The following is a 56,443-nucleotide window of genomic DNA, read 5'->3' on the forward strand; positions in this document are numbered from 1 at the left end:
TCAGGCCCATGACGGCGACGATGTCGCCGGCGCCCACCGACTCGATCTCCTCACGCTTGTTGGCGTGCATACGGTAGATCTTGCCGATGCGCTCCTTCTTGCCCTTGACGGAGTTCAGCACCGAAGAGCCGGACTCCAGGCGGCCCGAGTAGACCCGGACGAAGGTGAGCTTGCCGAGGTGCGGGTCGCTCATGATCTTGAACGCCAGCGCCGAGAGGGGCTCCTCGTCGGACGGCTTGCGCTTGACGACGACCTCGGGGTCCTTGACGTCGTGGCCCTCGATGGCCTCGATGTCGACCGGGGACGGCAGGTAGCGGACGACCGCGTCGAGCAGGGGCTGGACACCCTTGTTCTTGAACGCGGTACCGCAGAACACCGGAGTGACGGTGGTGCCGGTGCCCTTGCCGGACGCGATGGTGATACGACGGATCGCGGCGTACAGCTGCTCCTCGGAAGGCTCCTCGCCCTCCAGGTACAGCTCCATGATCTCTTCGTCGTTCTCGGCCACGGCCTCGAGCAGCTTGCCGCGGTACTCCTCGGCAGCCTCGGTGTGCGTGTCCGGGATGTCGACGACGTCGTACATCTCGCCCTTGGTGGCCTCGGCGGACCACACGAGCGCCTTCATGCGGACCAGGTCCACGACGCCCTTGAAGTCGGCCTCGGCACCGATCGGGAGCTGCATGACGATCGGCTGAGCGCCCAGGCGGTCAGAGATCATGTCGACGCAGCGGTGGAACTCGGCACCGGTCCGGTCGAGCTTGTTGACGAAGCAGATACGCGGCACGCCGTAGCGGTCCGCCTGACGCCACACCGTCTCGGACTGCGGCTCAACGCCGGCGACGCCGTCGAACACCGTCACGGCACCGTCGAGCACGCGCAGGGAGCGCTCCACCTCGACGGTGAAGTCGACGTGACCCGGGGTGTCGATGATGTTGATGGTGTGGTCGACGTTCTCCAGCGGCCAGTGACAGGTGGTGGCAGCAGAGGTGATCGTGATGCCACGCTCCTGCTCCTGCTCCATCCAGTCCATGGTGGCAGCGCCGTCGTGGACCTCACCGATCTTGTACGACACACCGGTGTAGAACAGGATCCGCTCGGTGGTGGTCGTCTTGCCCGCGTCGATGTGGGCCATGATGCCGATGTTGCGCACCTTGGCCAGGTCAAGTGAAGTGGTAGCCATAAGGCTTCAGTCTTCTCTCGGTCTCGATGTGGGTAGCGACTACCAGCGGTAGTGCGCGAAGGCCTTGTTGGACTCGGCCATCTTGTGGGTGTCCTCGCGCTTCTTCACAGCGGCGCCCAGGCCGTTGCTGGCGTCGAGGAGCTCGTTCAGCAGACGCTCGGTCATGGTCTTCTCGCGGCGGGCGCGGGAGTAACCGACGAGCCAGCGCAGCGCCAGGGTGTTGGCACGACCGGGCTTGACCTCGATCGGGACCTGGTAGGTGGCGCCACCGACACGGCGGGACTTGACCTCGATGGTCGGCTTGATGTTCTCGAGAGCGCGCTTGAGCGTGATGACCGGGTCGTTGCCGGTCTTCTCGCGCAGGCCCTCCATGGCGCCGTAGACGATGCGCTCGGCGGTGGAGCGCTTGCCGTTCAGCAGCACCTTGTTGATGAGCGACGTGACCAGAGGAGAACCGTAGACCGGGTCGATGATGACCGGGCGCTTCGGGGCGGGGCCCTTACGAGGCATTCTTACTTCTCCTTCTTGGCGCCGTAGCGGGAACGGGCCTGCTTGCGGTTCTTGACACCCTGGGTGTCGAGGGAGCCACGGATGATCTTGTAGCGAACACCCGGCAGGTCCTTCACACGGCCGCCGCGCACGAGCACGATGGAGTGCTCCTGCAGGTTGTGTCCCTCACCCGGAATGTAAGCGGTGACCTCGATGCCGCTGGTCAGACGCACACGCGCGACCTTACGCAGGGCCGAGTTCGGCTTCTTCGGGGTGGTCGTGAACACACGCGTGCAGACGCCACGGCGCTGAGGGGAACCCTCGAGTGCGGGCGTCTTGTTCTTCTCGACCTTGTCCTGCCGGCCCTTACGGACCAGCTGCTGGATCGTAGGCACTACTTCTCCGGTTTCTGTGTGCCGATCAGTACAGCTAACCTGGAACGTCGCCGACCCACGCGGTCGGGTGTGTCGAATCCGCCGAGCTTTCGCCGCGAGGCGAAAAGGGCGCAGATTACGGTGGCCGCTGGTGGCTCGCCATGCGGTTTGCAGGCACGCACAGGAGCCAGGGCACACCCCAGGCACAAGGTCTGAGCGTACCTACCGCACGGACTTCGGTCAAAACAAATGAAGCTCGCACCCCGCGCGCACCGACACGCCGGACTTGTCCTGGTTCCCTGCCCCGGCTTCGAGCCGCTTACGCATGAATCCCGGCCGTTCCGTCATCGCGCGGCCCGACGCTTCTGTACGTTGAGCGATCGCTGCTCGCTTGGGGGACGAGGTTCGATGACGGGGGACATACCGCACGCGTTACCGCGGCGCAGGCCCGACGAGGCACCGGGGGACGACGGGCTCGACGACCGGGTGCCGTTCCTGGCCCGGCTGGAGAAGGCGGACCGGGCCGCGCTGCTCGGGCTGGGGCACGAGCTGGACTTCGCGCCCCGTGACGTGCTCCTGCGCCAGCGGGAGCCCTCCTCGCACGTGCTGTTCGTCGTCGAGGGCTGGACCAAGGTCACGGCCGCGGCCGCCAACGGCTACGAGGCACTGCTGGCCCTGCGCGGGCCCGGCGACATCATCGGCGAGTCCGCCGCGCTGACCGGCCGGACCCGGTCGGCCACCGTGACCGCGCTGGAGGAGGTCCGGGCCGTGGCCGTCCAGAACGAGCGCTTCACCGGCTTCCTGGCGGAGTCCCCCGCCGTCTCCTTCGCCCTGCTCGGCCTCACCTCGGACCGCACCCGCGCCGCCGACCGGCGCCGCCTGGAGTTCGCCTCCCTGACCGTCCGGGAACGGTTCGCGACCCTGCTGCTCGACCTCGCCCGCACCCACGGCCACCGCACCGCGGCAGGAGTCGAGCTGTCCGTGCCGCTGAGCAAACAGGAGCTGGCCGGCTCCGTGGGCGCCTCGCGGGAGGCGGTGCAACGGCTGCTGAAGGACCTGCGCGAGCGGGACGTGGTCCGCACCGGCCGCAGGGCGCTGGTGATCGTACGGCCGGACGTACTGCGCAGGATCGCGCGGGCGGAGGGCTGCGAGTGAGCCGGCAGGACCGGGATGCCGTGCGGGCCGGCCCCGGCCTCCTGTGCCTCCGGGCGCCTGCCGTGGGCCGAGGGGCCTTCTGTGCACACGGTCACAGTCCGAGCGGGTCATCCGTCCTCACGTCCCTCCGGTCCCCCGCGCCACCCTTCTGACGGCGGCGCGGCCGAGTCGGGAACGGCGACCCCGAACGGCAGCGCGAACGGCAGCCACCCAGCGGCAACCACCCAGCGGCAACCACCGAAAGGTGATCATGAACGAACCCGTGAGCCGGACGATGCTCCTGCTCGACATCGAGAGGTACAGCGACCGGGACGATGTCGAGCAGACGTATCTGCGGCGCGTTCTGTACAACATCGCCGACCGGGCCCTGGAACGCGCCGGCATCGACGAGACCGTGCGGCTGCGGGCCGACCGGGGCGACAGCGTCATGGAACTGATCGACGCCAACGCCTCCGTGCCCGCGCTGCTGCGGGCCCTGCTCACCGAGGTGCCGGCCGAGCTGCACGGATACAACCGGCTCGCGTCGAGTTCCGCCCAGATCCGGCTGCGGGGCGTGGTCGCCACCGGGTACGTCGCCGTCGACGAACACGGCGGCTGGGTCGGCTCCGACCTGAACCACGCCTGCCGGCTGCTCGACGCCCCGCTCCTGCGCGCCGCCCTGCGGGAACGGGCCGACGGATTCGCCCTGTGCGTGTCCGAGGGCGTGCACACGGGGGTCGTACGCCACGACCACCACGGCATCCGCGCCGCCGACTTCCACGAGGTCACCCTGACCAGCAAGAACGGGCCGCTGCGCGCCTGGCTCCACGGTCCGGTGCCGCACGGCACCACGAACCACGGTGACACGGGGGCGGGGGAACCCCCGGTGCCGGGCACGTCGGGGGACGTCCCGGCACCGGGGGCACCGACCGCAACAGCACCGTCGGAGGCGCCGACCGCAGAGACAGCACCGTCGGGAGCGCCGACCGCAAAGACAGCACTGTCGGGAGCGCCGGCATCAGGAGCAGCGTCGTCGGGGGCGCCGACGTCAGGAGCACAGGCCCAGGCGGCCTCCGCGCCGCAGGCGCCCGCGCAGGACGGGCAGGGCCGTGAGGTGGCGTCGCCGCGAGGCGAGCAGGCGCCGGCGCAGGGGGCGTCCGCGCCCGGCGCCGGGGTCGTGTTCCACTTCGGCAGCGGTGCGCCCCGCTTCGGCGGCAGCCTCGTGGCCGGTGACCAGCACGGCGTGTCCGGCGGACAGGTCACCGGGGACGTGCACCTGGGCGGAACGGTGGGTGAGGAGTCGTGACGGCGTCCGCCGCGGCCGCGGCCCGCGCCGAGGGCGGTCCGCCCGGCGCCGCCCCGCCGAAGCAGCCGCCGCCGGCACAGGCGCCCTCCGGACAGGCACCGCCGGGACAGCCCGCGTCCGACGAGGACGCGCTGCCCTACGGCGACCTGGAGCCGGAGACGGAGGGCACCCAGGAGGCCCGGGCGGCCCAGCGCGAGCTGTTCGCGCACACCCCGGGGTTCTTCCTCGGCGACGACGCCCGCTTCGGCGGCAGCGCGGTCGGCGGCTCCCAGCACGGCGTGTCCGGCGGACAGGTCGGCGGCGACGTCTACATGGGCGGCCGTACCGAGATCCATCACCACGGCACCCCGGGCACCGCCCCTGACGCCTCCGGCGAGGTGCCCCGGGCGTACGTGGAGGAGCTGGCGGGCGTCTTCGCCGAGGGTCCCGCCTTCACCGCCGCGCTGGAACGGCTGCGCGAGGAGCGCGTGCTGGTGCTCGCCGGTGCCCACGCCACCGGCCGCAACGCCGCCGCGCTGATGCTGGTGCACCGGCTGGGCGTGCCCGCCGTCCACGCGCTGAGCCCCGAGACTCCGCCCGCCGCGCTGAGCGGCCACCTCACCCGGCCCGCCGGATACGTCCTGCGGGACCTCCCGCTCAGCCGCAACCGGCCGTTACGCGACACCCACCTCTTCGCGGCCCGCGACCAGCTCGTCAAGACCGGCGGCCACCTCGTCGTCACCGTCGAGAACTCGCCCCACCTGCCCGGCGTGACACCGTGCGCGTGGAGCCCGCCGTCCGCCGAGGACGTCGTACGGGCCCTGCTCGCCCGGCACCGGCCGGGTGAGGCCGACACCCTGCTCGCGCTGCAGCCCGTGGCCGGCTTCCTCGCCGGCGCCGACCGTCATCCGGCCGAGGCCGCCGCGTTCGCCGAGGCGCTGGCGGAGTACGACGGCACTGCGCAGGCGCTGGCCCGGCTCGCGGACTTCGGGCAGGCCGCCGTGGAGAAGCAGTGCCGGGACTGGCTCGGCGATCCGGGGACCGGACTGCGCGACAAGGCCTTCCTCATCGCACTCGCCGTCTTCGACCAGGCGCCCTACGTCCTCGCCGCCGAGCTGGCCGACAAGCTGTTCGTGCACTTCGAGCGGTTGCAGCACCCCGAGAGACCGCCGGTCATCCCGGTGTTCGGACCGGCCGCCGAGGACCGTCTCGCGCTGGCGCGGGCCGACGGGGAGGTCCGGCAGGAACAGACCGACTGGGGGCCGGTACCGCAGTTCATGGCCGCCTTCCGCGACGAGCGCACCCCCCGCGTGCTGCTCGGCGAGGTGTGGACCAGCCATCCCTCGGCCCGCCCCGCACTGGTCGAATGGCTCAGACAGCTCGCCCGTGACGGCCGCCCCATGGTCCGCACCCGCGCCGCCGCGGCGGCCGCGCTGCTCGCCGCCGCCGATCTGCCCTCGACGATGGCGCTGCTCGTCGACGGCTGGGCGACCGCACGCGCCGTCGGCCCCCGTGTCACCGCCGCCAACTCGCTGACCCTGGCCCAGCTGCTCGGGGCGCCGGTCGTCCTGCGGCTGCTCACCCAGTGGTGCAACGACGGGCAGTGGGGGCGGCGCTGGACCGCCATCCGCGCCCTCGGGCTGCTCGCCCCGCTCCGTCCCGACCTGGCCGGTGCGGCCCTCGACGCGCTGGCCTCCCGGGCCCGGGCCGACGCCAGCAACCAGGCCGAGCGGGACAACCTCACCGAGTCCGCCGCGCTGCTGCTGTCCGCCGGCCAGCGCCGCGGGGAGGTGCTCGCCGAGTTCGTACGGCTGCTGTACCGGGACACCCCGGCCGTCCGCGGCCTGGCGCTGGCCGCCTTCGCCCGTGCCTGCGACAACTCCGAGGAGGGCGCCCTCGTCGGCTGGTACGCCGAGACCGGCATGTACCAGCCGGACGCGGCTCGCGACATGGCCACCCTCTGGCGCACCGCGCTCAACGACCACATCCACACCCGGGCCGCGCTGAAGGCCCTGCAGACCTGGGTGCACGTCGCCGCCCGCCGGACGGACGCCGCCACCGCACTGGAGCTGCTGGTGCCCGCACTGGTCGTCACCGCGGACGACCGCAAGCGCCTCGATCACGAACTGCGCACCATGCGCGCCGAGGACGGCGGCCCGCGCCCGCCGCTCGCCGAACGCCTGCTCGCCGTGCTGCATCCGGCGTCGGCCGCGCACTGAACACCCCCTGCACAAAAGGAGTTGAGCCATGGCGGACTTCCGCCGACCGCCGGAGTGGACGCAGAACGCCGACCGGCACACCGAGCTGATCGACCCGGTGCTGACCGTGCGTCCGATCTCGCGGTTCGACTACACCGCCCGCCGACAGGTCGGCGCCATCGACCACGCCCTGGTGTTCGTCACCGCGAGCGGCTCGTACGACGTCTACCTGCCGCCGCAGCGCCCGAGCCGCACCGAGGCCGCGACCCGCCGCTACACCTCCGTCTACGAGGTGGACATGGGCAGCCACCCGGTCCGTCTGGAACTCGAACTGCCCAGCGACGACGACGCGTTCTCCTTCGGTGCAACCGCCGATCTCACCTGGCGGGTGGCCGATCCGAAGGCCTTCGTGCAGAGCGGTGAGCGGGACGTGCCGACCCGGCTGACCCGCGAACTGCAGCAGGCGGCCCGCCCGGTCACCCGGCGCTTCCCCATCGAGGACAGCCCGGCCGCCGAACGGGCCGTACAGCGGGCGGTCGAGGAGGAGGGCGGCTTCGCCGCGGGCACCGGACTGACCGTGACGTGCGTGGTGCGGCTGCGCCTGGACGACGACGCGATCGCCCACCGCCGGCGCAAGCGGACCCTGCGCTACGAGTCGGAGATGCTCGACCCCGAGCACGAGTACCGGATGCACCAGGCCCGGCTCGAACACCAGCTGGAGGTGCTGCGCGGACAGCAGTCCCAGGAGCTGGTGGCGCAGAAGATCGCCTTCTACCAGTACTGGCTGCAGCACGGTGGCGTGGCCGCCTGGGCCCTGCACCTCGCGGCCCACCCCAGGGACACCCGGATGGTCATCGGCACCCTGCAGAAGGACCAGCTCGGCGCCATCCGCAAGGAACTGGAACTGATCGCCGGGGACGGCATGGAGGACTTCCAGAAGGCCGAGTCGGCCCGCTCCGTCCTGCGGTCCGTCGACGACCTCATGCACGAGCAGGCGGCGACAGCCCAGGCCCTGCCGCCGGGCGTACCCCCGCAGCAACCGTACGTCCCGCCCCAGCCCTACACTCCGGGCCCGCCACCGGCACCGTACGCCCCGCCGGGCGGCGCCCCGGACCCGTACGCCCCGGCCGCACAGGGGACCGCCGGACCGTACGACCGACCCGAGTACGGCAGGCCCGAGCACGACCGACCGGAGCACCGCGGGCCCGAGCACGGACAGCCCGAGAACGGGCAGCATGCATACGCCCAGCCGCCGCAGGGACAGGCTCCCTACGGCCGGCCGGTACCGGGTCCGCCTTCGTACGGCCATGCGGTACCGGGCCAGGCTCCGTACGGTCAGCCGTCCGACGGTCAGGCTCCGTACGGTCAGCCGTCCGACGGTCAGGCTCCGTACGGTCAGCCGTCCGACGGTCAGGCACCGTACGGTCGGCCGCCCCACGACCCGACCGCCTACGGCCAGACACCGTACGGGCAGACGGCGTACGAGCAGAGGCCCCACGGGCAGACGGCGTACGAGCCGACGGCACTCGTCGCCCCGACGACTCCCCCGCTGCCCGCGCCTCCCCTGACGCTCGCCTCCGAAGGGCCCGCACCGGCCGTGCCTCCCGCGCCCGGCGCACCGCGGGAGCAGCCGTCCGAGGGCGGTCCGGCATGACCTCGGCCGACACCACCGCGCGCCCCGGCCCTGCCGTCCGCTCCGCTCACCACACCGCGGAGCGCCTGCTCAGCGAGTTGCGCGACGAGATCGCACGGGCCGACACGAAGGCATCCGTCCTGGTGGCGGCGCTGGGAATGACGGCCGGTGTGTTCACCGGGCTGATAGCCGGGCGGGACTGGTCGCCGGACCGGCTGTCCGCCCCTGGAGCCGTGCTGTGGTGGGCCGGAGCGGCAGCGCTGGCCCTGTCGCTGCTCTCGCTGCTGCTCGCCGTGCTGCCCCGTTACCGCTCCGGGTCGTGGGCCGAAGGGCGCCCGCTGTGCTACTTCGGCGACATCCACCAGGCCGCGCGGGAAGGACGGCTGGCCGAGGCGCTCACCGGTACCGACCGGGATCCCGCCGCCGCGCTGCTGGCCGCACTCGCCGAGAACAGCCGCATCGCCGCCTCCAAGCACCGGTGGATCCGTACCGGCCTGATCGCCTTCTGCGTCGGTGCCCTGCTGCTGCCCACCGCCACGCTCGTCGGCTGACGTCCCCGTACTCCCGCGCCCGCGTACTCGTAAGGAGCCCCGCTCATGTCTTTACCGCCGGACCCGTCGGTACCGCCCCAGTACCCGGAACCGTCCTACCCGGAAGCCGCGGTCCCGCCGCCGCCCGCCTACCCGGAAGCCGCAACCCCGACGCCGCCCGCGTACCCGACGGCCCCGTCCACCGCCGCACCGCCGTATCCGACAGCCCCGTCCACCACCCCACCGCCGTACCCGACAACCCCGTCCACCACCCCACCGCCGTACCCGACAACCCCGTCCACCACCCCACCGCCGTACCCGACAACCCCGTCGACATCCGCTCCCTCACCGGCGTACGCAGGTGAGCCGTCGTACCCCACGGCAGACCCGCAGTACCCGACCGGCGCCCCGTTCCAGCCTGTGGCGCCGACGTATCCGACGGCACCTTCCCCGTCCGCTCCCCCGCCGGCGTATCCCGGCGGCGCACCCGCGTATCCGCAGGCAGCCGCAGCCCCGCCGCAGACGGCGTACGCACCAGGCGCATACGCACCCGCGCCCGCGTCCGCGCCGCCCCATGCGCCCGCACCCGCGTCGGCCCCGGCGACGGCGCAGATCCCGTACCCGGCCCCCGACGACCTCGACTACCGCCACCGCGGCGCCCGCCTGCACGTGGCCGAGCACCAGCGCGGAGCCGACGCGACGGCGATCGGGCGGCTCGCGGTGCAGGCGCCGGGGGCGCTGGTGAGTCTCGCGCTGGTCGGCTCCATAGCCCTGGGCGTCTTCGGGAGCGTCGTGGGGACGCTGGTGGTGCTGGCCTGGGTCGCCTCCGGTCTGCTGGTCTTCCACCGGCCGACCGAGCTGGCCTTCGCCCGGTACGTGCTCAAGCTCCGCCAGCCCACCGCGGAGGAGCGAGCCCGCCTGGAGCCGGTCTGGAACGAGGTGACCGCCCGGGCCGGCATCGAGCGGGGCACGTACGAGCTGATGGTCGAGAACAGCGACGAGCTGAACGCGGTGGCGGTGGCCGGTCATGTCGTCGGCGTCACCACCTACTCCCTCCACCGGATCCCGAGCAGCAACCTGGCCGCCGTGCTCGCGCACGAGCTGGGGCATCACACGGGCGGGCACGCCTGGGCCGGTCTGCTCGGGTACTGGTACTCGCTGCCCGGCCGGATCGCCTGGGCGGTGACCCGCGGGCTGGCCCGGTTCGCGATCGCCCTCGCCAGTGTCTTCTCCATGGCGGCGACCGGATTCCTGATCCTCTTCATGGGGCTCGTGGCGGTCGCCGCGTTCCTCGCCGCCTGGTACATCACGATCCCGCTCGTGCTCGCCCCCTACCTGCTGGCCTACGCGGGCCGGCGCGGCGAGCTGCGGGCCGACCAGCAGGCCGCCGAGCTGGGCTTCGCCCGTCAGCTGGCCGAGGTCCTGTATCACTTCCAGACCGAGGAGGCCACGGCGAAGGCGGCACTGGCCGCGCAGGGCCAGAAGTTCGAGGAGCCCGGCGCCCTGGCCCGGCTGCTGTCCAGCCATCCGGACCACCAGACCCGCCTGGACGCCCTGCAGCCGTACCTGGGCCTGCACCGCTGACCCGGACCGCCCAGGCACGACCGCTCGCACGGCCCCAGGGACAGACCGCTCGCACGGCCCCTGACACAACCGCCGGCATGACCCCTGGCACGACGGCCGGCAGGCTCCTGGCACGACCGCCGTGCCCGAGATCTCGGCACAACCGCCGGCACGAATCCCGGCACGACCGCCGGCACGGACCCCGGCACCACCGGGCATGAACCCGGACACGCCGAAGGGCGGCCACCCCCGCGAGGGAGTGGCCGCCCTTCGGTTCAAGCTGCCCGCTTACTGGTTGTACGGACCGTAGTCGTAGTCCTCCAGCGGAACGGCCTGGCCGGAGCCGGTGCCGAACGGCGAGTAGTCGATGTCGTCGTAGCCGACGGCCGAGTACATCGCGGCCTTGGCCTCCTCGGTCGGCTCGACCCGGATGTTGCGGTAGCGGGACAGACCCGTACCGGCCGGGATGAGCTTACCGATGATGACGTTCTCCTTGAGGCCGATGAGGCTGTCGGACTTGGCGTTGATCGCCGCGTCCGTCAGAACTCGGGTCGTCTCCTGGAAGGAGGCGGCCGACAGCCAGGACTCCGTCGCCAGCGAGGCCTTGGTGATACCCATCAGCTGCGGACGACCGGAGGCCGGGTGACCGCCCTCCTGGACCACACGACGGTTCTCGGTCTCGAACTTCGAGCGCTCGACCAGCTCGCCGGGCAGCAGCTCGGCGTCGCCGGACTCGATGATCGTCACGCGGCGGAGCATCTGCCGGATGATGATCTCGATGTGCTTGTCGTGGATCGACACACCCTGCGAGTTGTACACCTTCTGGACCTCGCCGACCAGGTGGACCTGGACGGCACGCTGACCCAGGATGCGCAGCACGTCGTGCGGGTTGGTGGCACCCACGGTGAGCTGCTGGCCCACCTCGACGTGGTCGCCCTCGCGGACCAGGACCTTGGCACGCTTCGAGATCGGGTACGCCGTCTCGTCGCTGCCGTCGTCCGGGGTGACGACGAGCTTCTTGGTCTTCTCGGTCTCCTCGATCCGCACGCGGCCGGAGGCCTCGGAGATCGGGGCGACACCCTTCGGGGTACGGGCCTCGAAGAGCTCGACGACACGGGGCAGACCCTGGGTGATGTCGTCACCGGCCACACCACCGGTGTGGAAGGTACGCATCGTCAGCTGGGTACCGGGCTCACCGATGGACTGGGCGGCGATGATGCCGACCGCCTCACCGATGTCGACCAGCTTGCCGGTGGCCAGCGAACGGCCGTAGCACATCGCGCAGGTGCCGACGTGCGACTCGCAGGTCAGGATCGAGCGGGTCTTGACCTCCTCGATGCCGTGGTGCACCAGCTGGTCGATGAGCACGTCGCCCAGGTCCACGTTGGCCGGCGCGATCACCTTGCCGTCGATGACGACGTCCTCGGCGAGCATGCGGGCGTAGACGCTGGTCTCGACGTCGTCCGCCTTGCGCAGCACGCCGTCGGCGCCGCGCGAGGCGATCCGCAGCTTCAGACCGCGCTCGGTGCCGCAGTCCTCCTCGCGGATGATGACGTCCTGGGAGACGTCGACCAGACGACGGGTGAGGTAACCCGAGTCGGCGGTACGAAGGGCGGTGTCCGCCAGACCCTTACGGGCACCGTGGGTGGAGATGAAGTACTCCAGCACGGACAGACCCTCACGGAACGACGCCTTGATCGGACGCGGAATCGTCTCGTTCTTCGCGTTCGACACCAGACCACGCATACCGGCAATCTGGCGCATCTGCATCATGTTGCCTCGTGCACCCGAGTTCACCATCATGAAGATCGGGTTGGTCTTCGGGAAGTTCTCGTTCATCGCCTCGGCGACCTCGTTGGTCGCCTGGGTCCAGATCTGGATGAGCTCCTGGGTGCGCTCTTCCTTGGTGATCAGACCGCGCTCGTACTGCTTCTGGACCTTCTCGTCCTTGGCCTCGTACCCGGCGACGATCTCCTTCTTCGCCTCGGGAACGACGACGTCGGAGATGGCGACGGTGACGCCGGAACGGGTGGCCCAGAAGAAGCCGGCCGCCTTCAGGTTGTCGAGCGTCGCCGCCACGATGACCTTCGGGTAGCGCTCGGCGAGGTCGTTGACGATCTCGGAGAGCTGCTTCTTGCCGACCTCGTAGTCGACGAACGGGTAGTCCTCGGGCAGCAGCTCGTTGAAGAGCGCGCGGCCCAGGGTGGTGTTCAGGCGGAAGCTGTCACCCTGCTGCCACTCCGGCTCGCCCTCCTCGCGCGCCGGCGGGGTCCAGCCGCGCGGCGGGATGGTGCCCACCGGGAAGCGGATGTCCACGCGCGACTGCAGCGACAGCTCGCCGGCGTCGAACGCCATGATCGCCTCGGCCACGGACGCGAACGAGCGGCCCTCGCCCTTGATGTCCCGCATCTCGCCGTCGGTGGTGAGGAAGAACAGACCGAGGACCATGTCCTGGGTCGGCATCGTCACCGGACGGCCGTCGGCCGGCTTGAGGATGTTGTTCGAGGACAGCATCAGGATGCGGGCCTCGGCCTGCGCCTCCGCGGACAGCGGCAGGTGCACGGCCATCTGGTCACCGTCGAAGTCCGCGTTGAACGCGGTGCAGACGAGCGGGTGGATCTGGATGGCCTTGCCCTCGACCAGCTGCGGCTCGAAGGCCTGGATGCCGAGGCGGTGCAGGGTGGGAGCACGGTTCAGCAGGACCGGGTGCTCGGCGATGACCTCTTCGAGGACGTCGTACACGACCGTACGGCCGCGCTCCACCATGCGCTTGGCGCTCTTGATGTTCTGCGCGTGGTTCAGGTCGACCAGGCGCTTCATCACGAACGGCTTGAACAGCTCCAGCGCCATGGCCTTGGGCAGACCGCACTGGTGCAGCTTCAGCTGCGGGCCGACGACGATGACGGAACGCGCCGAGTAGTCGACTCGCTTGCCGAGCAGGTTCTGACGGAAACGGCCCTGCTTGCCCTTCAGCATGTCGCTGAGGGACTTCAGCGGGCGGTTGCCCGGGCCGGTGACCGGACGGCCGCGACGGCCGTTGTCGAAGAGGGCGTCAACAGCCTCCTGAAGCATGCGCTTCTCGTTGTTGACGATGATCTCCGGGGCACCGAGGTCCAGGAGCCTCTTCAGACGGTTGTTGCGGTTGATCACACGGCGGTACAGGTCGTTCAGGTCGGAGGTCGCGAAGCGGCCACCGTCCAGCTGCACCATCGGACGCAGGTCCGGCGGGATGACCGGGACGCAGTCCAGGACCATGCCCTTGGGGCTGTTGGAGGTCTGCAGGAACGCGGAGACGACCTTCAGCCGCTTCAGGGCGCGGGTCTTCTTCTGGCCCTTGCCGGTGCGGATGATCTCGCGGAGCCTCTCGGCCTCCTCGTCGAGGTCGAAGGACTCCAGGCGCTTCTGCAGCGCCGCGGCACCCATCGAGCCGTCGAAGTAGGTGCCGAAGCGGTCACGCAGCTCGCGGTAGAGCAGTTCGTCGCCCTCGAGGTCCTGGACCTTGAGGTTCTTGAACCGGTTCCACACCTCGTCGAGGCGGTCGATCTCGCGCTGCGCACGGTCGCGCAGCTGCTTCATCTCGCGCTCCGCACCCTCGCGCACCTTGCGGCGCACGTCGGCCTTGGCGCCCTCGGCCTCCAGCTCGGCCAGGTCGGTCTCGAGCTTCTTGGCGCGGGCCTCGAGGTCGGCGTCGCGGCGGTTCTCGATCTGCTGGCGCTCGACCGAGACGTGCGCCTCCAGGGAGGGCAGGTCGCGGGTACGGCGCTCCTCGTCGACGTACGTGATCATGTACGCGGCGAAGTAGATGACCTTCTCGAGGTCCTTCGGGGCCAGGTCGAGCAGGTAGCCCAGCCGGCTCGGGACGCCCTTGAAGTACCAGATGTGCGTGACGGGAGCGGCCAGCTCGATGTGGCCCATCCGCTCACGACGCACCTTGGCGCGAGTGACCTCGACGCCACAGCGCTCACAGATGATGCCCTTGAAGCGGACGCGCTTGTACTTGCCGCAGTAGCACTCCCAGTCCCGGGTCGGACCGAAGATCTTCTCGCAGAAGAGTCCGTCCTTCTCGGGCTTGAGGGTGCGGTAGTTGATGGTCTCGGGCTTCTTGACCTCACCGTGGCTCCACTGACGGATGTCGTCAGCGGTGGCCAGGCCGATCCGGAGCTCGTCGAAGAAGTTGACGTCGAGCACTATGCGTCAATCCCTCTCAGGGTCGAAAGTCTTTGGTCTGATACGGGGGCCTGGGGGTCGGCGGGGCCCTTGTGGGTCAGGGCCCCGCCGGACTCCCGTCAGACCTCTTCGACGCTGCTCGGCTCGCGCCGGGACAGGTCGATGCCGAGCTCCTCCGCAGCGCGGAAGACGTCCTCGTCGGTGTCACGCATCTCGATGGACATGCCGTCGCTGGACAGCACCTCCACGTTCAGGCAGAGCGACTGCATCTCCTTGATGAGCACCTTGAAGGACTCGGGGATGCCGGGCTCGGGGATGTTCTCGCCCTTGACGATGGCCTCGTAGACCTTCACGCGGCCGGTGACGTCGTCAGACTTGATGGTCAGCAGCTCCTGGAGGGCGTACGCGGCGCCGTAGGCCTCGAGGGCCCACACCTCCATCTCACCGAACCGCTGGCCACCGAACTGGGCCTTACCACCCAGCGGCTGCTGGGTGATCATCGAGTACGGACCGGTCGAGCGGGCGTGCAGCTTGTCGTCGACCAGGTGGTGCAGCTTCAGGATGTACATGTAGCCGACCGAGATCGGGTCCGGGAACGGCTCACCGCTACGGCCGTCGAACAGCCGCGCCTTGCCGGACGGGAGCACCATGCGCTCGCCGTCGCGGTTCGGGATGGTGTGCTGCAGCAGACCCGCCAGCTCGTCCTCGCGGGCACCGTCGAAGACCGGGGTCGCGACGTTGGTACGCGGGGCGACCTGGTCGGCGCCGATGACCTGGAGGCGCTGGGCCCACTCGTCCGCGAGGCCGGAGACGTCCCAGCCGCGGCTGGCGAGCCAGCCGAGGTGGATCTCCAGGACCTGTCCCGGGTTCATTCGGGACGGCACACCCAGCGGGTTGAGGATGATGTCGACCGGGGTGCCGTCCTCCAGGAACGGCATGTCCTCGATCGGCAGGATCTTGGAGATGACACCCTTGTTGCCGTGACGGCCGGCGAGCTTGTCACCGTCGGTGATCTTGCGCTTCTGTGCGACGTACACGCGCACCAGCTGGTTCACACCGGGGGGAAGCTCGTCGCCCTCCTCGCGGTCGAAGACGCGGACGCCGATGACCTTGCCGGTCTCGCCGTGCGGCACCTTCAGCGAGGTGTCACGGACCTCACGGGCCTTCTCGCCGAAGATCGCGCGCAGCAGGCGCTCCTCCGGCGTCAGCTCGGTCTCACCCTTCGGGGTCACCTTGCCGACGAGGATGTCGCCGGCGATGACCTCGGCACCGATACGGATGATGCCGCGCTCGTCGAGGTCGGCGAGGACCTCCTCGGAGACGTTCGGGATGTCCCGGGTGATCTCCTCGGGGCCGAGCTTGGTGTCACGGGCGTCGACCTCGTGCTCCTCGATGTGGATCGAGGAGAGGACGTCGTCCTGTACGAGGCGCTGCGACAGGATGATCGCGTCCTCGTAGTTGTGACCCTCCCACGGCATGAACGCCACGAGCAGGTTCTTGCCGAGGGCCATCTCACCGTTCTGGGTGGCCGGGCCGTCGGCGAGGACCTGGCCCTCGATGATCCGGTCGCCCTCGTTGACGATGACCTTCTGGTTGACCGAGGTGCCCTGGTTGGAGCGGGCGAACTTGGCCAGGCGGTACGTGATGTACGTGCCGTCGTCGTTGGCGGTGGTGATGTAGTCCGCGGAGACCTCCTGGACCACACCGGCCTTCTCGGCCTTGACGACGTCGCCGGCGTCGACGGCGGAGCGGTACTCCATGCCGGTACCGACGAGCGGGGCCTCCGACTTGATCAGCGGAACGGCCTGGCGCATCATGTTCGCGCCCATGAGGGCACGGTTGGCGTCGTCGTGCTCGAGGAAGGGGATCATGGCGGTCGCGACCGACACCATCTGGCGCGGCGAGACGTCCATGTAGTCGACGTCCTCGGGGCTGACGTAGTCGACCTCACCGCCACGGCGGCGGACCAGCACGCGGGCCTCGGCGAAGCGCAGGTCGTCGCCGAGCGTGGCGTTGGCCTGCGCGATGACGAAGCGGTCCTCCTCGTCGGCGGTCAGGTAGTCGACCTCGTCGGTGACCTGGCCGTCGTTCACCTTGCGGTACGGGGTCTCGACGAAACCGAACGCGTTGACCCGGCCGTAGGAGGCGAGCGAGCCGATCAGACCGATGTTCGGGCCTTCCGGCGTCTCGATCGGGCACATGCGGCCGTAGTGCGACGGGTGCACGTCACGGACCTCGAAGCCGGCCCGCTCACGGGAGAGACCACCCGGGCCGAGCGCGGACAGACGACGCTTGTGCGTCAGCCCGGACAGCGGGTTGTTCTGGTCCATGAACTGCGACAGCTGGCTGGTGCCGAAGAACTCCTTGATGGAGGCGACGACCGGCCGGATGTTGATCAGGGTCTGCGGCGTGATCGCCTCGACGTCCTGGGTCGTCATGCGCTCGCGGACGACACGCTCCATACGCGCCAGACCCGTACGGACCTGGTTCTGGATGAGCTCGCCGACGCTGCGCAGACGACGGTTGCCGAAGTGGTCGATGTCGTCGGTCTCGACGACGATCGTGTCACCGTTGTCACCGGTGGTCTCGGTCTCGCCGGCGTGCAGCTGCACCAGGTACTTGATCGTCGAGATGATGTCCTCGACGGTCAGGATGCCCGCGTCGAGCGGAGCGTCCGCACCCAGCTTCTTGTTGACCTTGTAGCGGCCGACCTTGGCGAGGTCGTAGCGCTTCGGGTTGAAGTAGAGGTTCTCGAGAAGCGTCTGCGCGGCCTCACGCGTGGGGGGCTCGCCCGGACGCAGCTTGCGGTAGATGTCGAGCAGCGCGTCGTCCTGGCCCTGGGTGTGGTCCTTCTCCAGGGTGGCGCGCATCGACTCGTAGTCGCCGAACTCCTCGAGGATCTGCTCGGTCGTCCAGCCGAGCGCCTTGAGCAGCACGGTGACCGACTGCTTGCGCTTGCGGTCGATACGGACACCGACCATGTCGCGCTTGTCGATCTCCATCTCCAGCCAGGCACCCCGGGACGGGATGATCTTGGCGGAGAAGATGTCCTTGTCGGAGGTCTTGTCGATCGAGGAATCGAAGTAGACACCGGGGGAACGGACCAGCTGGGACACCACGACACGCTCGGTGCCGTTGATGACGAAAGTGCCCTTGTTCGTCATGAGCGGGAAGTCGCCCATGAAGACCGTCTGGGACTTGATCTCGCCGGTCTCGTTGTTGGTGAACTCAGCGGTGACGAAGAGCGGGGCCGCGTACGTGAAGTCGCGCTCCTTGCACTCGTCGATCGAGTTCTTCGGCGGCTCGAAGCGGTGGTCCCGGAACGTCAGCGACATCGACCCGGAGAAGTCCTCGATCGGGGAGATCTCCTCGAAGATCTCCTCCAGACCGGACTTGGTGGGGACGTCCTGACCGTTCTCCAGAGCCTCCTCGACCCGACTCTGCCAGGCGGTGTTGCCGAGCAGCCAGTCGAAGCTCTCGGTCTGCAGCGCGAGCAGGTTCGGAACCTCGAGGGGCTCCTTGATCTTTGCAAAGGAGATGCGCAGCGGGGCGGTGCTGGCGCCGTTGTTCGTATTCGCGGTCGAGGCAGTGCGCGAGGCGGCCAAGAGGGGGTCCTTCCGAGGGCTCGGACTCACTACGCGCGTACCGGTCCCTCCCCCGTACACAGAGACGGAAACCCCAGGTCAAGGGGCTTCGGTCGACTGTGCTCGAGTGAGGGCAGACCCCTGGTGACGGGCAGGGGACAGCTAACAGGCAGCGCAAAGGGTCAGTGTAGCCACTTGGCACACTGATGTCCAGTGCGGGTATTTCGAGACCCTCGTTGTGCTCACCGCTCTTGTCAACGCCCTCGGCATGCTGCCCTCAACGCACGTTGATACTGCCCTCTTCGCCGTCGATCCATGCCTCGGATTCGGATCCTTGTGACGACGCGTCCTGAGAATTGCGCGCTCCGTGCGGTTCGTCAAGGCCCTTCCAGCCCGAAGCGAGCCGTCCGGCGACACAACGAAGATCACCATACCCCTCGCCGTCACGAGTGCAAGGCAACCGTGGTCGGTCCCCCGGATACGCCGAAGAGCGACCACCCGGATGGATGATCGCTCTTCAGTGCGTTCGCGTTACAGCCCCAGGACGATGAGTTCAGCGTCCCGGGAGGCTGCTGTCAGCGCGCGTTCGAGTCCTGCGGACCCGGAAGGTGTTACTTGACCTCGACGGAGGCGCCGGCGCCCTTGAGGGCCTCGGCGGCCTTGTCAGCGGCCTCCTTGTTGACCTTCTCGAGGACCGGCTTCGGGGTGCCGTCGACGAGGTCCTTGGCCTCCTTCAGGCCCAGGGAGGTCAGCTCACGCACGACCTTGATGACCTGGATCTTCTTCTCGCCGGCGCCGGTGAGGATGACGTCGAACTCGTCCTTCTCCTCCTCGGCCTCGGCCGGGGCGGCCGGGCCGGCCGGGCCGGCGACGGCGACCGCGGCGGCGGCGGTGACGTCGAACTTCTCCTCGAACGCCTTCACGAACTCGGAGAGCTCGATGAGGGTCATCTCCTCGAACTGCGCGAGCAGGTCTTCCTGGCTGAGCTTCGCCATGGTGGGCGATCCTTCCACTAATTCGGCAGGTGCCGGATGTACATGAGTGGCGGGCGTACGTCGGGCCCGCTGCGACCCTGCCGCGTTACGCGGCGTGGGTCAGAAAGCGAGCCGAATTACTCGGCACCGCCCTGCTCGGCCTGCTTGGCCCGGAGCGCGTCCACGGTGCGGACGAGCTTCGAGGGCAGCGCCTGGAAGAGCTGAGCAGTCTGGGACTGCTTGCCCTTGAAGGCACCGGCCAGCTTGCTGAGCAGAACCTCGCGGGACTCGAGGTCCGCAAGCTTCTTGATCTCGTCGGCGGACAGCGCCTTGCCCTCAAGGACACCGCCCTTGATGACGAGATTGGGGTTGTCCTTGGCGAAGTCGCGCAGACCCTTCGCCGACTCCACCGGGTCACCGGTGACGAAGGCGACGGCCGTCGGACCAGCGAAGAGCTGGTCGTCCAGCGTGATCCCGGCCTCGTTGGCCGCAATCTTGGTCAGCGTGTTCTTCACCACGGCGTACTGGGCGTTCTCACCGAGCGACCGGCGCAGCGTCTTGAGCTGCGCCACGGTGAGACCGCGGTACTCGGTCAGCACGGCGGCGTTGGAGCTGCGGAACTTGTCCGTCAGCTCCGCAACCGCGGCAGCCTTGTCGGGCCTCGCCATAGAGCCTCGGCCTCCTTCCGGGTGATTCGGACCGCGCGGACCCGAAGGAGGACTGGGCAAAACGAAACGCCCCGGCGCAGGCGCACGGGGCGGACTCGACCGGCAGCACACGCGTGAGCGCGTATGTCCCGGGAGTTCTTCCACAGTCACCTGCGCGGGTCGCCCACTTTTCAGCGGATCCTTCGGCCACCGCACCCTCGTTCGAGGACACGGCAACGACCAGCGGTCTTTGGCTTCTGCAAGAGAGTAGAGGACCGGGGCGCCGTCGAGCAAATCGGGCCGTTTGCGGCCGGTACGAGGGCGTACGGCGTGCGTACAGGCGCCGCACGGCCCGCCTATGGAGCCGCACGGCCGCGTAGGCGCCAGGGGCGCCCAGGGCCCCGGGTCGGGCGCGATGGCTCGTCCCCGGGGCTGTCAGGCCGCTGGTGGCGGCGCCGGTCTCAGGAGGTGGTGCCGGTGCCGGTGCCGCCCCCCATGGTCCCGCCGGACTTCAGCAGGTCCGCGAAGTCCTTGGTGTCACCGGCCGGAGGTGCCTCGGCGGTGACCTTCACGCCGTAGTCGGTGTAGAAGGTCGTGTTCGTCATGGTGCCGTTGGCCATCTTGGCCTTCTCGGTCTTCTTGACCAGCAGGTTCTGGTCGTTGATCCAGATGTCGACGGTGTCGGTGGTGACGCCGGCCTGGCTGAGCTGCTTCTTCAGGGCCGACATCTGCTCGGCGCTGAGGTTGCTGGTCTTGTCGGCGAGGTCGGCGACGTTCACCGTGCCCGAGTAGTGCGTGGTGTGCGCGCCGGAGACGGTCTCCTCGCCGACCTTCTTCACGTCGCCGGAGGCCAGCAGCATCTTCACGGACTGGTTCGGCGTGGCGTTCTGGATCTGGTCCTTCATGTACGACCCGGAGGCGCCGCCCATCTTGGCCAGGTCGTCGTACGAGTACTTGAGCCAGTGCTTGCCGCCCGTCTGCTGGGCGTAGGCGTCGCTCATGTGCGCGTAGTAGGCGTCCGGCAGATAGCGCGCCTCCATCGAGGAGGTGCCGGCCTTCTTCATCATCTCGGCCAGCTGTCCGCCGGTGTAGGTGATGGTGAGGTTGCCCTTGAGGCCGTCGCCCCAGGTGAGGGCGCCGTTCGCGGTCATCGACATGAGGTCGCCGACGGACGTGGTGGAGCGCACCTTGGCCGAGTCCGCCTTGTCGGTGGACTTCTCGGCCGAGCGCAGCGCGGCGATGGGGCTGAGGTGGATCGCGTCTCCGCCGTCCGCCTTTCCGCCCTTGCCGGAGTCGGCGGAGCCGCAGGCGGCCACCCCGGTCAGCGCGGCCACCACCGCTATGGAAAGGGCCGCCCGGCGCGCGGTCGTGCTCTTCATCTGGTCCCACCCCTCATGCGAGTCCTGTGCCAGCACCGTAACCGAGGCCGCTGACAGTCGTGCGAAAGGTCGCACAAAGAAAGGACGGGCCCGGAACCTCGAAGGTTCCAGGGCCCGCCCTTCTGTTTACGCGTACCTGACGCGGCTACCGGGCTGAGCGCAGGGCTCAGACGGCGGCCGGGTCCTCCTCGACGAGGAGGTTACGGGTGCGGTTCGGGTCGACCTGGATGCCGGGGCCCATCGTGGTGGTGATGGCGGCCTTCTTGATGTAGCGACCCTTGGCGGCGGACGGCTTCAGACGGAGGATCTCCTCCAGCGCGGCGCCGTAGTTCTCCACCAGCTTGGCGTCGTCGAAGGACACCTTGCCGATGATGAAGTGCAGGTTCGAGTGCTTGTCGACGCGGAACTCGATCTTGCCGCCCTTGATGTCGGTGACGGCCTTGGCGACGTCGGGGGTGACGGTGCCGGTCTTCGGGTTCGGCATCAGACCACGCGGGCCGAGGACGCGGCCGAGGCGGCCGACCTTGCCCATGAGGTCCGGGGTGGCGACGACGGCGTCGAAGTCCAGACGGCCCTTCGCCACCTCGTCGATCAGCTCGTCGGCGCCGACGATGTCGGCGCCCGCGGCACGCGCGGCCTCGGCACGGTCACCGGTCGCGAAGACCAGGACCCGGGCGGTCTTACCGGTGCCGTGCGGAAGGTTCACGGTGCCACGGACCATCTGGTCGGCCTTGCGCGGGTCGACACCCAGACGGAAGGCGACCTCGACGGTGCCGTCGAACTTGGTCGTGGAGGTCTCCTTGGCGAGACGGACGGCCTCGAGCGGGGCGTACAGCTTCTCCCGGTCGACCTTGGCGTCCGCAGCGCGGAGAGCCTTGCTGCGCTTGCTCACAACTGCTCCTGTGTGTTCTGAAAGGAGTCGTGGTACGGGCCGAGCAGGCCCTGCCACGTGCGACCGGCTACGGCCGCATGACTACTGGTGGGTGAGGTCAGCCCTCGACCGTGACGCCCATGGAACGCGCGGTGCCGGCGATGATCTTCGCGGCAGCGTCCAGGTCGTTCGCGTTCAGGTCGGGCATCTTGGTCTGGGCGATCTCGCGGACCTGCGCCTCGGTGATCTTGGCGACCTTGGTCTTGTGCGGCTCGCCGGAGCCCTTCTCGATGCCCGCGGCCTTGAGGATCATCTTCGCGGCCGGCGGCGTCTTGGTGACGAAGGTGAAGGAACGGTCCTCGTAGACCGTGATCTCCACCGGGATGACCCAACCGCGCTGCGACTCGGTCGCGGCGTTGTAGGCCTTGCAGAACTCCATGATGTTGACGCCGTGCTGACCCAGCGCCGGGCCGACCGGCGGAGCCGGGTTGGCGGCGCCGGCCTGGATCTGGAGCTTGATGAGCCCCGTGACCTTCTTCTTCTTGGGAGGCATTGCTCTCCGGGTCCTTTCATTCGGGTCCATGCCCGCGCAGGGATCGCGACCCTGACGCAGGCATACCGCACAACGATAACGGGTATGGATGCGCGGCTAAAAACCGTGCAGGTCAGGCGGACCGTGATGGCCTGCCTGACCTGCGCGGAAGCTCAAGTCCCAGAGGGACTAGTTCTTCTGGATCTGGTCGAAGGACAGCTCGACCGGCGTCTCGCGGCCGAAGATCTCGACCAGGCCCTTGACCTTCTTCGAGTCGGGGTTGATCTCGTTGATGGTCGCCTGGAGCGTGGCGAACGGGCCGTCGGTGACGGTGACCGAGTCGCCGACCTCGAAGTCCAGCACCTGGACCTCGACCTTGCGCTGCGGGGCGGGCTTGCCCTCGGCCTCGGCGGCCTCGCGGGCGGCCTTCTCCTCGGCCTCCGGGGCGAGCATCTTGACGATCTCGTCCAGGGTCAGCGGGTACGGGTCGTAGGCGTTGCCGACGAAGCCGGTGACGCCCGGGGTGTTGCGGACGACGCCCCAGGACTCGTTGGTCAGGTCCATGCGGACCAGGACGTAACCCGGCAGCTTGTTCTGCTTGATCGTCTTGCGGTCGCCGTTCTTGATCTGGACGACCTCTTCCTGCGGCACCTCGGCCTGGAAGATGTAGTCCTCGACGTTCAGCGAGACGGCGCGCTGCTCCAGGTTGGTCTTCACGCGGTTCTCGTAGCCGGCGTACGTGTGGATGACGTACCACTCGCCCGGCAGGGTGCGCAGTTCCTCGCGCAGGGCCGCGATCGGGTCGACCGGCTCGGCCGGCTCCTCCTCGGTCTCGGTCTCGGCCTCGGCGACGGCGGCTTCCTCGTCGGCCTCTTCGTCCTCGACGTGCAGAGCGGCCTCCTCGGCCGGCTCGCCCGACTCGGCCTCGGCAGCCTCGAACTCGTCCTGCTCGTCCGCGCCCTCGACGATGTCGAGCTCGTCATCCGCCGTCTCGGCAGCCAGCCCGCGCGGCTCAGTGGCGTCGTCGTTCAGGTTCGGGTCAGACACGATGGCTGCTTCTTCCTGGATACATAGGGGTGGAACATGCGAAAACGGGCGCCGGTACCACGGCGCCCTTCGCTCTTGGCTCAGCCGAAGACGTACTTGGCCGCGTGGTTGAGCCCATAGTCAATCACGGTCACCAACGCGATCATGATGGCGACGAAGAAGATCACCACGGTGGTGTACGACGTCAGCTGGTTGCGCGTCGGCCAGACGACCTTGCGGAGTTCCGCGATGACCTGGCGGTAGAAGGTGGCGAGGCGCTTGAGCGGGCCCTTCTTGGCGCGCTTGCCGCCCTTGCGAGCCTTCTTCTTGGACTCGGGCACCTCGTCGGCATCAGGCGTGTCGATGGAGCCCACGGCGTCCGTCATAGTCCTCACCTGATCCCGGGTCGTGGCCGTGCCGCGCCCGGTTTCTGAGCCGCACGGCGGTGCATTGCTGTACGTACATGCGCACACATCCTGGCGGTGTGTGTAGCAGGGCCGGAGGGACTTGAACCCCCAACCGCTGGTTTTGGAGACCAGTGCTCTACCAATTGAGCTACGACCCTTTGTGTGTCCCCCAACGTACCGCATCCAACCGGGTGCTCGGTGTACACCGGTTGCGCGGCGGCTGCCGAAGGCCAACGAGGTGAGAGTGTACGTGGTCCACGGCCCGGCGTCGAACAGAAAGCGCCCGTCGGGGGCCGTCCGGCCAAAGATCGTCCTGGCCGGAGGCCGGATTCGGACCGGTGTTCACGCCTCGACCCCTTGCTGTTCAGTCTGTGAAACCCGTGTGCCGGGGGCATTTCCGGTCTGGAACGATGGGCCGCATGAGCGCTGCAACCCCACCCACCGAGCGCCGGGTCTCCGCCCGAGTCGGCGCGATCTCCGAGTCCGCCACCCTCGCCGTGGACGCCAAGGCCAAGGCCCTGAAGGCCGCCGGGCGTCCGGTGATCGGCTTCGGCGCCGGCGAGCCCGACTTCCCGACCCCGGACTACATCGTCGAGGCGGCCGTCGAGGCCTGCAAGAACCCGAAGTACCACCGCTACACCCCGGCCGGCGGTCTGCCCGAGCTGAAGGCCGCGATCGCCGCCAAGACCCTGCGTGACTCCGGCTGGGAGCCGGACGTATCGCAGATCCTGGTCACCAACGGCGGCAAGCAGGCCATCTACGAGGCCTTCGCCGCGATCCTCGACCCGGGTGACGAGGTCATCGTCCCGGCGCCGTACTGGACGACGTACCCGGAGTCGATCCGCCTCGCAGGCGGTGTCCCGGTCGAGGTCGTCGCCGACGAGTCGACCGGTTACCGGGTCTCCGTCGAGCAGCTGGAGGCGGCGCGCACGGAGAAGACGAAGGTCGTGCTCTTCGTGTCGCCGTCCAACCCGACCGGTGCGGTGTACTCCGAGACCGAGACCGAGGCGATCGGCCGCTGGGCCGTCGAGCACGGCCTGTGGGTGCTGACCGACGAGATCTACGAGCACCTGGTCTACGGCGACGCGGCCGCGGTCTCCCTCGCGGGCCTGTTCCCGGAGCTGCGCGACAAGTGCATCGTGGTCAACGGTGTCGCCAAGACGTACGCCATGACCGGCTGGCGCGTCGGCTGGGTCATCGGCCCGAAGGACATCGTCAAGGCCGCGACGAACCTCCAGTCGCACGCCACCTCGAACGTCTCCAACGTCGCCCAGGTGGCCGCCCTGGCCGCCGTCTCCGGCGACCTGGAGGCCGTGGCACGGATGCGTGAGGCCTTCGACCGGCGGCGCAGGACCATCGTGCGGATGCTCAACGAGATCGACGGCGTGGTCTGCCCCGAGCCCGAGGGCGCCTTCTACGCCTACCCCTCGGTCAAGGCCCTGCTCGGCAAGGAGATCCGCGGCAAGCGCCCGCAGGACAGCGTCGAGCTGGCCGCGCTGATCCTGGAGGAGGCCGAGGTCGCGGTCGTCCCGGGCGAGGCCTTCGGCACGCCGGGCTACCTGCGGCTGTCGTACGCGCTCGGTGACGAGGACCTCGTCGAGGGCGTGAGCAGGATCCAGAAGCTGCTGTCGGAGGCGCGGGACTAGTTTCCGCCTCTCCACGCGCGCGCGTGCGGGCCGCTTTCCCTCCGGGGAGGCGGCCCGCTTCTGTGTGCGAGCAAGACCACGTAGGGGGAAACGGCTACCGGTACGGCGGTGGCGTACGGCAGGATCTGGGAATGGAGCGTGTACGTGATCTCTCTGAGCTGCCGAAAGCCCATCTGCACCTGCACTTCACCGGCTCGATGCGGCCGGGAACCGTCCTGGAACTGGCCGACAAGTACGGCGTCCGTCTGCCCGAGACGCTGACGGAGGCGCTGACCAGCGGTGAACCGCCCAAGTTGCGGGCCACGGACGAGCGGGGCTGGTTCCGTTTCCAGCGGCTGTACGACGCGGCGCGGTCCTGCCTGCGCCGGCCGGAGGACATCCAGCGCCTCGTGCGGGAGGCCGCCGAGGAGGACCTGAGGGACGGCTCGGGCTGGCTGGAGATCCAGGTGGACCCGACGTCGTACGCGCCCCGTCTGGGCGGTCTGATCCCGGCCCTGGAGATCATCCTGGACGCGGTGGACACGGCCTCCAGGGAGACCGGCCTCGGCATGCGCGTGCTGGTCGCGGCCAACCGCATGAAGCACCCGCTGGAGGCCCGCACGCTGGCCCGGCTGGCGGTGCGCTACGCGGACCGGGGCGTGGTCGGCTTCGGGCTGTCCAACGACGAGCGGCGCGGCATGGCGCGCGACTTCGACCGGGCCTTCCACATCGCGCGCGAGGGCGGCCTGCTGTCGGCCCCGCACGGCGGCGAGCTGACCGGCCCGGCGTCGGTCCGGGACTGCCTGGACGACCTGCATGCCGGCCGGATCGGGCACGGCGTGCGTGCGGCCGAGGATCCGCGGCTGCTGAAGCGGCTGGCCGACCGGGGCGTGACCTGCGAGGTGTGCCCGGCCTCGAACGTGGCGCTCGGCGTGCACGAGAAGCCGGAGGACGTACCGCTGCGCACGTTCTTCGAGGCGGGCGTCCCGATGGCCCTCGGCGCCGACGACCCGCTGCTGTTCGGCTCCCGGCTGACCGCCCAGTACGAGATCGCCCGCCATGCCCACGGCTTCACGGACGCGGAACTCGCGGAGCTGGCCCGGCAGTCGGTGCGGGGTTCGGCCGCCCCGGAGGACGTCAGGGCGCGGCTGCTGGCCGGCGTGGACGACTGGCTGGCACGCCCGGCCGTCTGAAGTGGGCGTACGGCGGACGGACCGGGAAGCAGATTCACGCGGCCAGGGCGTGGGAGGGACCTGCCCGAGGGGCCTGCCCGACGGCTGCGGCTACAGGCTCACGCCCACCGTGACGGGCTCGTTGACCAGCGTGACGCCGAAGGCCTCGCGGACCCCGGCGACCACCTCCCGGGCCAGGGCGAGCAGGTCCTCCGTGGTGGCGTCGCCCCGGTTGGTCAGGGCGAGGGTGTGCTTGGTGGAGATGCGGGCGGGCCCGCTGCCGTAACCCTTGGTGAAGCCGGCCTTGTCGATCAGCCAGGCCGCGGAGGTCTTCGTACGGCCGTTCCCGGCCGGGTAGGCGGGCGGCTCGACGCCGTCGCCCAGCCGCTCGCGCACGCGCGCGTGGAACGCGGCGAACTGTTCGTCGGTGAGGATCGGGTTGGTGAAGAAGGACCCGGCCGACCAGGTGTCGTGGTCCTCGGGGTCCAGCACCATGCCCTTGCCGGCGCGCAGCTTCAGTACGGTCTCCCGGGCGTCGGCCAGCGGCACGCGGTCACCGGGTCCGACGCCGAGCGCGCGGGCCGCCTCGGCGTACTTGACCGGCGCGGACAGCCCGCCCGCGTCCTCCAGCTCGAAGCGGACCCGGAGGACGACATAGCGCTCGGGGTCGGCCTTGAAGCGGCTGTGCCGGTACGAGAACGCGCACTCCTCGTTCGTCAGCGTGACGGTCTCGCCGGCGCGCCGGTCGTACGCGATCACCTCGGTGATCGTCGAGGAGACCTCCTGGCCGTAGGCGCCCACGTTCTGGATCGGCGTGGCGCCCGCGGATCCGGGGATGCCGGCCAGGCACTCGATCCCGGCGAGCCCGGCCTCCACGGTGCGGGCGACGGCGTCGGTCCACACCTCGCCGGCCGCCAGCTCCAGGGTGGTGCCGCGCAGCTCGACACCACGCGTGGCGATGGACAGCGCCGTGCCGTCGAAGCCCTTGTCGCCGATGACCAGGTTCGAGCCGCCGCCGATCACCAGCAGCGGGGTGCCGCTGTCATCGGCCTCGCGGACGGCGGCGATCACCTCGGCGTCGGTCCGGGCGGTCACCAGCCGCGTCGCGGGACCGCCCAGCCGGAAGGTGGTCAGCGGGGCAAGGGGGGCGTCGTGGAGTACCTGCACGGGCCCAAGACTACGAGACGCCTCCGACAGCACGGCACGCACAGGAGCGGTCCGGCCGCGCCCGGGCCGACGGCGCAGAACATGATGCACCGGGCGGTGGCAGCGTCGCGGGCCCCGACTGCGCCGGGCCGTGGCAGCCTCGCGGGCGTCGACTGTGCCGGGATATAGCTGCCGCGCGGGCCTCGACTGTGCCGGGATACGGCTGCCGCGCGGGCCCCGACCGTGCCCGGACGTGGCAGCCTCGCGGGTCCCGCCGGCCGGGGCCGGCTGCCATCCGGAGGGAGCCCGAAGGCCTGTACGCGCCCGTGCGTCCTGTCCGGACCCCCGAAGGCATGCACGCGCGCGTGGATCCCCTGTGGGCCCACGCGCGCGTGCACACCGCTCCGCTGTCGTGCGCCGGCTACGTCAGCCGCCTCACCACCTCCTCCCAGCTCACCGGCAGTTCGGCGGCGGAGGTCTGCCAGGCGGCGAACGTGGCGTCGCGCATCTGGGCGGACAGCTCGCGGGAGGCGGGCCGGTGGGCGCCGGAGCGGGCGAACGCCTTCAGTGCGTCGGCCGACTCCCAGGCGGACAGCGTCCAGAAGGTCCGCCGCAGGGGCTGTGCCCTGAGGGTGACCCCGTAGGCGCCGGGCGCCCGCCCGGCCTGCCGCCACACGGCCGGCGTACGGACGAGGAATCGCAGGGCGCCCCACAGGGTGCGGGTCTCGAAGCGGGAGGCGAAGACGTGCACCTCGGCACCCTGCGGGGGTGTGTTCGGCACGGTCCAGGGAAGCGTGGGCATATCGGGCTCCTCGGGCGGATGGGGTCCGGCTCAGCCGGCGGTGGTCTCGAGGACGGCCGCCGGGGCCTTTTCCGGCTCCGGGGCGGGCCGGCCGGCGCTGCGGCGGGCCGGGATCACCAGAGCGGCGACCGCGGCGAGGGCGACCACCGCCGAGCCCGTGACCAGGGCCGGCCGCAGACCGTCCACGAAGGCCTGCGCGGACTCGTAGCCGCCCTGTGCGGAGAAGATCGACGACATGACCGCGATGCCGAGCGCGCCGCCCACCTCCCGCAGCGCGTTGTTCGCGCCGGAGGCGATGCCCTGCTCCTGCGGGCGGACGCTGGACATGACCAGGTTGGCGGCCGGGGCGAAGAACAGGGCCATGCCGACGCCGCTGATGATCAGGGCGGGCAGCTGGACGGCGTAGGAGGCGTCCGTGGTGGCCACCCGGGCCATGTAGCCGAGACCGGCGGCCTGCAGGAACAGGCCCGCGGCCACGACCGGCCGGCCGCCGATGCGGTCGGAGAGGATCCCGGCGACGGGCGCGACGAGCATCGGCATGCCGGTCCACGGCAGCATCCTGAGACCGGCCTCGGTGGGCGAGTAGCCGAGCACGCCCTGCATGTACTGGCTGAGCAGGAAGATCGAGCCGAACATGCCGACGAACATCAGCAGGCTGGCCGCGTTGATGCCGGAGAAGGCCCTGGAGCGGAACAGCCGCATCGGCAGCATGGGGCCGGCCGCGCGGGAGCTGTAGAGCACGAAGCTCAGCAGCAGTACTCCGCCCGCGATCAGCGACGTCAGTACGACGGGGTCGGTCCAGCCGTCGGCGGGCCCGCGGACCAGGCCGTACACGATCCCGAAGAGTCCGCCGCTGGCGAGCAGCGTGCCGGGCACGTCGAGCCGGGCGCCGGCACCGTACGACTCGGCCAGGCGCAGCCGGGCGAGCGGCAGCACGGCCACGCCGAGCGGGACGTTCAGCCAGAAGATCCAGTGCCAGGAGACGTGCTCCGTGAGGCTGCCGCCGATGAGCGGTCCGGAGGCGACGGCGAGCCCGTTGACGGCGCCCCAGATGCCGTAGACCATTCCGCGCCTGGCCGCGGGCACTGCCGCGGTGAGCAGGGTCAGCGTCAGCGGCATCATCACGGCCGCGCCGACGCCCTGGACCGCGCGGGCCGCGATCAGGGAGCCTATGCCGGGTGCCACGGCCGCGGCGGCGGAGGCGGCGGTGAAGACAGCGAGTCCGGCCATGAAGAGCCGGCGGCGTCCGAAGCGGTCGCCGAGCGCGGCACCGAACATCAGCAGGACGGCGAAGGTGAGCGTGTAGGCGCTCACGGTCCATTCCAGGTCGTCCAGGGCGCCGCCGAGGTCCTTGCGGATGGAGGGCAGGGCGGTGGTGACGACGAGGTTGTCCAGGGCTGCCATGAATCCGGCGATGCTGGTGATGACCAGGGCCCACACGGCACCCGCGCGCGTGGTGGGCGTTGCGGGTACGGCTGTCTGCTGTGACATCTCTCCCCCAGAGAGCGATCTCAGTTAGTAATTGATGACTAACTTTCACGGGCATGAAAAAGCCCTCTGAAGGACTTCGGAACCCGCAGGAAAGAAGGCGGGAAACGCCTCCCTGATGCGTTACACCTCGAGGCGACCCTTGTGCCGGGCCGACGGATCGAGTCCCTCCCAGACCCGGTGCTCGGGCGGGAAGCCCATGGCCACCAGGCAATTGATGAGCATCCCGCACGCGAGGAAGTCGGTCGTCTCGCCGACGTCCGCACGGAGCGCCAGGTGCACGGTGTCCCACAGCCGCATCCAGCCGGTGCGTACGCTCTCGCCGAACTCGCGGTCACCCTCCTGTTCCGCGGACGCCACGGCGACGTACATCTGCATCTGCATCATCAGCCGCTCGGGCCGCTCCGCGATGACCTTGGTGTACGCGTTCGCCATGGCGTGCAGGGCCTCTTCGCCCTGCAACCCCTCGGAGGCCTCCTCGAAGGTCCGGATGGTGTCCTCCACGCAGCGTTCGGCTGCCGCCAGGAAGATCGCCTTCTTGCCCGGGAAGAGCCGGAAGAGGTACGGCTGCGAAACGCCGACCCGCCTGGCGATCGCCTCCGTGGAGGTGCCGTGGTACCCGCCGCGTGCGAACTCGGCGGTCGCGGCGCTGATGACGCTCTCGCGTCGCTCCTCTGCGCTCATCCTGGGCATGCGGTTAAGTTAGTACTCAATCACTAACTTGCGCAAGGCGTGCCGTCCCCGGGCCGAGATGCAACCGGCTCCGGCGCACGCGTAAGGGGCGCTCACCAGACGTGGGCGCCCCTTGCATCCGCTTATGTCGGCCGACGCGTCAGGCCAGTCGTACGACTGCCCGGGACATGCCCAGCACCTTCTGGCCGCCGCTCATCGCCGTCAGGTCCACGCGGACGGTGTTGTCGTCCAGCTTGGCCGCGACCTTGCCACTGACCTCGATCAGGGCGCCCTGGTCGTCGTTCGGGACGACGACGGGCTTGGTGAAGCGGACGCCGTACTCCACGACCGCGCCCGGGTCCCCGGTCCAGTCGGTGACCACGCGGATCGCCTCGGCCATGGTGAACATGCCGTGCGCGATGACGTCCGGCAGGCCCACCTCCTTGGCGAACTTCTCGTTCCAGTGGATCGGATTGAAGTCCCCGGAGGCGCCCGCGTAGCGCACCAGGGTGGCGCGGGTCACGGGGAAGCTCTGCACCGGCAGTTCGGTGCCGACCTCGACGTCGTCGTACGCGATCGTCGCCGTCATCAGGTCCTCACGCCTCCTCGGCCGCACGGGCCACGAGCTTGGTCCAGGCGGTCACGACGTGCTCGCCGGCCTCGTCGTGCACCTCGCCGCGGATGTCCAGGACGTCGTTGCCCGCGAGGGACTTGATCGACTCGATGGTGGAGGTGACGGTCAGCCGGTCACCGGCGCGCACCGGGCGCGTGTAGGCGAACCTCTGGTCGCCGTGCACCACCCGGCTGTAGTCCAGCCCCAGCTGCGGGTCCTCGATGACCTGCCCGGAGGCGCGGAAGGTGATGGAGAACACAAAGGTCGGCGGAGCGATCACGTCGGCGTGGCCGAATGCCTTGGCGGCCTCGGGGTCCGTGTACACCGGGTTGGTCTCGCCCACCGCCTCGGCGAACTCGCGGATCTTCTCCCGGCCCACTTCATAGGGCTCGGTGGGCGGGTATGTCCGTCCCACGAAGGACTGGTCGAGCGCCATGCCCCGGCACCTCCTGATGTCTGCTGTGCTGGCCCCAAATTAGCCCGGAACGAGCCCCGGAATGTGCGCGGGGCCGGCGGGCGGCCTGGATGCCGAGCCGGTGAAAACGCCGTGAGGCCGCCCCCTCGAAGGGGGGCGGCCTCACGAACGAGCCTGATTATCGCGTTTCGCGGTGCGCAGTGTGCGCGTTGCAACGCGGGCAGTGCTTCTTCATCTCAAGACGGTCCGGGTTGTTACGCCGGTTCTTCTTGGTGATGTAGTTCCGCTCCTTGCACTCCACGCAGGCCAGCGTGATCTTCGGGCGGACGTCGGTGGCAGCCACGTGAGTGCTCCTATGACGAACGGGTGGACTGATTCAACGCAAAAAGAGTAGCCGATCGAAGGACCGACCCCGCAATCGGCTACTGTCAGTAGCGGTGACCGGACTTGAACCGGTGACACAGCGATTATGAGCCGCTTGCTCTACCGACTGAGCTACACCGCTTTGATGAGATCGGGCCCCGTCTTGCGACGGGGACCTCTCACACCAGAGCCCCAAAACGGAATCGAACCGTTGACCTTCTCCTTACCATGGAGACGCTCTGCCGACTGAGCTATTGGGGCGAGCGATGAAGACATTACACGGTCCGCCGCCGTTCACCCAAATCCGTATCCCGCCGCCCACGGGCACCCCGTTCACGGCCCTCACCGGAGCCTCGTGAGCACCAGCGCGCCTGGCTTCTCGGGGGGCGAGTGCCGGGCCGGCGCGAGGGCGGGGGCGCCTCTTCGACTCTGCCGGACGGCGGCACGCGCGCGTGGGCGAGGCCGGCTGCGCAAAGGCGGGCGGCTCGCGCGCGTGGGCGTCGGTCCGACAGGTGAGAGGCCATTCGAGTGCCGCCGCCCTGACAGGCGCCGCGGCCATGCGCGTGAACGTCGCCCGGCGACTGCCCGGCCATCCGCGTGAACGTCGCCCGGCGAGTACCCCGCCGTCCGCGTGAACGTCGCCCGGCGAGGCGTCTGCCACGCGCGCGGGCGACGCGTTTACCGCCTGGGGCGGACCACGCCGGTACGACTATTGCGCTCCTGCGCGCCGCGCACGGCTCGCCACCCTAGGCTCGACCCACTCTGTGTGATCTTGGGCCGTTCACGGCCTCGAATTGCTCACGCCGGCCCGTCCGAGCCCCCGGCCCGACCCTGGAGTGCGATGCCCGACAGCCAGCCGCAGCCGCAACCGCCGTCGAACTCGTCGGGCTCCTCCGGGCCGTCCGACCCTGCCGCCCTCATGCTCTGCGGGGCGCGGCTCACCGACGGCCGGACCGTGGACGTACGGCTGGGCGGCGGGCGCATCGAGGCGGTGGGCACGGCCGGCAGCCTCGCCGCGGGCCCGGCGCGCACCGGCGCCACCCGCGTGGACCTGAACGGATATCTGCTCCTCCCGGCCCCGGCCGAGCCCCACGCCCACGGCGACACCGCCCTGACCGCCGAGCACGCGGGTCCGGTGTCGTACGCCTCCGAGGACGTTCAGCGCCGGGTGACGGAGGCGGCTCTGCTGCAGCTCGGGCACGGGGCGACGGCGCTACGCGCGCACGTACGCGTGGGCGACGTCCAGGGGCTCGGGGCACTGGGCGCGGTCCTGCAGTCGCGACGGGCGCTGCGGGGGCTCGCGGAGCTGACGACGGTGGCGATGCCACGGGTGCTGACCGGGGTGGCCGGGGCCGACGGGCTGGCGATGCTGCAGGACGCGGTGAAGATGGGCGCCTCGGTAGTGGGCGGCTGCCCGGACCTGGACCCGGATCCCACCGGCTACGTGGAGGCCGTCCTGGAAGTGGCCTCCGAGCACGGTTGCCCGGTGGACCTGCACACGGACGCCGCCGACCCGGCTCGGCTGTCCCGGCTGGCCGCCATGGCCGGTGGCCTGCGCCCCGGCGTGACGATCGGGCCCTGCGCCGGTCTCGCGCGTCTGCCGGGCGAGGCCGCCTCCCGCGCCGCCGACCAGCTCGCGGCGGCCGGCGTGGCGGTGGTCTGTCTGCCGCAGGGTGGCTGTGGCGGCACCGACCGGCGGGGTACGGCGCCGGTACGGCTGCTGCGCGCGGCCGGGGTGCGGGTCGCCGCAGGCAGTGGCGCACTGCGCGACGTCTCGAACCCCGTGGGCCGTGGCGACCCCCTGGAGGCCGCCTACCTCCTCGCCTCCGCCCACGGCCTGCGCCCGGAGCACGCCTACGACGCCGTGAGCGCTGCGGCCCGCGCGGCTCTTGGCCTGCCGGAGGTCCGCGTGGAGGCGGGCTTCCCGGCCGAGCTGCTGGCCGTCCGGGGCGAGCATCTGCCCGGCGCCCTCTCCCTGGCCTACAGCAGGATCGTGGTGCATCGGGGCCGGGTGGTGGCCCGCACGAGCGCGGTCCGCGAGTACTGCAATTCGGCGGCGGCAGCGGAGCTGGGGCTGCCGCGGCAGGGGCGTGGGGAATTGTCGTGAGCGCGGGGTGACGCGGGCCGGGGTGAGGGGTGGGCCGTGACGCGGGCCGGGGTGAGGGGTGGGCCGGGAGTACGCGGACGCGGCTCCCGGCCGGGAGTGTGAGCCACGCGCCCAGCCTTGACGCGTCCAGCCTTTGCTGCGCGGTCACGTGAAGTGGTGCGCATGCCGGGTGCTCGGTGGGCGTACCCGCGCGGGGTGCACGCCGCCGGTGGAGGTGCGGCGGCGCGTCTCGGCCGACGCGCGTGTGCCGGCCGAGTCGCACGGCGCGCCCCGGGCAACTCGTGCGGCGGATGCGGCTCTTCGGGCGTACGGTCGGTTTCATGCGCATTGTCATCGCTGGTGGACATGGTCAGATTGCGCTGCGGCTGGAGCGCCTGCTCGCCGCGCGCGGGGACGAGGTCGCGGGGATCATCCGCAAGCCCGAACAGGGCGACGATCTGCGGGCGGCCGGCGCCGAACCGGTCCTGCTCGACCTGGAGTCCGTCTCCGTGGAGGAGGTCGCGGCGCACCTGCAGGGCGCCGGAGCGGCGGTCTTCGCGGCCGGCGCCGGCCCGGGCAGTGGTGCGGCCCGGAAGGACACGGTGGACAGGGGCGCGGCGGTGCTGTTCGCGACCGCTGCCGTACGCGCGCGCGTACGCCGTTTCGTGATGGTGTCCTCGATGGGCGCGGATCCCGCGCACCAGGGCGACGACGTCTTCGACGTGTACCTGCGCGCCAAGGGCGAGGCCGACGCCTACGTCACCCGGCAGGAGGCGCTGGACTGGACGATCCTGCGCCCCGGCTTGCTGACGAACGACGCGGGCACCGGCCAGGTCCGCCTGGAGGCGCACACGGGACGCGGCCCGATTCCGCGGGACGACGTGGCCGCCGTACTCGCCGAGCTGGTGGACACACCGGCGACGGCCGGTCTCACGCTGGAGCTGATCAGCGGTTCGACGCCGGTGTCGGTCGCGGTGAAGTCGGTGGCCGGGAACTGAGACGGGTCGCCGGCCGTTGACCGATCGGAGCTGCTGAGAGGTCGGAGCTTCCGACAGGTCGTAGACGCTGAACAGGCCGGAGATGCCGACAGGTCGGAGCTGCTGCGCCACTGCCTTGGCAGCGCTTCTGACGAACCGTCGCACCGCCGCGCGCGCCCCGCGACCGCCCGTCAATCGTCAGAACAGAGGCAGCTGCCCGGGAAAGTCCGGCACGGCGTACCCGTCCAACGACGGCTGGACCGCCCCGAGTTGCGCCTGCCGCCGCGACCCGGAGCAGGAGACGAGTTCCCCGCTCTCGCGCACCCCGGGCGGGTCGTGTCGCGCGAAGCGGCCCGCGACCACGGCAATTTCACGGCGGCAGACGGGACAGGTTCTGCGTCGGGAGGACATGCCGTCAGTGTGCCCCGTGGACGGCGTCGCTGCGCCTGTACCGGAGCCGGGGCGGCGGCACCGTCACGTCCGGGTCTCCGCCTCCCACCGGTCGGGCCCCACTCCGCGCCAGTCGATCAGCGGCGAATCGGCCACGTCTTCCGGTTCGATCTCCAGGCCCGCCCGGCGCAGGAACTCCACCAGGTCCCGCACGCTGTGCGCGAGGCCGAGGATCTCGCCGTCCACCCGAACCCGGCGGCCGCCGGTCGGGGACGGCAGGTGCACGATGATGGGACGTTTCCCTGCCATGGCTCCAGCATCTTCCGGACCGCCCGGGCCCGCACCCGGGCCGGTCATTCGAGAATCCCCAGCACGGTGTCCGGCCGGCACAGCGGGCACGCGGGGACACCTCCTTCGGCGAGAGCGCGGACCGCCTGGTCGCGGCCGACACCCTTCGCCCGCCCGCCGGCTCCTGTACAGCCGCCGACGTGCACGTACACGGCGCTGCGGCCGTTCAGACCGCGCTCGACGGCCCACTCCGGAGCCGCCTCTCGCACGGCGAGCCGCCGCTGCCGTTCGGCCTCCCGGCGCTCCTCGTCAGCGATCCACCGGTCCATCAGGGCAAGCTGCCGAGCAGCCTGATGTTCGACGACACGGCGGGCGAAGCGCAGCATGTCGAGACGCGTCAGCGGACGGTCCTCGTTCACACGTTCGATTCTAGTGGCGCCGCCGGGAAGCGCGACCACCAGGACCGGAATGCCGGGGTCACCGGACGGGGAGCGGCACGGGAGGGGCGGCACCGCCGAAGGATGATGATCAGCAGGTAGACGCGCACCCGCACAGACGGCATGCGGCGGCCTTCGCCGCCCCTACCCGCTCAAGAGCACAGATTCACGTGCCGGACGGCCAGGACGTGTCCCGCCGCGTCGATGAGGCGACTGCGGCTGAGGTGTCCGCCGGTCACCGCGTTGGTGATCGCCGTTGCGATCGCGGACGTCTGGGAGCTGACATCGCTCCCCAGATCGAACATGACCATGTCGGCGCCGGAGCGCAGGGCCTGGACGGCGGCCGCGGGGACGCTGAAGCCGGCGGCGGAGATCGCCTTGGCGCTGAGCGAGTCGGTGACCACCAGCCCCTTGAAGCCCAGCTTGCCGCGCAGTTCGGTGCTGATGACGGTGGGTGACAGGCTCGCCGGATTGGTGCCCAGACCCGGCACGATGTTGTTGGAGACCATGATGGCCGGGGCACCGGCCTTGATGGCCGCCGTGAACGGCGGGATGCCCACCTTCTGCAGGGTGGACCAGGGCAGGGTGCGGGCGGGGCCGAAGTCGGAGTTGTAGCTGGAGCCGCCGAGGCCCGGGAAGTGCTTGACGACGGGTATCACGCCGCCGGCGCGCAACCCGTTCATGTACGCGACGCCGTCCTCGGAGACCACCGAGGTGCTGCCGCTGAAGGACCGCCATCCGTCGGGGTTGGTCTTACTGGGGGCCACGTTCCTGCCGTCGACGTCGACCACCGGCGCCAGGTCCATGTTCACCTGGGCGGCCGCCATTTTCTTGGCCACCTTGGTGACGTTCTGCTGAATCTGGGCCGGGGTCCAGTGCTTGCCCATGTACGCGGGCCAGGGCAGGTCGCCGACGAGGTTGGCCATGCGCTGGATCCCGCCGCCCTCCTCGTCCGTCATCACCAGCAGGCCCCGATGACCGGGCACATGGGACTTCAGGGCGGTGAGCCGGGAGCCGAGGTCGGCGGGCGCCTTGCTGCCGAACAGCAGCACACCGCCCGCGCCGGCGCTCACCTCGGAGGTGGCGTCGGAGACCGAGGTTTCCGACACCGGGACGGCGATGGTCAGCATGGCCAGCCGGCGGTTCGACCACCCGGCCAGCTTCGTGCTGTTGGTGCACACGGTGGTGGCCGCGGTGCCGTCCGGAGCGAAGGACGCGGGAGATTCGGACGGCGCGCCGGGCGAGGACGCGGGAGAGTCGGACGGCGCGCCGGGCGGGGTGAGGGACACACCGGAGCCGCTGGAGTGCGGGGACGCATCGGGGGTGCCCGTGGCACAGCCCGCGAGGAGCAGCGCCGCCACGGCGGCGCCGGCGCTCAGGCTGTGTGCGGTCGCGCTTCTGCGGTGACGGTACGACGGGAGATGCATCGCCTGGTCTCCTTCGGGAAGTCGCGACGGTGCCCGTCGCGCGGTGGGCCGTAGGAGCCCAGGGTGGGCTCCACGAAGCGTGAGATGCGCTCCGGCCGGCAATTGTTCGGGGCTCCGCGGTCGCCGTGCCGACAGAATCCCGCGCCTCGGGGCCGACGCAGAAGCGGGGCACCGGTAGGAGAGCCGACAGAAGCGGGGCCGACCGGAAGCGCCTTCAGGCGCTCAGCCCGCAGCGGTACGGTCCGCTTCACCCCTCGCCACCCGCTCTTGCTCCGGAAGGTGACTCCGGTGGGCCTTTGAATCGGTCAGCCAGGATCATCGCCACGTCGTCCGCCAAGTCGCCGCGGGTGTGACGGATCAACGCCTGGTGCAGGCGCTTCAGGAATTCCGCTGGTGTGGGGCCGACCCCTATCTCCTCCATGGCCTCCGGCAGAGCGAAGAATTCGCTGTCGCGGTCGCGGGCCTCGATGACGCCGTCGGTGTAAAGCAACAGACGGTCTCCGGGGAGGAACGGATAGCTCTCAGGCTTCTCGGGCAGGTCGGTGACGAGGTCTTCGAGGCCGAGAGGCGGTGACGGCAAGCTCGGCGTCAGCGGTGCGGCCCTGCCCTCGTGCAGCAGCAGCGGTGCGGGATGCCCACGGTTGACCAGTTGCACCACGGGTTCGTCCGGCACCTGCGCGATGAGCGCCGTGGTGAAACCTTCCAGCAGGACTTCCTGACCGTACGCACCCGGCACGACGATTTCCCGTCGCAGCGCTGCCGCACAGCGGTTCATGACCTCCACCAGGTCGTCCTCGTAGTGCACGGCTTCCCGGAACGCGCCCAGCGCCACCGCGACGGCGCGCACCGCGGACAGCCCCTTGCCCCGGACGTCCCCGACGATCATCCGGATGCCGTACCGCGTCTGCACGGCCTCGTACAGGTCACCGCCCACCCGTGCCCCGGTGCCGGCCGCAAGACACAGGCTGCCGGTTCGCAGGGGGCCCAGGCACGCGGGCACGGGCCGCAGCACGACCTCCTGGGCCGCCACGGCGATGCGGCGGACCTGGTCGAGCTCTCGCTGCCTGCGCTCCTGCATGGCACGGCTGGTGATGAACCCGGCCACGGAGACCAAGGCCAGAGCCAGGAAGTTGCTGTAGACCTGCAGGGTGCCCCACGCCTCGTTGTAGGTCGCGGTGGTCACACTGATCGCCAGCGCCAGGACCGCCGCCGCGGTGGTGCCCCTGGGCCCCAGTGTCACTGCCGCCAGCGCCGGCACCGCGGTGAGAAAGGGACCGGTGTAGAGGAAGTGCGCAGGGGTGAGTTCGATGACCAGCACGGTCAGCGCGATCAGGTAGGGCACGCACTGCATCAGCGTGAACAGGACCCGGTTGTGACCGCCTGCTCCCGGCACCGGTGGTGAGCGCAAGAGCGACTCCATGCACCAAGCCTGCCTCGCTGCAACTCACGGCTCCACCCAGCCGGGGGCGCCGAGGAGCCCGGAGACTGGCCCGGCCCCTGCGCAGCCCGCGCGGCGATCACGCCTGACCTGTGTCTTTGTGCCTTCAGACGTCTTCCTGCCCACTCACCTGTGCCCCACTGATCGATGCAGTGAGTCGAAAGCAGAGCCGGCAAGCCCGGATGGCTGCAGGAGTGGGATGAGCTGGGCCCGTCCCACGGGGGGCCTGGGGACACGCACTGATCAGCGCCCGGATTCCGCACTGACCGAGCAATACACGTCGCGGTTTTCCGCATCTGATCGAACAGTGCGGCTCATCAACGAGAAGACCCCCTCCATTCCGCGTTTCCGCAGATCGGAGGGGGTCTCACCCAGTGTGGCGGCGCCAGGATTCGAACCTGGGAAGGCTGAGCCGGCAGATTTACAGTCTGCTCCCTTTGGCCGCTCGGGCACACCGCCGGGTTGCGCTGCCGATCGAACCCGCTTTCGGCGGTGCTCCCTGGCAACGACGTAAACAATACCCGATGCAGAGGGGTGCTCCGCCACCCCATTGATCTCCACCTCCGGGGTCGTGGGGTGGCTAGGCTGGTGCGGATGCGGCCCGGTGCTCCACCGGGCCCGGCGGTCGCCGCCGCGCACGCCGGCACGCACCCGATGAACCCCGATACAAGGAGCCACAGGACATGGCCGACTCCAGTTTCGACATCGTCTCGAAGGTCGAGCGGCAGGAGGTCGACAACGCCCTCAACCAGGCCGCCAAGGAGATCTCGCAGCGCTACGACTTCAAGGGCGTGGGGGCCTCGATCTCGTGGTCCGGTGAAAAGATCCTCATGGAGGCGAACTCCGAGGACCGGGTGAAGGCCGTCCTCGACGTCTTCCAGTCCAAGCTGATCAAGCGCGGCATCTCGCTGAAGGCGCTGGACGCGGGCGAGCCGCAGCTCTCCGGCAAGGAATACAAGATTTTCGCGTCCATCGAGGAGGGCATCTCCCAGGAGAACGCCAAGAAGGTGGCGAAGATCATCCGGGACGAGGGCCCCAAGGGCGTGAAGGCCCAGGTCCAGGGTGACGAGCTGCGCGTCAGCTCCAAGAGCCGCGACGACCTGCAGACCGTGATCGCCCTGCTGAAGGGCAAGGACTTCGACTTCGCGCTGCAGTTCGTGAACTACCGGTAGGCCACAGCCGCGGAAGCAGGCGTAGGACAGGACGAGCAGGGAAGGGCGGGCATCCGGCGATGCCCGCCCTTCCCTGCCGTCGTCGCGCTTCCCGCTGCCGCTCGCGCTCAGTCGCGGGAGTTGCCGAACAGCAGACGGTAGACGATCAGCAGCACCAGGGAGCCGCCGATGGCCGCGGCCCACGTGGCGCCGTCGTAGAAGTTCTTGGTGACGGGGTGGTCCAGCCAGCGGGCCGAGATCCAGCCGCCGATGAACGCGCCCGCGATACCGATGAGGGTCGTACCGATGAAGCCGCCCGGGTCGCGTCCCGGCAGCAGGAGCTTGGCGATGGCTCCGGCCAGCAGTCCCAGGATGATCCAACTGATGATGCCCATGCCGTGAACCTGCCCTTCCGCGCTGTGCCCGCACTGTCCGGGCCCTGAATTCTCGGTAGGGACCCGCTGTCCGCCGCGCGCGTGTTCGTGCCGTGTCGACGAAGAGGACGCCGCGGATCCGTCCGGCGGTTGCCGCACTCAGTAGGGTGCGGCGCATGACACCCACCGATGTCCGGCTGCGCCGCACCCTGGGCGTGCGGGACGCCGTGGTCGTGGGTCTCGGCTCGATGGTCGGCGCCGGCGTCTTCTCGGCCCTGGGGCCGGCCGCGCGCGCGGCCGGCCCGGGGCTGCCGGCCGGGCTGGCGCTCGCCGCCGTGGTGGCCTACTGCAACGCCATGTCCTCGGCCCGGCTCGCCGCCCGCTATCCCGCATCGGGCGGCACGTACGTGTACGGCAGGGAGCGGCTGGGCGCCTTCTGGGGCTATCTCGCCGGCTGGGCGTTCGTGGTCGGCAAGACGGCCTCCTGTGCGGCCATGGCGCTCACCGTGGGCGCGTACGTCTGGCCGGGGCACGCGCACGCGGTGGCGGTCGCTGCCGTGGTGGCGCTGACGGCCGTCAACTACGGCGGGATCCAGAAGTCGGCGTGGCTGACGCGGCTGATCGTGGCCGTCGTACTCGCCGTTCTCGCGGCCGTGGCCGTGGTGTGCCTCGCCTCCGGGCAGGCGGACGCGGGGCGGCTGGACGCCGGGCTGCCGTCGGGCGCGGGCGGGGTGTTCCAGGCGGCCGGGCTGCTGTTCTTCGCCTTCGCTGGGTACGCGCGGATCGCCACCCTCGGCGAGGAGGTGCGCGATCCGGCACGCACGATTCCGCGGGCCATCCCGCTGGCCCTGGGGATCGCTCTGGTGGTGTACGCGTGCGTGGCCGTCGCGGTGCTCGCCGTCCTGGGCGCGGACCGGCTCGGTCACGCGGGGGCGCCGCTGGCCGACGCGGTGCGGGCGGCCGGGGCACCGGGGCTCGTGCCCGTGGTGCGGGCCGGGGCGGCGGTGGCGGCGCTGGGCTCTCTGCTGGCGCTGGTCCTCGGTGTGTCCCGTACGACGCTCGCCATGGCCCGGGACGGGCATCTGCCGGGTGCCCTGGCGGCCGTTCACCCGCGGTTCCAGGTGCCGCACCGGGCGGAGGCGGCCGTGGGCGTGGTGGTCGCCGCAGTGGCCGCGACGGTGGACGTGCGCGGCGCGATCGGCTTCTCGTCGTTCGGCGTGCTGGTCTACTACGCCGTCGCCAACGCCTCTGCCTGGACGCTGAGTACGGCTCCGCTGTCCCGCGTGGTGCCTGCGGTGGGCCTGTTGGGCTGCGCCACGCTGGCGTTCGCGCTGCCCGTGGTCTCGGTGGCCGTGGGCGTGGGCGTGCTCGCGGTGGGGGTGGCGGCCTACGTCGTACGACGGTGGTGGCCACGCCGGCGCACGACGACCTGAGGCGCACCGGCGCACGCCGCCGCCGCGCGGAAGGCGGCGAACCCGGCCGGGATCGTCTCGGAACGTTCCCGATCACGCCACAACGACGCTGCGGTTCCGCCCGGGCGGATGATCCGCTGATACTTGTGGCAGCAGGCATGCCGGCGGTGCGTCCTGGAAAGGTGCCGATCATGAAGGTGTTCAACCTGCTGCTCAACATCGTGTGGCTCGTCTTCTGCGGCCTCTGGATGGCGATCGGCTATCTGATCGCGGCGGTGATCTGCTTCGTCCTGATCGTGACCATCCCGTTCGGCATCGCGTCGCTGCGCATCGCCGGTTTCGTGCTGTGGCCGTTCGGGCGGACCACCGTGGAGCGGCCGGAGGCGGGTGCCGGGTCGGTCATCGGCAACGTGATCTGGGTGATCTTCGCGGGCTGGTGGCTGGCCCTGTGGCACCTGATCACGAGCATCCCGCTCTTCCTGTCGATCATCGGCATCCCCTTCGGCTGGGCGAACCTCAAGCTCATCCCGATCTCGCTCATGCCGCTCGGCCACGAGGTGGTGCCGTCCGACCAGGGGTTCGCCGGACGCTGACCGCACGGCGCCGGAACGGCGGGCGGCCGCGGGTCCGGCCACGGGCCCGCCGGTGCGGCGGTCAGGGACCTGGGCCCGGCTGGGTCGGGTGGCGGAAACCGGTCAGGAAACCGGTCAGGGCGCCGGTCGTCAGGGGCGGCCGGCCATCTTCTCGAGGCGGGCGATCCGCTCCGCCATCGGCGGGTGCGTGGAGAACATCTTGGACAGCCCCTGGCCCGGGCGGAACGGGTTGGCGATCATCATGTGGCTCGCCGTCTCGATCCGGGGCTCGGGGGGCAGCGGCAGTTGCTTGGTGCCCGTCTCCAGCTTGCGCAGGGCGCCGGCGAGGGCGAGCGGGTCGCCGGTCAGCTGGGCACCCGAGGCGTCCGCCTCGTACTCCCGGGAGCGGCTGACGGCCAGCTGGATGAGGGTGGCGGCGAGTGGGCCGAGGATCATGATCAGCAGCATGCCGAGCAGGCCGGGACCGTCGTCGTCGTCCGAGCGGCCGATCGGGATCAGCCAGGCGAAGTTCACCAGGAACATGATCACGGAGGCGAGCGCGCCGGCGACCGAGGAGATGAGGATGTCACGGTTGTAGACGTGACTCAGCTCGTGGCCGATGACGCCGCGCAGCTCGCGCTCGTCGAGCAGGCGCAGGATGCCCTCGGTGCAGCACACGGCCGCGTTGCGCGGGTTGCGGCCCGTGGCGAAGGCGTTGGGGGCCTCCGTGGGCGAGATGTAGAGCCGGGGCATGGGCTGGCGGGCCTGCGTGGACAGCTCGCGCACCATCCGGTACAGCGCGGGGGCCTCGAACTCGCTGACCGGGCGGGCTCGCATCGCGCGCAGCGCCAGCTTGTCGCTGTTCCAGTACGCGTACGCGTTCGTGCCCAGAGCGACCAGGACCGCGACGATCAGTCCGGTGCGGCCGAAGAAGCTGCCGATGACGATGATGAGTGCGGACAGTCCCCCGAGGAGTACGGCGGTCCTGAGCCCGTTGTGCCGGCGGTGCACGGTGCGCCCTCCAAGTCGTGCAGCTGGGGAACACTCTGATCCAGTGGACCCTCCCGCTGGTGACAACGCCAGGCGGCGGCCACGAGTTCCCCGGTGCGTACGGCGGTGCACCGGCCGCCCGGGAAGCGCACGGGTGACGTGCGGGTCCGGCCCTGCGCGCGGGACGGAACGGGTGCCCCGCGCGCGCGTGACCACTCCTAGAAGAGCCCGGTGGCCGCGAAGCGGAGGACCAGCTGGGGTGCTCCGGACAGGGCAAGAGCGACGACGCCGGTGAGGGCGACGGCGGCCGTGAGGGGGGCCGGGACGCGGTGCCGGGCGGGCTCGCCGTCGGGGGCGCGGAACAGCAGGGCCGTCCACTGCAGGTAGTAGAAGAGGGCGATCACGACGTTGACGGCCATGACCACGGCAAGCCAGCCGAGGCCCGCGTCGACGGCCGCCGAGAACACGATGACCTTGGCGAACAGACCGATGACGCCCGGCGGCAGACCGGCCAGGCACAACAGGAAGAAGGCCAGCAGCAGGGCGGTGGCCGGGTTGGCGGCGTACAGGCCCCGGTAGTCGCTGAGCCGGTTCAGCGCCCGGCTGCGGCCCACCACGGCGGCCACCGCGAAGGCACCGAGGTTCACGGCGGCGTACATCAGGGCGTACGCGACCGTGGAGCCGATCGCCTTCTCGGCGTCCTTGGTGTATCCGGCGGCGGCGATCGGCACCAGCAGGTACCCCGCCTGGCCGACGGAGGACCAGGCGAGCAGCCGTACGGCGCTGTACGCGCGCGTGGCCTGCTGGCGCAGGGCGGCGACGTTGCCGACGGTCATGGTCAGGGCGGCCAGGGCTGCGAGCGCGGGCCCCCAGACGTCGGCGTACGAGGGGAACGCGACGACGGTGACGAGGATGAGGCCGGAGAAGCCGACGGCCTTGCCGACGACCGACAGGTAGGCGGCTACCGGCAGGGGTGCGCCCACATAGGTGTCGGGCACCCAGAAGTGGAAGGGCACGGCGGCCGTCTTGAAGGCGAAGCCGACGAGGGTGAGGACGACACCGGTCTGGGCGAGGGTGTGCAGCTGGCCGTCGACGTGCGGCAGGCGCTGGGCCACCTGGGTGAGGTAGAGCGTGCCGGTGGAGGCGTAGACGAAGCTGATGCCCATCAGGCTGACCGCGGTGGCGGTGACCGAGGACAGGAAGAACTTCAGGGCGGCCTCGGAGGACCGCTTTTCGCCGTGCCGGATGCCGACGAGGGCGAACGCGGGCAGGGAGGCGACCTCCAGGGCGACGATCAGGGTGGCCAGGTCGCGGGAGGCGGGCAGCAGGGCGGCGCCGGCCGCGGAGGACAGCAGCAGGAACCAGAATTCGCCCGCCGGGACGCGTCGCCGGTCGTCGTCCACGTTCGTGACCGACAGCAGGGCCGCGAGCAGGGCGCCGCCGAGGACCAGGAACTGGATGACGAGGGTGAACCGGTCGACGGTGTAGCTGCACGCGCGCGTGCCGCCGGTCAGGCAGAAGGTGCTGCGGTTGCCGTCCAGGAGGGGCAGGAGCAGCAGGGCCGAGGCGGCGAGTCCCGCGACCGAGACCCAGCCGAGGACGGCCTTCCTGGGCTCGGGCACGAACAGGTCGGCGACGAGGACGGCGAGGGCCACCACGGCGGCGAGGGTGGGCGGGGCGATCGCGAGCCAGTCGACGGACTGGACCGTCGACTGGGCGAGCGGCTGGGCCAGGGCGCTCATCGGGTGCCTCCTGCGAGGAGCTGCTGCACGGCCGGGTCGGTCAGGCCGAGCAGGGCCTTCGGCCACAGTCCGGCCAGGACGGTGAGGGCGACGAGGGGTGTCCAGGCGGCGAACTCGTAGCCGTGCACGTCGGCGAGCTTCGGAATCTCCTGCTCCGCGCCGCCCATGCAGACCCGGCGGACCACGATCAGCATGTAGGCGGCGGTCAGCAGGGTGCCGAACGCGCCGATGGCCGTGAAGGTGAGGAACGCGGGCCTGCTGAGGTCCGCGGCGGGCTCGAACGATCCGAACAGGGCGAGCATCTCGCCCCAGAACCCGGCGAGTCCGGGCAGGCCGAGGGAGGCGACGGCGCCGAAGGCGAGCAGGCCGCCGAGGCGCGGAGCCTTGCCGTACAGGGCGGCGCCGGTTCCCTCGGCGAGGGTGTCCAGGTCGGTGGTGCCGGTGCGGTCCTTCAGCGCGCCGACCAGGAAGAACAGCAGGCCGGTGATCAGGCCGTGGGCGATGTTGGCGAACAGGGCGCCGTTCACGCCGGTCGGGGTCATGGTGGCGATGCCGAGCAGGACGAAGCCCATGTGGCCGACGGACGAGTAGGCGATCAGGCGCTTGAGGTCGCCCTTTGCGCCCTGCTTGGCGAGGGCCAGGCAGGCCAGGGATCCGTAGATGATCCCGACGACGGCCAACGCGGCGAGGTACGGCGCGAAGGTGCGGAAGCCATGCGGCGCCACCGGCAGCAGGATGCGCACGAACCCGTACGTGCCCATCTTCAGCAGGACACCGGCCAGCAGCACCGAGCCGACGGTCGGGGCCGCGGTGTGGGCGTCGGGCAGCCAGCTGTGCAGCGGCCACATCGGTGTCTTCACAGCGAGCCCGATCCCGATCGCCAAAACGGCGATGACCTGCACGGATGCGGTCAGCGACCGGCCGTTGTCAGTGGCGAGTGCCACCATGTCGAACGTGCCCGCCTTGATTCCGATCAGGAGCAGGCCGAGCAGCATGACCACGGAACCGAGCAGCGTGAACAGGATGAACTTCCACGCGGCCCGGGTCCGGCCCTCGCCGCCCCAGCGGGCGATGAGGAAGTACATCGGGATGAGCACCATCTCGAACGCCAGGAAGAACAGCAGCAGGTCGAGGACGGCGAAGGTCGCGAGGGTGCCGGACTCGAGCAGGAGCAGCAGCGCGACGAAGGCCTTCGGAGACCCGCCCTTGGGCGGGTTGAAGTAGGAGTACAGCGCGCAGAGGAAGGTCAGCAGCGCGGTCAGGACCAGAAGGGGGAGCGAGATGCCGTCGATGCCGAGGTGGATCCGCACGTCGAGCGCGGGGATCCAGCTGATGTCGGTCGTGGCCTGCATCTTCGACGGATGGCCGTGGTCGAAGCCGAGCGCGAGCACGATCGCGGCGACGAGGATCGCGCCGGTCACGGTCACGCCGTGCCGGAGCACGGCCTGCGCGGGCGACTTCCCCTTCAGTCCGGGCGGGGTCGGGAGGAGAGCGGCGGCGGCGCCGAGGAGCGGGCCGACGACGACGAATGCCAGAAGGAACTGCATCACGGACTCGTTGATATCGATCACGCCTGCTCACGCTCCCGTGGCGACGAGGAGGACGGCGACCGCCAGGACGACGGTGCCGGCGAGCAGCGCGCTCACATAGGTCTGCACATTGCCGGTCTGGGCGCGCCGCACGGCGGCCCCGAGCAGCCGGGGCAGGGCGGCGGCGGCGCCTACGTAGGTCTCGACGACCTCGCGGTCGAGGAACCGCACCAGACTCGCGCCGGCCTGGACCGGACGGACGAACAGGGCCGTGTACAGGGCGTCCAGGTGGAAGCCCGAGGCCGCGGACCGGTGCAGCGGGCCGAGCAGCAGCCTGCCGGGGTCGGCCGGGTCGGGGGCGTAGGCGATGTCGCCGTAGGCCGGCTCGTGGGTGGCGATGGCCTCGGCCTCGACCAGTCCGGCGTCGCCCTCGGGGTGGGCGGCGACGGCGCCCAGCGGGGTGCGGGCGGCGAGCGCGCTGGTGCGCTGCCAGGCGCCGTAGGTGAGCAGCCCGCCGACGAGGGCGAGGCCGGTGCCGAGGACGGAGGTGAGGAGGGTCGGGGTCAGATCGCGGCCGTCGAACCAGTCGGGCAGGACGCGGTAGGCGAGCCCGCCGAAGGCGAGGGACGGGACCGCCAGGACCCACAGCACCACGGTCATGGTCAGCGGCTGGCGCCCGTGGTCGGGGGCCTCGGCGCCCCGGCCGCGGAAGGCGAGCAGCCACAGCCGGGTGGCGTACGCGGCGGTCAGCAGCGCGGTGAGCAGTCCGGCGACGAGGACGATCCAGCCGGCGGCGCCGGGGGCCTGTTCGGTGTGGCCGGCGGTCACGTGCTCGGCGGCGCCGAGGACGGACTCCTTGGAGAAGAAGCCGCTGAACGGGGGGATCGCGGCGAGCGCGAGCAGTGCCACGGTCATCGTCCAGTAGGCGTCCGGGATGCGGTCGCGCAGGCCGTGCATGCGGGACATGGCGGCCAGCGAGTTGGTGCCGGCGGCGTGGATGATCACACCTGCCGCGAGGAACAGCAGCGCCTTGAAGGCGCCGTGCGAGAGGAGGTGGAAGACGGCGGCACCGCGGTCGCCGACGGCGAGGGCGCCGGTCATGTAACCGAGCTGGCCGATCGTCGAGTAGGCGAGGACGCGCTTGATGTCGTCCTGGGCGAGCGCGGCGAGACCGGAGCCGGCCATCGTCACGGCGGCCATCACGGCGAGGACGACCATCGCGGCCGAGGAGGCCTCGAACACCGGGAGGAGACGGGCGATGAAGTAGACACCGGCGGCGACCATCGTCGCGGCGTGGATCAGCGCCGAGACGGGCGTCGGACCCGCCATCGCGTCAGGCAGCCAGGTGTGCAGCGGGAACTGCGCCGACTTGCCCGCGACGCCGGCGAGCAGCAGCAGCGCGATCAGCGTCGGGTGGTCGAGGCCGCCGCTCGCCACGGCGCCGAGCACACGGGTGATGCGGAACGACCCGGTGTCGGCGGCCAGCGCGAACAGACCGATGAGGAACGGCACGTCGCCGAGCTTGGTGACCACGAAGGCCTTCAGTGAGGCGGCGCGGGCCTCGGGGGTCTCCCAGTAGTGGCCCACCAGGAAGTAGGAGCAGATGCCCATGACTTCCCAGCCGACCAGCAGCACGATCAGGTCGCCGGAGTAGACGACCAGGAGCATCGCGGAGGTGAAGAGGGAGACGAGCGCGGCGTACGAGGGGTAGCGGGGGTCGTCGCGCAGGTAGCCGGTGGAGTAGATCTGCACGCAGGCCGCGACGAACGCGACCAGGACGGCGACGAGCGCGGCGAAGCCGTCGATGTGCAGGGCCAGCTCGATCGGGACGGACCCGGTGGGCGTCAGCTCGGTGTGGGCGTCCACGGCCTGGTCGCCGCCCTGGCGGACGGCGACCAGCGCGGCCAGCACGAGCGAGGCCAGTGGCGGCAGCACGGCGAGCGGGCGGACGAACCCGGGGGCGGTGCGGCCGAGCAGGAGGCCGGCGGCGGCGCCCAGGAACGGCAGGAGGGGGACGAGGACGGCGAGGGTGGTCGTGGTCACGCGGTGGCCTCAGCCTTCTCGGCCGCGGAGGAGCCGGTGCCCTCGGTGTCCGGGCCTTCGGACTCGGGGCCCTCGGCGGTGTCGCGGAGCTTGTCGATGTCGGAGGTGCCGCGGTTGCGGTGGACGGCGAGCACGATCGCGAGGCCGATGCCGATCTCGGCGGCGGCGATGGCGATGGTGAACAGGGTCAGCGCCTGACCGGAGTGCAGGGTCTCCCGGACGGTCCGGCTGAGCCAGACGTCGAAGGCGACCAGGTTGAGGTTGACGGCGTTGAGCATCAGCTCGACCGACATCAGGACCAGGATCGCGTTGCGGCGGGCGAGGACGCCGTACAGGCCGGTGCAGAAGAGGAGGGCGGAGAGTACGGCGGGGTACGCGAGGTGCATCAGCGGGCGCCTTCCTTCTCGCCGGGGCCGGCCGCGGGGAGGTCCGCACCGGCTGTCCTGCCCGGAGTGTCCTGGGTGCCGGGGCCGGCCGTGTCCGCCTTGGCCTTGCGGGACAGGACGATCGCCCCGACCAGGGCCGCGAGGAGCAGCACGGACAGGGCTTCGAAGGGCAGCACCCAGTACTGGAACAGGCTCGCGCCGGTGACCCGGGTGGTGCCGGCGGCGGGGCCGTCCAGCTCGATCCAGGTGGTGCGGAAGGCGTCCACGACCACCCAGACCAGGGCGACGGCCGCGGCGACCGCGACGGTCAGGGCGGCCCAGCGGTTGCCGGAGTCGGCGTCCGGGGAACGGCCGATGGGAGCCCTGGTGAGCATCAGTCCGAACAGGAGGAGGACGACGACGGAACCGACGTAGATCAGGACCTGCACCCAGGCGATGAACTCGGCGGTGAGCAGCAGGTACTCCACGGCGAGGCCGCCGAGCGCCACCACCAGCCACAGCGCGGCGTGCACCAGCTGCCGGGTGGTGACGGTGACGAGCGCGGCGCCGAGGGTGGCCAGACCGACGAGCAGGAACGCGATCTCGACGCCGGTCGGAGACAGGAAGCCGTGCGGGTCGGAGGCGGCCGCGGTGGCCGTTGCCTGGGCGAGGTTCACGACTCGCCCTCCTGCTGCTCCTGCGGCTCCTGCGGTGCGGCCTGCGCGGCGGCCAGCTTCTCGGCCGTCTTGCGCGCCGCGGCGATCTCCTTGGGCTCCTCCGCGCAGGGGTCCAGGGCGGGCGGGGCCGGGACGGTCCACATCCACTCGCGGAGCTTGTCCCGCTCGTGGGTGAGGTCGCGGATGTCGGTCTCGGCGTACTCGAACTCCGGGGACCAGAACAGCGCGTCGAAAGGACACACCTCGATGCAGATACCGCAGTACATGCACAGGGAGAAGTCGATCGCGAACCGGTCGAGGACGTTCCGGCTGCGCTCACGGCCACCCGGGGCGGCAGGCGGGACCGTCTCCTTGTGGGAGTCGATGTAGATGCACCAGTCCGGGCATTCGCGGGCGCAGAGCATGCAGACCGTGCAGTTCTCCTCGAACAGGCCGATCACGCCGCGGGTGCGGGGCGGCAGCTCGGGGAGGGCGTCCGGGTACTGCTCGGTGACGGACTTCCTCGTCATCGTGCGCAGGGTGACGGCCAGGCCCTTGGCCAGGCCACTGCCGGGAATCGGCCGGCGGGGCCGCCCGGAGGGCGTCGTCGAGGGGTGGTGGTCGGGTGACGGGCGGGACATGGTTACTGGATCACCACCTTGACGATGCCGGTGAGGGCGATCTGGGCGAGGGAGAGGGGCACGAGCAGGGTCCAGGAGAGCTTCTGGAGCTGGTCCTCGCGCAGCCGGGGGTAGGTGACGCGGAGCCAGATGACCACGAACGCGAGGATCGCGGTCTTCAGCAGGGTCCACAGCCAGCCGAGGCCGTCGGCGCCCCACGGGCCGTGCCAGCCGCCCAGGAAGAGAACGGTGGTCAGGCCGCACAGGACGACGATGCCGGCGTACTCGGCGAGCAGGAACAGGGCGAAGCGCAGACCGGTGTACTCGGTGTACGCGCCGAAGATGATCTCCGAGTCCGCGACCGGCATGTCGAACGGCGGGCGTTGCAGTTCCGCGAGTCCGGCGACGAAGAAGACGACCGCGCCGACGATCTGCCACGGCACCCACCACCAGTGGAAGGCGTGCAGGATGCCGGGCAGGGAGACGGTTCCCGCGGCCATGGCCACCGAGGCAGCGGCCAGCAGCATCGGCAGTTCGTAGGCGAGCAGCTGGGCGGCCGTGCGCAGGCCGCCGAGCAGGGAGAACTTGTTCGCGCTGGCCCAGCCGGCCATCAGCGATCCGAGCACGCCGACGCCCATCACCGCGAGCACGAAGAAGACGCCCGCGTCCAGGACCTGGCCGACGGCGCCCTCGCCCGGGCCGATCGGGATGGCGAGCAGGACGAGGAGGTACGGCAGCAGAGCCACGGCGGGGGCTAGCTGGAAGACGCGGCGGTCGGCGCCGGCCGGGACCACGTCCTCCTTCTGCGCGAACTTCACGCCGTCGGCGATGAGCTGGGCCCAGCCGTGGAAGCCGCCCGCGTACATCGGGCCGAGGCGTCCCTGCATGTGGGCCATCACCTTGTGCTCGGTCTGGCCGATGATCAGCGGGAAGGTGAGGAAGACGACGAAGACGACCAGGAGTCGCAGGGCGACGTCCAGCGCGTCATTCACTGCGGGCCTCCTGTGGGGTCTTCGGGGGTGTCCGGGTCTGAGTCCGGGCCTGCGTTCGAGCCTGCGTTCGAGCCGGTGTTCGGGCCGGTGTTCGAGTCTTCGGCGGCCTCAGGGCCCTCGGGTCGGCGGGACTCGGTCGTGCGCGCCGGCCCGGACTCGGGCGCCTGCCGCGACTCCGGGGCCGGGTCCTGCGGCGACTCCGGGGCCGGGTCCTGCCTCGACTCCGGGGCCGGGTCCTGCCTCGACTCCGGAGCCTTGTCCTTGCGCGACTGCGGCTGCGGAGCCTGCTGCTGTTCCGGTTCGGGTGTCCGCTCCTGCTCGTCGAAGGCGGGGCGGGCGTGGTGCCACGGGGCGTCAGAGCTGCGCGGGACCGTGCTGCGGCGGGCGGGGCCGCCCGGTTCCGTCGGTTCCGGCGACTTCGGCGCTTCGACCGGGCCCGTCGCTGCCGCCGGTCCCGTCGCTGCCGCCGGTTCCGTCGGTCCAGTCGATTCCGGGCCCTCCGCGGGTTCGGCCGGGGCAGGTTCCGGGGCCTGGGCGCGTTGTGAGGCCGAGCCCTGTGAGGCGCTGCGCGCGCGCCGCGGCCGGGCGGCCGTACCAGCAGCGGAACCAGTACCGGTGCCGGCACCGGCGGCATCGCCGGTACCGGAGCCGGGCGCAATGCCGGGGGCGGTGCCGGCTTCCTCCCCCGCCGGGGTCTGCTGGACGGCCTGGCCGGTCTGTGCGGCCGGGGCCGCCTGGCTGGCCGAGCCCTCCGAAGCCGAGCGGGTACGCCGTACCGGGCGGTCGCCGGCCGCGCGGGCCGGGCGCTCGCCCGCCGCGCGGCCTGCCGCTCGGGCCGGGCGGGCGGGGGCAGGGGGGAGCTGGCCCTTGAGGGGGCCCCACTCGTTGGGGTCGGGGACACCCGGGGGCAGCATCTGACGGCGCTTCGGGCCGCCGTGCGCCGCAGGCTCCCCCGGTTCCTTGGCACCGGGCCAGGCCTTGGCGACGCGGGCGGCGAGGACGAAGTCCTTGCGGAGAGGGTGGCCCTCGAAGTTCTCCGGGAGCAGGAGGTGGTCGAGGCCCGGGTGGCCCTCGAAGTCGACGCCGAACATCTCGTGGGTCTCGCGCTCGTGCCAGGCGGCGCCCGCGTAGACGCCGACGGCGGAGGGCAGGACCGGCGCCTCGTGCGGGACGGTCGTACGGACGAGGAGCCGACGGACCGGGTTCAGGGCGACGACGTGCGCGGAGACGCGGAAGCCGGTGCCTGGTTCGTCGACCGCGCTGAGCCAGTCGAAGTAGGTGCAGGACAGCGTCGTACGGGCGGTCTCCAGGGCGGTGAGCCAGGAGGCGGACGGTACGTCCACGGTCAGGAGGTCGTACGACTCCTCGGCCGTGGCGTCCGCGCCGAAGAGTTCCTCGGCGGAGGCGGGCAGCCAGCCGGCCGTGCTCATCGGGTCTCCCCCTCGGCGGCCGGCAGCGGAGGCTTCACCAGGTCGCTCTGCAGGGCGGCGGCCGACGGCCGGGCGGGCGCGTGGCCGTACCGCTCCCCCAGCGACTCGCGAGCGATCTTCTCCTGGAGCTTGAGGATGCCCTGGAGCAGCGCCTCCGGGCGGGGCGGGCAGCCGGGGACGTAGACGTCCACCGGGATGATCTGGTCGACGCCCTTGGTGACGGAGTAGGAGTCCCAGTAGGGGCCGCCGCAGTTGGAGCAGGCGCCGAAGGAGATGACGTACTTCGGCTCGGGCATCTGCTCGTACAGGCGCTTGACGGCCGGAGCCATCTTGTCCGTGACCGTGCCCGACACGACCATCAGGTCGGCCTGGCGGGGGCCGGGCGCGAACGGGATGACGCCGAGGCGGATGAAGTCGTGGCGGGCCATCGAGGCGGCGATGAACTCGATCGCGCAGCAGGCGAGGCCGAAGTTGAAGACCCAGAGCGAGTAGCGGCGGCCCCAGTTCAGGACGACCTTCATCGGCTCGGGAGCCAGGCGGGCCAGAGCACCCAGGCGCTTGGGCTCCGGCAGGTACACGGGATCCGGGTTCACGTCCATGCCAGGACGCCCTTCTTGTATGCGTACAGCAGGCCCACGGCGAGGAAGCCGAGGAAGATGAACATCTCCACCAGCGTCGTCGCGCCGTAGCCGGGGGCGGCGAAGACCGTCGCCCAGGGGAACAGGAAGATCGAGTCGACCGCGAAGATCACGTACAGGAAGGCGTAGACGTAGTAGCGGACCTGGGTGTGGGCCCAGCCCTCGCCGACGGGGTCTACGCCGCACTCGTAGGTCAGCAGTTTTTCAGGGGTCGGCACGACCGGGCGCAGCAGGCGGCCGGCGCCGAAGGCGACCGCGACGAACAGCACGCCGACCAGGGCGAGCAGCCCGACCACCGAGTATGACTGGAAGTAGCCGGCCGCGACGGCGTTCGCCGCGGTGACCGACGCGTCCCCCAACGTCTCCCGCACCGTCGTCCCTCGCTCCCTGACCTCGTGACCTTGGTGAACCCTGTGATGCAACGCGATTCGAGGATCTGTACGCACGGGAGTCTAGGCCCTGATAAAGAGACGGTAAGCAGCCCGTCACACCGTGAGACAGCCGGGGCCGGTGAGGGTGGGGTTTTCCCCAGCCGGCGGAGGGCGGCGTACCGCATGGCGTCAGGGGTGCCGCGCACGGCAGGCTGATCAGTATGACCGCTTCCAGCCCCGCCGCCGACCGGACCGACGGGATCGACGGGATCGACGGCACCTACAGGACCGACGACACCTACAGGACCGACGGCGCGCCCGGCACCGGCCGACCGCCTCGGCCCCGGCCGGCCTACGACGCGCACACCTGGAAGGAGATCGCGCATCTCCTGCTGAACCTACCGATGGCGCTGTTCGGGTTCACCTACGCGATCACCTCCCTCGCGACCGGCGGCGCCCTCACGGTCACCGTGATCGGCCTGCCACTGCTCGCGGTCTGTCTGCTGGGCGCCCGGCAGCTGGGGAAGCTGGAACGGGCCCGGGCCCGCAAACTGCTCGGGGTACGCGTCGAGGAGCCGACGCCACTGCCGCTCGCCAAGGGAGGCGGGGCGGTGCAGCGGCTGTGGATGGCGCTGAAGGACCCGGTCGGCTGGCGGACGCTGCTGTACGAGGCCATCCGGCTGCCCTGGGGCATCCTCACCTTCTGCACGATGCTGATCTCGCTGTTCGTGCTGTGGCCGGTGCTGCCCTACATCGCGCGGGGCATGGCGAACGTGGACCGCGCGATGGTGCGGGGGCTGCTGTCGCCGTCGGACGAGCTGGAGCGCCGGATCGCCGAACTGGAGTCGGACCGCGGGATCGTGGTCGACACGGCTGCGGCGGACCTGCGCCGGATCGAGCGGGATCTGCACGACGGCGCCCAGGCCCGGCTGGTCAACCTGGCCATGGGGCTCGGCCTGGCCAAGGAGAAGCTCTTGGAGGACCCCGACACGGCGGCGGCGATGGTGGCGGAGGCCCACGGTGAGGTGAAGCTGGCGCTGCAGGAGCTGCGCGACCTCGCCCGGGGCATCCACCCGGCCGTGCTCACCGACCGCGGCCTGGACGCGGCCCTGTCCTCGGTCGCCTCCCGCTGCACGGTGCCGGTGAAGGTGACCGTGGACCTGCCGACCCGGCCGGCGGCGGCCATCGAGGGCATCGCCTACTTCACCGTCTCCGAACTGCTGCAGAACATCAGCAAGCACAGCCAGGCCCGGACCGCGTCCGTCGACGTGTGGCGCACCGAGGACCGGCTGCTGGTCCAGGTCCGGGACGACGGCCGTGGCGGCGCCCGGCTGGACGGCGGCAGCGGCATGCGAGGTCTCGCGGACCGGCTGGGCGCGGTCGACGGCCTGTTCGTGGTCGACTCCCCGGCCGGCGGCCCGACGGTGGTCACCGCGGAACTGCCGTGGCGGGACCGGCAGGAGTAGCCGGCGATGCTCCTCGGCACCCCTGCCGACCGCAGCGCACCGACCGACAGTGCCACCGGCCGCGTGCCGACCGCAGCACACCAGCCGACAGGCCCCACACTCCCCTGCCGACCGCAGCACACCAACCGACAGCGCCACCCGCCCCTTGCCGACCGCAGCGCAAGGGTGGGGTAAACCCCCCGCTCAAGACGCCGACGGACTCCATGGCCCGCAGGGCCGGGGCGGACGACTCTGGGGATACGGCTGAACCCCCCGCCGTAGGGACGAAGAGAACGGGACGACATTCGATGGCCATGGAGTACGGACACGGGTACGCGGCCGGAACCGGTCACCGGCTGCCCGCCGGCCTGCGGGCGCCGTTCGAGGCACGCAGCTGGCGCGAGTTCGGTTACGTCCTGCTGAGCCTGCCGGTCTCCGTGGTGCTGTTCACCTGGACGGTGACCATGGTGTCGCTCGGCGCGGGCCTGCTGGTGACCTTCCTCGGCATCCCGGTGCTGGCCGCGGGTCTCGCCGGCTGCCGGGGCTTCGGTGCGCTGGAGCGGGCGCGGGCGCGTGCGCTGCTCCGCCTGGACGTGGCCGCCCCGGAGCCGCTGCGGCTGCACAAGACGGGCGCGGCGGCCTGGATGGGCGCTGTGCTCAAGAGCGGCACCTCCTGGCGGAACGCGCTGTACGCGCTGGTGCAGTTCCCGTGGGCGGTGTTCTCGTTCTCGGTGGCGGTGACCTTCTGGTCCTGCGGCTGGGCGCTGCTGACGTATCCGCTGTGGTTCTGGGTGTTCCCGG

Annotated in this window: 51 protein-coding genes and 4 tRNA genes (2 of these 55 running past the window's edge); 15 read left to right on the forward strand and 40 right to left on the reverse strand. The window is 70.6% G+C overall.

Annotation, left to right across the window (positions count from 1 at the left end; all coding sequences use genetic code 11):
• The 3 genes in view from fusA to rpsL are tightly spaced (at most 39 nt apart) and all read right to left on the reverse strand, a layout consistent with a single transcriptional unit that may run on beyond the window.
• Positions 1-1,180, reverse strand: partial view of an elongation factor G gene (gene fusA / locus ACZ4SF_RS08365; protein WP_468379916.1) — the 5' portion only. The gene continues 947 nt to the left of window position 1, outside the view; 1,180 of the gene's 2,127 nt are visible here — the first part of the coding sequence; it begins with the start codon at positions 1,178-1,180; its stop codon lies off the left edge, out of view.
• A gap of 39 nt (positions 1,181-1,219) precedes the next feature.
• Entirely contained in the window at positions 1,220-1,690 is a 471-nt protein-coding gene (rpsG, locus tag ACZ4SF_RS08370; RefSeq protein WP_067240370.1) for a 30S ribosomal protein S7, read from the reverse strand.
• Positions 1,691-1,692: 2 nt separating this feature from the next.
• Complete coding sequence (gene rpsL / locus ACZ4SF_RS08375; protein ID WP_003948652.1) at positions 1,693-2,064, reverse strand: 30S ribosomal protein S12; 372 nt, start codon at positions 2,062-2,064, stop codon at positions 1,693-1,695.
• A 387-nt stretch (positions 2,065-2,451) separates the two neighbouring features.
• Here rpsL and ACZ4SF_RS08380 point away from each other — a divergent pair, with 387 nt between their 5' ends.
• The 6 genes from ACZ4SF_RS08380 (at position 2,452) to ACZ4SF_RS08405 (ending at position 10,407) form a co-directional block, all read left to right on the forward strand.
• The gene (locus ACZ4SF_RS08380) at positions 2,452-3,198 is read left to right on the forward strand and encodes a Crp/Fnr family transcriptional regulator (RefSeq protein ID WP_468379920.1); all 747 of its coding nucleotides are present in this window, start codon (positions 2,452-2,454) and stop codon (positions 3,196-3,198) included.
• Positions 3,199-3,448: 250 nt separating this feature from the next.
• On the forward strand, positions 3,449-4,483 hold the full coding sequence (locus ACZ4SF_RS08385) for a hypothetical protein (RefSeq protein WP_468379922.1): 1,035 nt from the start codon (positions 3,449-3,451) through the stop codon (positions 4,481-4,483).
• Positions 4,480-6,681: a hypothetical protein gene (locus tag ACZ4SF_RS08390; protein ID WP_468379924.1), complete on the forward strand. Its 2,202-nt coding sequence runs from the start codon at positions 4,480-4,482 to the stop codon at positions 6,679-6,681. Before ACZ4SF_RS08385 ends, ACZ4SF_RS08390 begins: the two co-directional genes overlap by 4 nt.
• A gap of 28 nt (positions 6,682-6,709) precedes the next feature.
• On the forward strand, positions 6,710-8,314 hold the full coding sequence (locus ACZ4SF_RS08395; protein WP_468379927.1) for a PE-PGRS family protein: 1,605 nt from the start codon (positions 6,710-6,712) through the stop codon (positions 8,312-8,314).
• Positions 8,311-8,844, forward strand: a complete 534-nt coding sequence (locus ACZ4SF_RS08400; protein ID WP_468379930.1) for a Pycsar system effector family protein — start codon at positions 8,311-8,313, stop codon at positions 8,842-8,844. Before ACZ4SF_RS08395 ends, ACZ4SF_RS08400 begins: the two co-directional genes overlap by 4 nt.
• Before the next feature lie 45 nt (positions 8,845-8,889).
• A complete protein-coding gene (locus tag ACZ4SF_RS08405; protein ID WP_468379932.1) occupies positions 8,890-10,407 on the forward strand; it encodes a M48 family metalloprotease in 1,518 nt (505 codons plus the stop codon).
• Positions 10,408-10,674: 267 nt separating this feature from the next.
• Here the strand turns inward: ACZ4SF_RS08405 and ACZ4SF_RS08410 are convergent, their stop codons facing one another.
• From ACZ4SF_RS08410 to ACZ4SF_RS08455, 10 genes are all read right to left on the reverse strand, one after another.
• Positions 10,675-14,574 carry a DNA-directed RNA polymerase subunit beta' gene (locus tag ACZ4SF_RS08410; protein WP_468379935.1) on the reverse strand — a complete coding sequence of 1,300 codons (3,900 nt, stop codon included), beginning with the start codon at positions 14,572-14,574 and terminating at the stop codon, positions 10,675-10,677.
• Positions 14,575-14,672: 98 nt separating this feature from the next.
• Complete coding sequence (gene rpoB, locus ACZ4SF_RS08415; protein ID WP_468379938.1) at positions 14,673-18,158, reverse strand: DNA-directed RNA polymerase subunit beta; 3,486 nt, start codon at positions 18,156-18,158, stop codon at positions 14,673-14,675.
• A 590-nt stretch (positions 18,159-18,748) separates the two neighbouring features.
• Positions 18,749-19,132: a 50S ribosomal protein L7/L12 gene (gene rplL, locus ACZ4SF_RS08420; protein ID WP_468379941.1), complete on the reverse strand. Its 384-nt coding sequence runs from the start codon at positions 19,130-19,132 to the stop codon at positions 18,749-18,751.
• A gap of 116 nt (positions 19,133-19,248) precedes the next feature.
• Positions 19,249-19,779: a 50S ribosomal protein L10 gene (gene rplJ / locus ACZ4SF_RS08425; RefSeq protein ID WP_468379944.1), complete on the reverse strand. Its 531-nt coding sequence runs from the start codon at positions 19,777-19,779 to the stop codon at positions 19,249-19,251.
• Positions 19,780-20,219: 440 nt separating this feature from the next.
• Positions 20,220-21,137, reverse strand: coding sequence for an SCO4651 family lipoprotein (locus ACZ4SF_RS08430; RefSeq protein WP_468379947.1), 918 nt, complete (start codon positions 21,135-21,137; stop codon positions 20,220-20,222).
• A 166-nt stretch (positions 21,138-21,303) separates the two neighbouring features.
• Positions 21,304-22,029: a 50S ribosomal protein L1 gene (gene rplA, locus ACZ4SF_RS08435; RefSeq protein WP_468379950.1), complete on the reverse strand. Its 726-nt coding sequence runs from the start codon at positions 22,027-22,029 to the stop codon at positions 21,304-21,306.
• Between the two features lie 97 nt (positions 22,030-22,126).
• Positions 22,127-22,561, reverse strand: coding sequence for a 50S ribosomal protein L11 (gene rplK, locus ACZ4SF_RS08440; RefSeq protein WP_023547415.1), 435 nt, complete (start codon positions 22,559-22,561; stop codon positions 22,127-22,129).
• A gap of 168 nt (positions 22,562-22,729) precedes the next feature.
• Positions 22,730-23,587 (reverse strand): transcription termination/antitermination protein NusG, encoded by an 858-nt coding sequence (nusG, locus tag ACZ4SF_RS08445; RefSeq protein ID WP_468379952.1) that lies wholly within the window; start codon positions 23,585-23,587, stop codon positions 22,730-22,732.
• A gap of 80 nt (positions 23,588-23,667) precedes the next feature.
• A complete protein-coding gene (secE, locus tag ACZ4SF_RS08450) occupies positions 23,668-23,952 on the reverse strand; it encodes a preprotein translocase subunit SecE (protein WP_468379955.1) in 285 nt (94 codons plus the stop codon).
• A gap of 106 nt (positions 23,953-24,058) precedes the next feature.
• Positions 24,059-24,131 (reverse strand) — tRNA-Trp (locus ACZ4SF_RS08455).
• 261 nt (positions 24,132-24,392) lie between these two features.
• Here ACZ4SF_RS08455 and ACZ4SF_RS08460 point away from each other — a divergent pair.
• Both ACZ4SF_RS08460 and ACZ4SF_RS08465 read left to right on the forward strand, forming a co-directional pair.
• A complete protein-coding gene (locus ACZ4SF_RS08460; RefSeq protein ID WP_468379958.1) occupies positions 24,393-25,619 on the forward strand; it encodes a pyridoxal phosphate-dependent aminotransferase in 1,227 nt (408 codons plus the stop codon).
• Positions 25,620-25,750: 131 nt separating this feature from the next.
• Complete coding sequence (locus ACZ4SF_RS08465) at positions 25,751-26,791, forward strand: adenosine deaminase (protein WP_468379961.1); 1,041 nt, start codon at positions 25,751-25,753, stop codon at positions 26,789-26,791.
• A gap of 90 nt (positions 26,792-26,881) precedes the next feature.
• On the opposite strand, the gene ACZ4SF_RS08470 is transcribed toward ACZ4SF_RS08465, so the two are convergent.
• From ACZ4SF_RS08470 to ACZ4SF_RS08510, 9 genes are all read right to left on the reverse strand, one after another.
• Positions 26,882-27,967, reverse strand: a complete 1,086-nt coding sequence (locus ACZ4SF_RS08470; protein WP_468380447.1) for a UDP-N-acetylmuramate dehydrogenase — start codon at positions 27,965-27,967, stop codon at positions 26,882-26,884.
• A 370-nt stretch (positions 27,968-28,337) separates the two neighbouring features.
• Entirely contained in the window at positions 28,338-28,718 is a 381-nt protein-coding gene (locus ACZ4SF_RS08475) for a DUF3291 domain-containing protein (protein WP_468379963.1), read from the reverse strand.
• Between the two features lie 30 nt (positions 28,719-28,748).
• Complete coding sequence (locus ACZ4SF_RS08480; protein WP_468379966.1) at positions 28,749-30,209, reverse strand: DHA2 family efflux MFS transporter permease subunit; 1,461 nt, start codon at positions 30,207-30,209, stop codon at positions 28,749-28,751.
• Positions 30,210-30,329: 120 nt separating this feature from the next.
• Positions 30,330-30,899 (reverse strand): TetR/AcrR family transcriptional regulator, encoded by a 570-nt coding sequence (locus ACZ4SF_RS08485; RefSeq protein ID WP_468379968.1) that lies wholly within the window; start codon positions 30,897-30,899, stop codon positions 30,330-30,332.
• Between the two features lie 139 nt (positions 30,900-31,038).
• Positions 31,039-31,467, reverse strand: a complete 429-nt coding sequence (locus tag ACZ4SF_RS08490; protein WP_468379971.1) for a MaoC family dehydratase — start codon at positions 31,465-31,467, stop codon at positions 31,039-31,041.
• Between the two features lie 7 nt (positions 31,468-31,474).
• Entirely contained in the window at positions 31,475-31,927 is a 453-nt protein-coding gene (locus tag ACZ4SF_RS08495; protein WP_468379974.1) for an FAS1-like dehydratase domain-containing protein, read from the reverse strand.
• Positions 31,928-32,084: 157 nt separating this feature from the next.
• Positions 32,085-32,249: a 50S ribosomal protein L33 gene (gene rpmG / locus ACZ4SF_RS08500; protein ID WP_003948671.1), complete on the reverse strand. Its 165-nt coding sequence runs from the start codon at positions 32,247-32,249 to the stop codon at positions 32,085-32,087.
• 89 nt (positions 32,250-32,338) lie between these two features.
• Positions 32,339-32,411: transfer RNA gene (locus tag ACZ4SF_RS08505), tRNA-Met, on the reverse strand.
• A gap of 46 nt (positions 32,412-32,457) precedes the next feature.
• Positions 32,458-32,530, reverse strand: a tRNA-Thr gene (locus tag ACZ4SF_RS08510).
• A gap of 580 nt (positions 32,531-33,110) precedes the next feature.
• Between ACZ4SF_RS08510 and ACZ4SF_RS08515 the strand changes: the two genes are divergently transcribed.
• Together ACZ4SF_RS08515 and ACZ4SF_RS08520 are read left to right on the forward strand one after the other, a co-directional pair.
• Entirely contained in the window at positions 33,111-34,376 is a 1,266-nt protein-coding gene (locus ACZ4SF_RS08515; protein WP_468379977.1) for an amidohydrolase family protein, read from the forward strand.
• Positions 34,377-34,696: 320 nt separating this feature from the next.
• Entirely contained in the window at positions 34,697-35,353 is a 657-nt protein-coding gene (locus ACZ4SF_RS08520; RefSeq protein ID WP_468379979.1) for an SDR family oxidoreductase, read from the forward strand.
• A 177-nt stretch (positions 35,354-35,530) separates the two neighbouring features.
• Here the strand turns inward: ACZ4SF_RS08520 and ACZ4SF_RS08525 are convergent, their stop codons facing one another.
• The 6 genes from ACZ4SF_RS08525 to ACZ4SF_RS08550 all read right to left on the reverse strand — a co-directional run bounded on the left by ACZ4SF_RS08525 (position 35,531) and on the right by ACZ4SF_RS08550 (position 39,771).
• Entirely contained in the window at positions 35,531-35,743 is a 213-nt protein-coding gene (locus tag ACZ4SF_RS08525) for a hypothetical protein (RefSeq protein WP_468379981.1), read from the reverse strand.
• Positions 35,744-35,806: 63 nt separating this feature from the next.
• Entirely contained in the window at positions 35,807-36,031 is a 225-nt protein-coding gene (locus ACZ4SF_RS08530; RefSeq protein WP_468379983.1) for a hypothetical protein, read from the reverse strand.
• Positions 36,032-36,075: 44 nt separating this feature from the next.
• Positions 36,076-36,429 (reverse strand): DUF6233 domain-containing protein, encoded by a 354-nt coding sequence (locus tag ACZ4SF_RS08535; protein ID WP_468379984.1) that lies wholly within the window; start codon positions 36,427-36,429, stop codon positions 36,076-36,078.
• Positions 36,430-36,599: 170 nt separating this feature from the next.
• A complete protein-coding gene (locus ACZ4SF_RS08540; protein WP_468379986.1) occupies positions 36,600-37,874 on the reverse strand; it encodes a glycoside hydrolase family 3 N-terminal domain-containing protein in 1,275 nt (424 codons plus the stop codon).
• A 247-nt stretch (positions 37,875-38,121) separates the two neighbouring features.
• A complete protein-coding gene (locus tag ACZ4SF_RS08545) occupies positions 38,122-39,294 on the reverse strand; it encodes a PP2C family protein-serine/threonine phosphatase (RefSeq protein ID WP_468379987.1) in 1,173 nt (390 codons plus the stop codon).
• Between the two features lie 395 nt (positions 39,295-39,689).
• A tRNA-Tyr gene (locus tag ACZ4SF_RS08550) sits at positions 39,690-39,771 on the reverse strand.
• A gap of 224 nt (positions 39,772-39,995) precedes the next feature.
• On the opposite strand from ACZ4SF_RS08550, the gene ACZ4SF_RS08555 reads away from it, so the two are divergent.
• Complete coding sequence (locus tag ACZ4SF_RS08555) at positions 39,996-40,484, forward strand: YajQ family cyclic di-GMP-binding protein (RefSeq protein ID WP_468379990.1); 489 nt, start codon at positions 39,996-39,998, stop codon at positions 40,482-40,484.
• A 107-nt stretch (positions 40,485-40,591) separates the two neighbouring features.
• Here ACZ4SF_RS08555 and ACZ4SF_RS08560 read toward each other — a convergent pair whose 3' ends face one another.
• Entirely contained in the window at positions 40,592-40,858 is a 267-nt protein-coding gene (locus ACZ4SF_RS08560) for a GlsB/YeaQ/YmgE family stress response membrane protein (protein ID WP_468379993.1), read from the reverse strand.
• A gap of 155 nt (positions 40,859-41,013) precedes the next feature.
• On the opposite strand from ACZ4SF_RS08560, the gene ACZ4SF_RS08565 reads away from it, so the two are divergent.
• Positions 41,014-42,270, forward strand: a complete 1,257-nt coding sequence (locus ACZ4SF_RS08565) for an APC family permease (protein ID WP_468379994.1) — start codon at positions 41,014-41,016, stop codon at positions 42,268-42,270.
• Between the two features lie 170 nt (positions 42,271-42,440).
• On the forward strand, positions 42,441-42,842 hold the full coding sequence (locus tag ACZ4SF_RS08570; protein ID WP_468380450.1) for a YccF domain-containing protein: 402 nt from the start codon (positions 42,441-42,443) through the stop codon (positions 42,840-42,842).
• A 129-nt stretch (positions 42,843-42,971) separates the two neighbouring features.
• On the opposite strand, the gene htpX is transcribed toward ACZ4SF_RS08570, so the two are convergent.
• The 11 genes from htpX to ACZ4SF_RS08625 form a co-directional block, all read right to left on the reverse strand.
• Complete coding sequence (htpX, locus tag ACZ4SF_RS08575) at positions 42,972-43,832, reverse strand: zinc metalloprotease HtpX (protein WP_468379997.1); 861 nt, start codon at positions 43,830-43,832, stop codon at positions 42,972-42,974.
• Between the two features lie 197 nt (positions 43,833-44,029).
• Complete coding sequence (locus ACZ4SF_RS08580) at positions 44,030-45,553, reverse strand: NADH-quinone oxidoreductase subunit N (protein ID WP_468379998.1); 1,524 nt, start codon at positions 45,551-45,553, stop codon at positions 44,030-44,032.
• Entirely contained in the window at positions 45,550-47,124 is a 1,575-nt protein-coding gene (locus ACZ4SF_RS08585) for an NADH-quinone oxidoreductase subunit M (protein WP_468380001.1), read from the reverse strand. Before ACZ4SF_RS08585 ends, ACZ4SF_RS08580 begins: the two co-directional genes overlap by 4 nt.
• Positions 47,125-47,130: 6 nt before the next feature.
• The gene (locus ACZ4SF_RS08590; RefSeq protein WP_468380003.1) at positions 47,131-49,125 is read right to left on the reverse strand and encodes an NADH-quinone oxidoreductase subunit 5 family protein; all 1,995 of its coding nucleotides are present in this window, start codon (positions 49,123-49,125) and stop codon (positions 47,131-47,133) included.
• Positions 49,122-49,511, reverse strand: a complete 390-nt coding sequence (gene nuoK, locus ACZ4SF_RS08595) for an NADH-quinone oxidoreductase subunit NuoK (protein ID WP_468380006.1) — start codon at positions 49,509-49,511, stop codon at positions 49,122-49,124. The genes ACZ4SF_RS08590 and nuoK overlap by 4 nt, the downstream gene beginning before the upstream one ends.
• Complete coding sequence (locus tag ACZ4SF_RS08600) at positions 49,511-50,167, reverse strand: NADH-quinone oxidoreductase subunit J family protein (protein WP_468380009.1); 657 nt, start codon at positions 50,165-50,167, stop codon at positions 49,511-49,513. Before ACZ4SF_RS08600 ends, nuoK begins: the two co-directional genes overlap by 1 nt.
• Positions 50,164-50,787, reverse strand: coding sequence for a NuoI/complex I 23 kDa subunit family protein (locus tag ACZ4SF_RS08605; RefSeq protein ID WP_468380012.1), 624 nt, complete (start codon positions 50,785-50,787; stop codon positions 50,164-50,166). The genes ACZ4SF_RS08600 and ACZ4SF_RS08605 overlap by 4 nt, the downstream gene beginning before the upstream one ends.
• 2 nt (positions 50,788-50,789) lie before the next feature.
• The gene (locus ACZ4SF_RS08610; protein ID WP_468380015.1) at positions 50,790-51,758 is read right to left on the reverse strand and encodes a complex I subunit 1/NuoH family protein; all 969 of its coding nucleotides are present in this window, start codon (positions 51,756-51,758) and stop codon (positions 50,790-50,792) included.
• The gene (locus tag ACZ4SF_RS08615; RefSeq protein WP_468380018.1) at positions 51,755-53,188 is read right to left on the reverse strand and encodes an NADH-quinone oxidoreductase subunit C; all 1,434 of its coding nucleotides are present in this window, start codon (positions 53,186-53,188) and stop codon (positions 51,755-51,757) included. The genes ACZ4SF_RS08610 and ACZ4SF_RS08615 overlap by 4 nt, the downstream gene beginning before the upstream one ends.
• On the reverse strand, positions 53,185-53,787 hold the full coding sequence (locus ACZ4SF_RS08620) for an NADH-quinone oxidoreductase subunit B (protein WP_468380020.1): 603 nt from the start codon (positions 53,785-53,787) through the stop codon (positions 53,185-53,187). The genes ACZ4SF_RS08615 and ACZ4SF_RS08620 overlap by 4 nt, the downstream gene beginning before the upstream one ends.
• A complete protein-coding gene (locus tag ACZ4SF_RS08625; RefSeq protein ID WP_468380022.1) occupies positions 53,778-54,197 on the reverse strand; it encodes an NADH-quinone oxidoreductase subunit A in 420 nt (139 codons plus the stop codon). Before ACZ4SF_RS08625 ends, ACZ4SF_RS08620 begins: the two co-directional genes overlap by 10 nt.
• A gap of 221 nt (positions 54,198-54,418) precedes the next feature.
• On the opposite strand from ACZ4SF_RS08625, the gene ACZ4SF_RS08630 reads away from it, so the two are divergent.
• A complete protein-coding gene (locus tag ACZ4SF_RS08630; RefSeq protein ID WP_468380024.1) occupies positions 54,419-55,663 on the forward strand; it encodes a sensor histidine kinase in 1,245 nt (414 codons plus the stop codon).
• Positions 55,664-55,950: 287 nt separating this feature from the next.
• Positions 55,951-56,443, forward strand: partial view of a sensor histidine kinase gene (locus ACZ4SF_RS08635; RefSeq protein WP_468380026.1) — the beginning only. The gene runs 827 nt beyond the window's last position; the window shows 493 of its 1,320 coding nt (coding positions 1-493); its start codon is at positions 55,951-55,953; its stop codon lies off the right edge, out of view.

Source organism: Streptomyces sp. NPDC027663, from assembly GCF_055566415.1.

Coding starts and splice junctions, on each gene's coding strand:
- rpsG (WP_067240370.1), bottom strand. CDS start 1,690: ATGCCTCGTAAGGGCCCCGCCCCGAAGCGCCCGGTCATCATCGACCCG.
- ACZ4SF_RS08380 (WP_468379920.1), top strand. CDS start 2,452: ATGACGGGGGACATACCGCACGCGTTACCGCGGCGCAGGCCCGACGAG.
- ACZ4SF_RS08385 (WP_468379922.1), top strand. CDS start 3,449: ATGAACGAACCCGTGAGCCGGACGATGCTCCTGCTCGACATCGAGAGG.
- ACZ4SF_RS08395 (WP_468379927.1), top strand. CDS start 6,710: ATGGCGGACTTCCGCCGACCGCCGGAGTGGACGCAGAACGCCGACCGG.
- ACZ4SF_RS08400 (WP_468379930.1), top strand. CDS start 8,311: ATGACCTCGGCCGACACCACCGCGCGCCCCGGCCCTGCCGTCCGCTCC.
- ACZ4SF_RS08405 (WP_468379932.1), top strand. CDS start 8,890: ATGTCTTTACCGCCGGACCCGTCGGTACCGCCCCAGTACCCGGAACCG.
- rplL (WP_468379941.1), bottom strand. CDS start 19,132: ATGGCGAAGCTCAGCCAGGAAGACCTGCTCGCGCAGTTCGAGGAGATG.
- rplJ (WP_468379944.1), bottom strand. CDS start 19,779: ATGGCGAGGCCCGACAAGGCTGCCGCGGTTGCGGAGCTGACGGACAAG.
- ACZ4SF_RS08430 (WP_468379947.1), bottom strand. CDS start 21,137: ATGAAGAGCACGACCGCGCGCCGGGCGGCCCTTTCCATAGCGGTGGTG.
- rplK (WP_023547415.1), bottom strand. CDS start 22,561: ATGCCTCCCAAGAAGAAGAAGGTCACGGGGCTCATCAAGCTCCAGATC.
- secE (WP_468379955.1), bottom strand. CDS start 23,952: ATGACGGACGCCGTGGGCTCCATCGACACGCCTGATGCCGACGAGGTG.
- ACZ4SF_RS08460 (WP_468379958.1), top strand. CDS start 24,393: ATGAGCGCTGCAACCCCACCCACCGAGCGCCGGGTCTCCGCCCGAGTC.
- ACZ4SF_RS08465 (WP_468379961.1), top strand. CDS start 25,751: ATGGAGCGTGTACGTGATCTCTCTGAGCTGCCGAAAGCCCATCTGCAC.
- ACZ4SF_RS08475 (WP_468379963.1), bottom strand. CDS start 28,718: ATGCCCACGCTTCCCTGGACCGTGCCGAACACACCCCCGCAGGGTGCC.
- ACZ4SF_RS08480 (WP_468379966.1), bottom strand. CDS start 30,209: ATGTCACAGCAGACAGCCGTACCCGCAACGCCCACCACGCGCGCGGGT.
- ACZ4SF_RS08485 (WP_468379968.1), bottom strand. CDS start 30,899: ATGCCCAGGATGAGCGCAGAGGAGCGACGCGAGAGCGTCATCAGCGCC.
- ACZ4SF_RS08490 (WP_468379971.1), bottom strand. CDS start 31,467: ATGACGGCGACGATCGCGTACGACGACGTCGAGGTCGGCACCGAACTG.
- ACZ4SF_RS08495 (WP_468379974.1), bottom strand. CDS start 31,927: ATGGCGCTCGACCAGTCCTTCGTGGGACGGACATACCCGCCCACCGAG.
- ACZ4SF_RS08515 (WP_468379977.1), top strand. CDS start 33,111: ATGCCCGACAGCCAGCCGCAGCCGCAACCGCCGTCGAACTCGTCGGGC.
- ACZ4SF_RS08520 (WP_468379979.1), top strand. CDS start 34,697: ATGCGCATTGTCATCGCTGGTGGACATGGTCAGATTGCGCTGCGGCTG.
- ACZ4SF_RS08525 (WP_468379981.1), bottom strand. CDS start 35,743: ATGTCCTCCCGACGCAGAACCTGTCCCGTCTGCCGCCGTGAAATTGCC.
- ACZ4SF_RS08530 (WP_468379983.1), bottom strand. CDS start 36,031: ATGGCAGGGAAACGTCCCATCATCGTGCACCTGCCGTCCCCGACCGGC.
- ACZ4SF_RS08540 (WP_468379986.1), bottom strand. CDS start 37,874: ATGCATCTCCCGTCGTACCGTCACCGCAGAAGCGCGACCGCACACAGC.
- ACZ4SF_RS08545 (WP_468379987.1), bottom strand. CDS start 39,294: ATGGAGTCGCTCTTGCGCTCACCACCGGTGCCGGGAGCAGGCGGTCAC.
- ACZ4SF_RS08555 (WP_468379990.1), top strand. CDS start 39,996: ATGGCCGACTCCAGTTTCGACATCGTCTCGAAGGTCGAGCGGCAGGAG.
- ACZ4SF_RS08560 (WP_468379993.1), bottom strand. CDS start 40,858: ATGGGCATCATCAGTTGGATCATCCTGGGACTGCTGGCCGGAGCCATC.
- ACZ4SF_RS08565 (WP_468379994.1), top strand. CDS start 41,014: ATGACACCCACCGATGTCCGGCTGCGCCGCACCCTGGGCGTGCGGGAC.
- ACZ4SF_RS08570 (WP_468380450.1), top strand. CDS start 42,441: ATGAAGGTGTTCAACCTGCTGCTCAACATCGTGTGGCTCGTCTTCTGC.
- ACZ4SF_RS08580 (WP_468379998.1), bottom strand. CDS start 45,553: ATGAGCGCCCTGGCCCAGCCGCTCGCCCAGTCGACGGTCCAGTCCGTC.
- nuoK (WP_468380006.1), bottom strand. CDS start 49,511: ATGCACCTCGCGTACCCCGCCGTACTCTCCGCCCTCCTCTTCTGCACC.
- ACZ4SF_RS08605 (WP_468380012.1), bottom strand. CDS start 50,787: ATGTCCCGCCCGTCACCCGACCACCACCCCTCGACGACGCCCTCCGGG.
- ACZ4SF_RS08615 (WP_468380018.1), bottom strand. CDS start 53,188: ATGAGCACGGCCGGCTGGCTGCCCGCCTCCGCCGAGGAACTCTTCGGC.
- ACZ4SF_RS08620 (WP_468380020.1), bottom strand. CDS start 53,787: ATGGACGTGAACCCGGATCCCGTGTACCTGCCGGAGCCCAAGCGCCTG.
- ACZ4SF_RS08630 (WP_468380024.1), top strand. CDS start 54,419: ATGACCGCTTCCAGCCCCGCCGCCGACCGGACCGACGGGATCGACGGG.